The organism is Streptomyces sp. NPDC057702 (genome assembly GCF_042799315.1).
Taxonomy (GTDB): Bacteria; Actinomycetota; Actinomycetes; order Streptomycetales; family Streptomycetaceae; genus Streptomyces.
On record NZ_JBHVJC010000011.1, the window covers coordinates 57199 to 114869 of the forward strand.

Genomic DNA, 57671 nt, shown 5'->3' on the forward strand with positions numbered 1-57671 from the left:
ACTCGGGCATCACCGGTGCACACGGGGGGAGTTCGTGTGCGCGGGAGACGGCGGTAGCGCTCGGGCGGGCGGGGCGTCGCCGCGCGGACTTTGCGTTCTTCACGGACTTCGCGGCGGCGCGCGGCGTGCACCACGCACCGAACGCCGTTCTCGACGGCAATATCCGCCCTCACCCTGATAAAGAGCGAAACACCGGAAACTACAGAATCCAGAGAATCTGCGAAATCTACGGGGCAACGGGGGTATTGGGGAGCAACGGGGACAACGGGGGAATAAGGGCATAGGGGAAACCCGGCCCGACGTGTGCGCGCTCCGCCGCGCGGAGCCGTGTCGCGCGCCGTGGCGAGCCCGGTTCGCCAGGAATTCCCGTCGGCTGCCGTGCCTCGCTCCGGGGGGACAACGGGGAACGAAAGGACAGTGAGGACATGGGCTTTGTGGTGTTCATGGCCGTCGTGCTGGTGGTGGGGGCGGTGATCGCCTCGGCTCGCAAGCCGGGACCCGGCCGCAGGCCGGGCCGGCACGGCCGTGGGGGCAGTGGAAGCAGCGGCGGTGGCTGGTGGGCCTCCGACGGCGGTTCCTCGTCAGGTGACGGGGGGTCCTCGTGCAGTGGCGGGGCCTCGTGTGGTGGGGGCTCTTCCTGTGGGGGCGGGGGTGGCGGTGGCTGCGGCGGCGGTGGCGGTGGGGGCGGCTAATAGCCGGTAATGCGGCTGAGTCGTGCCGATTTGCATATGCGTCCGGCGGGCTACGGCCTGCCGGGCGCTCAAACGTTGAACAATTGAACTGGGGGGCGCCCGAGGGGATGGAAACCTGGCGAAGATGGGTAAAAAGGCTGTGCCGCCACGCATTTCATGATTGCGTGTCTCTCGGGCCCTATGGACCTCACGGACCTCACGTGGTCAGCAGCCGGCGCATAGTGACTCCCTGGTCTCCCACGGGATGGGGTTGCCGTTCGGGGAAATAAGGGCCGGCCCATCTTCTACTGCGTGCTTGCGGAGCCGACCCATGCTCACGACCCTCAAGACTTCCTATACCGATACCCGAGCCTCCGACCTCGCCTGGTGCCTGGGCCGCGAACCGCAGCCCGCGCTGGGCGTGCTCGACCTGCGCCTGGGCGAGGCCACCGTGCAGTTACGTCTGTTGGGCGCCTCCCACCAGGTCCTGCTGGAGGGGCGTGACGGGCACTGCTCGGAGACGGTGGCCTGCATGCCCGGCAGCAGCACCCCGCTTCCCCTGGGCGTGTCCAAGCTGGTCGAAGGCCGCGAGTACGAGTTCGCGGCCCGGATCGAGACCCTCTCGCGCGGCTCCTTCGCGGGGCGCGCCCAGGAACTGCTGGCCCTGGTGGCCGACCATCCGCACGGCCTGGCCGGCACCTTCCCCGGCAGCCCGCACGCGTTCACGGCCATGCTCGCCCACCGACACGAGGGGCAGATCGGCTGGCGCACGTGGCACGCGTATCCGCAGGAGGGGTGTCTGGTGGCCACGCGCACGCGCCTGGGCGCGCGCGTGGTGGCCACGCTCTGATCGCGCGCGGGGCGCTCAACGGTGCTCGTAACGGGCGCTTGGCAGCCCACAACTCGCTCTGAAGCGCCCTGTGTTCCCCCCGTGTGAGTGATGGGTGGTGAGTCGGAGGCCACGTAACGTTCACCGCGTGATCGACCCGCCGGTACCCCTCGTGCCCTCTGCCGGGGAATCGCCGACGGAACCCGAGGAGACCGCTCGGGTGCCGATCCCGTTCGGTCGTTCCGCCGTCCTGGCCACCGTGTTCCTCTGCGCGGCCTGCGGATTGGTGTACGAACTCGAACTGGTCGCCCTCGCCTCGTATCTGATAGGCGACTCGGTGACACAGGCGTCCGTCGTGCTGTCCGTCATGGTCTTCGCGATGGGCACGGGATCGCTGCTCACCAAGCGGATGTGGAGGCGTGCGGCGCTGGCGTTCGGGATCGTCGAGTCGGCGCTGGCGCTGGTGGGCGGGGCGTCGGCGATGGCGCTCTACGCGTGCTTCGCCTGGCACGGGGAGACCTGGTGGGCCATCGTCGGCTTCTCGCTGGTCATCGGCGTGCTGATCGGTGCCGAGGTGCCGCTGCTGATGACGCTGATCCAGCGCGTGCGACGACAGGACGCGGGCGGCGCGGTCGCCGACCTGTTCGCCGCGGACTACGTGGGGGCGCTCGTCGGTGGGCTGGCCTTCCCCTTCGTCCTGCTGCCACGGCTGGGCCAGCTGCTCGGCGCCCTGCTCACCGGCGCGGTCAACGTCGTGGTGGGCGGGGCGCTCGTGCTGGGCGTCTTCCGGCGTGACCTGACCGGGCGCGGACGCCGTGCGCTGATCGCGGTGAACGGGCTCGTCCTGGTGCTGTTGGTCGGCGCGGTGGCGCTGGCCGGCCCGTTCGAGCGGGCGGCGCGGCGCGCGATGTACGGGCCGGACGTGCGGGTGGCCGTCCACACAGACGTACAGGAGGTCGTCATCACCGGCGGTGTGCCCGACGCGGACGACCCGCCCGGTCGGGAGCCCGGCCCGCGCGCCGGGCACGGCACCGGCGAGACGCCCCTCGCGCTGTACCTCGACGGGAAGCTGCGGGTCAGCGCGCGCGACGAGTTCCGCTACCACGAGGCCCTCGTCCACCCCGCGATGGCCGGCCCCCACGGCCGCGTGCTGATCCTCGGCGGCGGTGACGGCCTCGCCCTGCGCGAGGTGCTGCGCTACCCCGAGGTGCGCGCGGTGACGGTGGTCGAACTCGACGGCACCATCGTGCGGTTGGCGCGCCAGGACCCCGGGCTCAGTCGGCTCAACCGGCACGCGTTCGGCGACCCACGGGTGCGGGTGGTGCGCGCGGACGCCTTCAGCTGGCTGCGCACGCGCGGCCAGCCCGGCGGGCCGAGCCCCGGCGGCCGGGCGGGTGGCGGCTACGACGTGGTCCTCTCGGACCTGCCCGACCCCGATCTCATGGCCAGCACCAAGCTCTACTCGCGGGAGTTCTACGGGCTGGTGGAGCGCGTGATGCGGCCCCGCGCGCGGCTCGCCGTGCACGCCGGGACGCTCGGCGCGCGGTCCCGGGCGTACTGGACGGTCGACACCACCGTGCGGTCCGTCGGGCTGCGCACCACGCCGTACGGCATCACCGGCCGCATCGGCCGGCAGCGCGGCGGGCCCGACCACCGGGCGCGCGCCTCGGTCGTCCACCACGACTGGGGCCTGGTGCTGGCCGCCCGCGACCGGCCCGCCCTGCGGCTGCCCGACGCGCGGCCCGCGCTGCGCTCGCTCAACCCGGAGGCGCTGCGCGCGGCCGAGCGCATGGCGGACCGGCTGCGGCGACCGGGCCTGCCCGCGTCCACCCTGACGCACCCGCGCTACGGGACGGGGTAGCCGGCCTCGGGGCGATGGGGCGGTGGGCGGTGGCGCGGTGGGCCGGAAGCATTTGTCGCTGCCATGTCACGCACCGTGGTGGGGTGGGCGGGCGCGGTGACGGCGCGTTCGCGGCGGGGTGGTGGCCAGGCGACGCGGCGCGGCGAATGTGGACGGGGCGATGCCCGATCGCACACCCGGTGAGTACGCTCGGGGGTCATGGAGCATGAGGTGTTCGTTCCGGTTCCCGTGGACGTCGTACGACGCGCGCTCGTCGAGCCCGCGCGCATCGCCCGCTGCCTGCCGGGGCTGCGGCGCGAGGCCGACGCCGGCTCGGACACCATCGCCGGCCGGCTGCGGCTGCGCATCGGCGGCTCCTCCATCACCTACCGGGGCGTGCTGCGCGTCGTCGAGCGCGAGGGCCGCGTCGAGTACGCCGGCGAGGGCACCGAGGCGCGGGGCGGCACCGGCGTCACGGTGACACTGGCCGTGGCCGCGCGGTCGACCGCCGGCGGTACGACGCTGCACTGCGCCGGGGAGGTCGAGATCGCGGCCGGTGAGGGACGGCTGACCGAGTTCGACGCGGCGACGGTGACCACGGCGGCCCGCCGCCTGCTCGACCGCTTCGGCGAGGAACTGACCACGGACCTGGCGGCCGAGCCGTCCCCCGAGCCGCGCCCCGCGCCGGGCGACCTGACGACGGACGACCCGGCGTCGGGCGGTGCCGTGCCGGACGCCGCCGAGGGCGTGCCCGGCGCGGGCGACCCGGCCACGCGCGAGGCCGCCGCGACCTCGGACACGTCCGAGGCGGTGGCAGACCGCGCGCCGGACGCCGGCGCCCCGACAGCCGACGCCGCTCCCGCTCCCGACGCCACTCCCACCCCCGGCTCCGACGAGACGTCCGCCGCCGCGACCTCGGGCGCCGGTGCCACGGGTGACGCCGACACCGCCGCCGACGCCACGGCGGACACCGCCGACCAGGCCGACACCGGCGCCGACCCGCGCGAGGCAGCCGCCGAGGAAGCCGAGGCGGCCCCGGACGGGGTGCCGGCCTCGCTGTTCGAGACCGAGGTTCCGCCGTCCTCGCCGGAGCCGATCGTGCTCGGCGACGAGGAGGAGGCGCCGCCCGCCGAGGCGGCGCACGCGCGGCGGACGATGATCGGTCGCAGCGCGGAGGAGGTGGACCACGCGCCGCCGCGCGGCCGGTACGCCCCGGTGCCCGCCCCCGAGACCGCGTCCACCGTGGCCACCCTGCGATGGGCCGCGCCGGCCGTGGCCGCCGTACTCGCCTCGGCGGTCGTCGTGGGCCGGGTGCTCCGCCGCCGCAGGTGACCGGGGCCGCCGCCCCGCTCGGCCGCGCCCGGCGCGCGTACCGCCCCGCCTGGCGCCGTCACTCTTCGGTGCGCCGCGCCGTGGCCCGAGGAGGTCGGCCGGGTGGGGCGCGGCTAGGGTCGGCGGGGTGAGCACCCAAGAGACCACGGATGGCGCCCCCGACGTGCGCGACGTACGACTGGTGGCGCCGGGCAACGCCGAGTTGACGGTCCGTCCGGACGACGGCTGCCGCATCACCTCGCTGGTCATCGACGGCCTGGAGGTGTTGCGCCAGGGGGAGCGGTACGGCTCCTTCCCCATGGCGCCCTGGTGCGGACGGATCGAGCTGGGCCAGTTCCGCAGCTTCGTCACCCCGACCGGCGAGGGCGCGGCGGGGGCGGGTCGGGGCGGCGTCCGGCACCAGATGCCGATCAACGCGGCGCCACACGCCATCCACGGCACGGTCCGCGACCAGCCCTGGCGTACCGCGCGGGTGGACGACCGGTCCGCCACCTTCTACCGCGACCTGACCGACCCGTGGCCCTACCGGGGGCGGGTCACCCAGAGCTTCGAACTGGGCGATGACGCGCTGACGTTGACGATGGGCGTGGAGACGCGCGGCGACTCCTTCCCCGCGCAGGCCGGCTGGCACCCGTGGTTCCTGCGTCAGCTCGGGCCGACGGGCGCGCCGGTGCGGATCGCGTTCGATCCCGCGTGGCAGGAGGAGCGCGGCGCGGACCACCTGCCCACGGGGCGCCGGATCGAGCCGCTGCCCGGGCCGTGGGACGACTGCTTCGGGATGCCGGACGGCGTCAACGTCACGCTGACCTGGCCCACCCAGCTGGAACTGACGATCACCAGCGGCGCGCGCTGGGTCGTGGTCTTCGACGAGCCGGCGGAGGCGGTGTGCGTGGAGCCGCAGACGGGGCCGCCGAACGGCCTCAACACGCTGCCGCGCCTGGTGACGCCCATCGATCCGCTGGAGGTCTCCACCACCTGGAGCTGGCGACGGTTCTGACCCCGGGGCAGGCCCCGCCTCGGCTGCCGGGCGGGGCCGGGCCCGCGCGCCACCCCGCGCGCGGGCGCGCGCGAGGTGGCGTACGGGGACGGGGGAGCGGCCCGGCCGGGCGCGCGGGAGCACGCCGGGCCGGGGCGGGGGTCACCGGGTCCGGTAGGCGCCGAGCGCGGTCTGGGTGAGCGTGTTACCCGCGGTGTCGGTCAGCTTGGCCCGCAGCGCGACGCCGGTGCCGGCCCGCTGGGCCGGGATCGTGGCGACGCCGCCGGTCACCGTGGCCCGCTGCCAGGAGGCGCCGCCGTTGACGGAGTACGCGACCTCCAGCGCGCGCACGCGCTGGCTGGCGGCGCCCCGCACGGCCACCGGGACGCGCAGCGCCTTGCCGGCGGGCGCGGTGCCGGCCGTGTCGAGCGACGGCGTGAAGCGCACCACGCTCACCGGCAGCGCGGCCCTGGCACCGGTGCGCTGGGAGGCGAAGGTCCACGACGCCGTCACGATGGTGGCCACGCCGGGCCCGCCGGCGCGCCGCACGGTGCTGGTGAGGCGGTAGTTCGCCCGCCCGGCCGGTACGTCGAAGGTGGCCTTGCCGGGCTCGCCGGTCACCGTCCGCACCCGCGCCCCGTTCCGGTACAGGGTCGTGGCGGCCGTGGCGTACGGCTGCGCGAACGGCAGGTGGCCCTGGCCGTCGGCGAGCAGCGGGACGTCGACGGTGAGCCGGTCGCCGGTGCGGGTGACGCCCGAGCCGTCGCTCAGGACGGGGCCGAAGACGGCGTTGTCGAAGGTGTGCGTGACGGGGTGCCCGACCCGGCCGACGACCTTCCTGGCCTCGTACCAGGACGAGGGGCCCTCCTCCTCGGTGCGGGGGTTGGTGTAGCCGATGTCGTACGGCCCGCGCTGGGGTGTGACCAGGAAGCTGACGGTGCCGGGGGTCTTCATCGAGCCCAGGTAGGAGCCGGCGGCCTCGCCGCTCGGCCCCAGGGACAGGGGCGCGATGCCGGCGGTGCCGGGTCGGGCGGCGGCCCGGACCCGCAGCTCGGCCAGGTCCCCCACGGCCGGGTGTCGGACCAGCCCGGTCAGCGCGCGGTCGCCGGTGCTGACGTCGCCCAGCGCGTAGCGGTGCTTCGCGCCGTTCCAGTACGCGTCGTACCAGCGCTTGACCGTGCCCGGCTCGGCGGCCGGGCCCCGGTGGGCGACGCGCAGCGTGGGGGTCGCGACGATCACGTTGGCGTCCCGGGTGACGCCGGCGTGCCGGACCGCGACGAACATGGTGCCGCTGACGTGCGAGGCCGAGCTGTCCGGGGGCCGCACGTCGACCGGCTTGGTGGTGCGGGCGTCGAACGTGATGGTCGTGTCGCGGTCGAGGTCGAGCCGGGGTTGGACCACCCAGTCGGTGCCCTCCCGGTAGTCGTCGCTGTTCAGCATGGACGACAGGAGGTAGCGGCCCTGGGGGAGCCGTACCGTGGTGGTGCCCGAGGCGCCGTCCTCCTCGGACAGGACCTGGTCGGCCTCCTTGGTGGGGAACCCGGCGACGCGGGTCCGGTAGTGCGGCGAGGCGTGCCCGTCGCGGCCCAGGTGGTGGATGGTGAGGGTGTACGTCCGCGCGTCGGCGGTCCGTGGGGTGTCGGAGGCGGCGGCGTAGGCGGGCAGGGTGCCGGCGACGATGGCGGTGGCCACGACCAGCGACCGCAGGGCGGTGCGGCGCGGCATCCGAGGCGACGGGGAAAGAGTCATGATCAGCACTGCGCGTCCGCGCGCCGGAGTTCCCGTGACCCGCGTCACGTGCCGTCGGGCGGGGTGGCCCGTGTGGCGCAGGTCACCGGAACCCCGGCCTCCCGGGGGGCAGTGCTCAGTGTGGAATCACTCATGAGACATCGCTTCCGTCGCGGCGACCGCGACGCCCTGGGCGAGTTGTACGACGAGCACGCCCAGGTGCTCTACCGGTACGCCCTGCGGGTGACCGGCGACTGGGCCGAGGCCGAGGACGTCGTGTCCACCACCTTCCTGGAGGCGTGGCGCGGTCGGGAGACCGTGCGGCCGGGCGAGGAGAGCCTGCGCCCGTGGCTCCTGGGCATCGCGACCAACATCATGCGCCGCGACGCCCGCGCCCGCCGCCGCCGGGACGTCGCCCTGGCCCGCGTGCCCGAGCGCGGCGCGGTCCCCGACTTCTCGGACGACGTCGTCGCGCACCTGGCGGACACCGAGCAACTGCGCGTGGCCCGCGCCGCGCTGGCCAAGCTGCGCCGCCGCGACCGGGAGGTCTTCACCCTGGTCGTCTGGGCCGGCCTGGACTACGCCGCCGCGGCCGAGGTGCTCGACGTGCCCGTGGGTACCGTCCGCTCGCGGCTCTCCCGGGCCCGGGGCCGGCTACGCGAACTGGCCGCCGCCGAACCCCGCCCGGCACGCGGCGCGGCCCGCCGCGCGAGCCGGTCGGCGCCGCAGGGCCCGCCGGCCGCGTCCGAGGCGCCATCCGCGCAGGGCCCGCCGGCCCGCCGCTCCCCCTGGCCGACCCTGGGGACCGGGACCGACCCGGCCGCCGCCCCCGCCGCCCCCGACTCCTCCCCGCCGGGCCGCTTCTCCGTGGCCCCTTCGCTGCCCCAGGAGAACCACGGATGAACGCCACCCCGCGACACCACGCGTCGGACCGCGCCGAGAGCGCCGAGCGGCACGAGATGACCGCGCTGCTGCCCCCGCCGTCCGTCCCCGACCTGACCCCCGACCGTGAGCGGGCGCTGCGCCAGGCCGTGCTCAGCGAGGCCGCCGACCAGCGGCCGGCCACCGCCAGGCCCCGGCTGACCGCCCGCCCGCCGCGCGAGCGCCGCCTCCTGGTCCGCTTCGCGGTGCCGGCGCTGGCCTGCGCCGTGGCGGCCGGCGCCGTCGTCGCCGTGAACCTCTCCGGCACCGACGACCCGGCGCCCGACGGCACGCGCGTCGAGGCCCAGCAGGTGCCCGAGGCGACCCGGTTGCTGAACCGTGTCGCGCTGGCCGCCGCGCAGAGCGAGCCGCCGGCGGTGCGGGCCGACCAGTTCGTGTACGTCCAGAGCACGGTCGCCTACGCCGGCCAGAGCGCCGGCGGCGGCGCCGTGACCCTGCCGCCCGCGCACACCCGGCGAGTGTGGCTGTCCGCCGACGGCAGCCGCCCCGGCCTGCTGCGCGAGGCCGGCAAGCCCGACAGCCAACTCGGCTCCGACGCCCCCGTGTACACCGTCGACCGCCCCGGGGCCACGCCCTCGCCCAGCGCGAGCGGCTCCGGCCCCTCGGTGACCAACCCGACGCACACCTACGTCGCCTCGCTGCCCACCGACCCCGACGCCCTGCTGGCGCTGATCCGCCAGCAGACCCGGGGCCAGGGGCAGGACCCCGACCAGCGGGCGTTCACCGCGATCGGCGAGCTGCTGGCCGAGACGTGGGCGCCGCCGAAGGTCAGCGCCGCGCTCTACCGGGCGGCCGGGAAGATCCCCGGGGTCACCGTGGTCCGCGCGGCCAAGGACGCGGCGGGCCGCGAGGGCGTGGCGGTCGCCCGCACCGCGGGCGACCAGCAGACGCAGTGGGTCTTCGACCGGAACAGCCACGCCTACCTCGGCGAGCGCACGGTGAGCACCCGGGCCGGCGACGCGGGCCCCGCCGGGACCGTGCTTGGCACCTCCGCGGTCCTGGCCAAGGCCGCCGTCGACCGGGCCGGGGACGCCCCGCGCGGGTGAGGCCGCGCCGGGCGGGTGAGGCCGCGCCGGGCGGGAGCGGGCGTCGCCACCGGGCACGGCTAACCTCGTGCGTATGAGCGACGCGCGTGATGCCCTCCTGGAGCAGATCAAGAACAAGGCCGTGGTGCACGGCAAGGTGACCCTCTCGTCCGGTCTGGAGGCCGACTTCTACATCGACCTGCGCCGGGTCACCCTGGATGGCGAGGCCGCTCCGCTGGCCGGTCAGGTCATGCTCGACCTGACCGCCGACCTGGAGTACGAGGCGGTGGGCGGGCTCACGCTGGGCGCCGACCCGGTGGCGACGTCGATGCTGCACGCCGCCGCCGCGCGCGGGCGCCGCCTGGACGCGTTCGTCGTGCGCAAGGCCAACAAGGCGCACGGCCTCCAGCGGCGCATCGAGGGCCCGGACATCGCGGGCCGGCGCGTGCTGATCGTGGAGGACACCTCGACCACCGGTGGCTCCCCGCTGACCGCCGTCGAGGCGGCGCGCGAGGCGGGCGCCGAGGTGGTGGCCGTGGCCGTCATCGTCGAGCGGGGCGCCGCGTCCGCGATCGAGGCCGCGGGGCTGCCGTACTACCAGGCGTACGGGCTGGCCGACCTCGGCCTGAACTGACCGGCCGACCGACCGTAAATGATCATCTGACCTGCACTTTTGTCGAGGGCGGGGGCTGTTTCACGTGAAACGGCCCCCGCCCTTCGCGCGCCCGGTGTCCACTGCGCGGCACGCCGTGGAGAGGAGCCGGACGAGTCTGGAAGGATGGGGGCGACGATGACGTCGCCCCCTAGGTCAGGGCATTCACCACGCAACCGGCACTTCACAAGGAGCGGACCCATGCCCATCGCAACCCCCGAGGTCTACAACGAGATGCTCGACCGGGCGAAGGCAGGCAAGTTCGCCTACCCGGCAATCAACGTGACCTCGACGCAGACCCTGCACGCGGCGCTGCGTGGCTTCGCCGAGGCCGAGAGCGACGGCATCATCCAGGTCTCCACCGGTGGGGCGGAGTTCCTGGGCGGTCAGTACAGCAAGGACATGGTCTCCGGCGCGGTGGGCCTGGCGGAGTTCGCGCACGTGGCGGCCAAGAAGTACCCGGTCAACATCGCGCTGCACACCGACCACTGCCCCAAGGACAAGCTGGACGGCTTCGTCCGCCCGCTGATCGCCCTCTCCCAAGAGCGGGTCGCCGCTGGCCAGAACCCGCTCTTCCAGTCCCACATGTGGGACGGTTCGGCCGAGAAGCTGGACGAGAACCTGGCCATCGCCAAGGAGCTGCTCGCCGCGGCCGTCAAGGCGAAGATCATCCTTGAGGTCGAGATCACCCCGACCGGTGGCGAGGAGGACGGCGTCACGCACGAGATCAACGACGAGCTGTACACCTCCGTCGCCGACGTCGAGAAGACCGCCGCGGCCCTCGGCCTGGGCGAGAACGGCCGGTACCTGCTGGCCGCCTCCTTCGGCAACGTGCACGGCGTCTACAAGCCGGGCAACGTCGTGCTCCGCCCCGAGCTGCTGCGCGACCTCCAGGACGGCCTGGCCGCCACCTCCGGCAAGGCCGACCCGTTCGACTTCGTCTTCCACGGCGGCTCCGGCTCGACGGAGGAGGAGATCCGTGTCGCGCTGGGCAACGGCGTCGTGAAGATGAACCTCGACACCGACACCCAGTACGCCTTCACCCGCCCGATCGCGGACCACATGTTCCGCAACTACGACGGCGTGCTCAAGGTGGACGGCGAGGTCGGCAACAAGAAGACCTACGACCCGCGCAGCTGGGGCAAGCTCGCCGAGGCCGGCATGGCCGCCCGCGTCACCAAGGCGTGCGCCGACCTGCGTGCCACCGGCACCAAGCTGAAGTAGTCCGGCGGCGACCCCGCCACTCCCGGCCCCGGCCGGGACGGCCGGGCACCGCCACGCGCCACCCGCCCACGGGCCCGGCGCCCTCCCACGGCTCACCCGTGCGGAGGGCGAGCGGGCCCGTCGGCGTAGCGGCCCCCGGACGCGCGGACCGGGCGCCGGGCGCGCGCGTGGGCGGACAGAGGCGCGGCGGGTGGGCCCTTCGACGTACGGGGTGCGGCCGGTGGGCCCCGGGCGGGCCGGCCGGTGGTCGGGGGCCCGGCGATGGCGCTCCCGGCCGCCGGGTGGGCGGTGTTCCCGGGGAGCGGGCCACCCGGGGGTGATCCGCCGTGAAGTGCGGCGTCGGGGTGGCCGGGCGGCCCCGCGACGCGCAGGATCACAGACATGACGGACCCGCGACGCCCCCACCCCGGCTCCGACCCCGAGGGCCCCGGCCCCGCGCCCGACCACGGGCCCGCCGACCGCGCCGCCGGCGCCGGCCCCGCGCCTGACCACGCCCGGCCGGTCGAGGAGCCGGCGCCGGACGAGGAGCCGGCGGGGGCCGTGCGGATGGGGACGCCCACCGCGCGGTGGGTGCTGCTGACCACCGTGCTCGGCTCGGGCATGGCCATGCTCGACAGCACCGTCGTCAACGTCGCGCTGCCGCGCATCGGCGAGGACCTGGACGCCGACCTGGGCGGGCTCCAGTGGACCGTCAACGCGTACATGCTCACCCTCGCCGCGCTGATCCTGCTCGGCGGGGCGCTGGGCGACCGGTACGGGCGGCGGCGGGTGTTCGTCGTCGGGGTGGTGTGGTTCGCGCTGGCCTCGCTGCTGTGCGGGCTCGCGCCGAACGCCGGGGTGCTGATCGGGGCGCGGGCCCTGCAGGGCGTGGGCGGTGCGCTGCTCACGCCGGGCTCGCTGGCCCTCATCCAGTCCGCGTTCCGTCCCAAGGACCGGGCGCGGGCGGTGGGCGCCTGGTCGGGGCTCGGTGGTGTGGCGGCGGCGGTCGGCCCGTTCGTGGGCGGCTGGCTGGTGGACGGGCCGGGCTGGCGCTGGGTGTTCCTGCTGAACGTGCCGCTGGCCCTGGTGTGCGTACCGGTCGCGCTACGCCACGTGCCGGAGTCCCGGGACCCGAGGGCGCACGGCCGCTTCGACGTCGCCGGGGCCCTCCTGGGCGCGCTGGCGCTGGCCGGTGTGACGTACGCGCTGATCGCCGCGCCGGACGCGGGGGCCTCGCCCCTGGTGCTCGGCGCGGCCGGCGGCGGGCTGCTGCTGGCGGTGGCGTTCTGCTGGCTGGAGGCGCGCCGGGCGGAGCCGATGCTGCCGCCGGACCTGTTCGCCAGTCGTCAGTTCACCGCGATCAACCTGGTCACCCTGTGCGTGTACGCGGCCTTCGGCGGCTTCTTCTTCCTCTCGGTCGTCCAGCTCCAGGTGGTGGTGGGGTACTCGGCGCTGGAGGCCGGTGCCGCGCTGCTGCCGACCACGGTGCTCATGCTGCTGTTCTCGGCCCGCTCCGGCGAACTGGCCCAGCGCGTCGGGCCCCGACTGCCACTGACGGTCGGGCCACTGCTGTGCGCGGCCGGCATGCTGCTGATGATGCGGGTCGGCCCGGACGCGGTGTACTGGCGCGACGTGCTGCCCGCCCTGGTGGTCCTCGGCTCGGGCATGGTGACGCTGGTGGCCCCGCTCACCGCCACGGTGCTGGCCTCGGTGGACGTCGGCCGGGCCGGTCTGGCCAGCGGCATCAACAACGCGGCGGCGCGGGCGGCCGGCCTGATCGCGGTGGCCGCGCTGCCGCTGCTGGCGGGCATGGGTCCGGAGGCGTACCGCTCGGCCGGCGAGTTCGAGGAGACCTTCCGCCGCGCGATGCCCTGGTGCGCCGGGGTGCTGCTGCTCGGCTCGGTGCTGGCCTGGGCGAGCGTCCGCGCGGGCACCCTCACCCAGGTCGCGGGCGAGCCCGACGCCGAGCCCAGCCACCCGGAGTGCGTCCACCACTGCGGCCTCGCGGCACCCCCACTCGACCCGGGCGAGCCCCCGGCTCGACCCGGCCAGGCCCCACCGCCCCCCGACCCGGCCCCCTCCGGCGCGTAGCCCGGCCGCCGGCAGGTGGCGCGCCCCCGGGTGGGTCACCCGGGGCGCTCGGGTGGGCCGCGTGGTGCGCGTGGTGCCCCTGGGCGGGCCGCCTTCCCGGGCGGGCCGCGCCCCCGCGCGTGCCCGGCCGGCCGCCGGGCCCGCCCGCCCGCGCCGTGTCACCCGGGCGGCCGGCGGGATTCGGACGCTTTCGGACCGTGAAGATCCGGCCAACCATCGGACCTCACCGCGACGCGACCCCACGCGGCGCGGTCCGGCAAACTGGAACCCATGGCCATTCACGAGAACCTGCTCGGGGGACCTCCCCCGACCCATCTGCCCGACGACCCCGGGCCGCGCGAGCTGCTCGCCAGCGGCGCCGCGTCCGCCGAGGTCGCCGCCGCCTACCCTGCCTCCTCGCTCGCCTGGGCGCAGCTCGCCGACGAGGCGTTCGTGGCGGGGCGCGTCGTCGAGTCCTACGCGTACGCCCGCACCGGCTACCACCGGGGCCTGGACGCGCTGCGCCGGAGCGGCTGGAAGGGCCACGGGCCGGTGCCCTTCGAGCACGAGCCCAACCGTGGCTTCCTGCGCGCCCTGCACGCGCTCGCGCGGGCCGCGCAGGCCATCGGCGAGCAGGAGGAGTACGAGCGCTGCTCGACCTTCCTGCGCGACTCCTCGCCGACCGCCGCCGACACCCTGGGCTGAGCCGGGCCGGCGGGCCCACCACGACGAGCGGACCGGCCGGGCCATCCCGGCCGGCCGGCTCGCTCGGTGGGGCGCGCCGGCGTTCGCCCGCTCGCGGGTGTCCGAATACCGGGCCCGCCGGTCGTCCACCTCGACCCGGCGGGCCCTTGCCGTGTGCGGCGCGCGCGTCGCATGATGCGCGCAGGACCCGAAGATCAGCGATCGTGGGTCCGAGAGGGGACCGGGGCTCCCATGCCGATCAGGAAGGGGCGGACCGCTACCCGGAAGCAGGACTGAGGAGACACCATGTCCCAGCACAGTGGACACTCCGGCACAAACGGGGTCGAGCCCGCCACCCCGAACCTCGACTTCCAGGGCACCACGCCGTACGACGACTACGTCAAGGCGTCCGTGCTCACCCACCTCCAGCAGCCGCTCTCCGACGACCCGGGCGAGATGGTCTTCCTGGTCACGAGCCAGGTGATGGAGCTGTGGTTCACGGTTCTCACCCACGAGTGGCAGACCGCGGCGGACGCGCTGCGCGAGGACGACCTGCCGGCCGCCCTGGCCGCGCTCAAGCGCTCGACATACGAGCTGGAGGCCCTCAACGCCTCCTGGAAGCCGCTGGCGCACATGACGCCGGGCGAGTTCAACGCGTACCGCAGCGCCCTCGGCGAGGGCTCGGGCTTCCAGTCGGCGATGTTCCGCCGGCTGGAGTTCCTGCTCGGCGACAAGGCCGCGTCGATGCTGGTCCCGCACCGGGGCGCGGCGCGCGAGTACGCCGAGCTGGAGAAGGCGCTGGCCGAGCCGAGCCTGTACGACGAGGTCGTGCGCTACCTGGCCCGGCGCGGCTACGAGATCCCGGACGAGGTGCTGCGCCGGGACGTGACCCAGCGCTACGAGCCGCACGCGTCCGTCGAGCGGGCCTGGCAGCTCATCTACTCGGGCGCCCCGGCGCCCACCCCGGCCGGAGTCGGCGCCGGAACCGGCACCCAGCCCACGCCGGTGGCCAAGGGCGAGCTGTCGCCGCAGGCCGCGCGGGCGGTGGCGCAGGCCGCCGCCGTGGGCGGCGCGGGCGGCAGCCTGGTCTCGCTCGGCGAGGCGCTCACCGAGGTCGCCGAACTGGTCTGGCGCTGGCGCAACGACCACCTGGTGGCCACCCGGCGCGCGATGGGCGCCAAGACCGGCACGGGCGGTTCGGCGGGCGTGGCCTGGCTGGAAAAGCGCGCCGGCAAGCAGGTCTTCCCCGAGCTGTGGACGGCGCGTAGCTATGTCTGAGCACGTACCGGCCGGGCCCGCGCTCGCGGGCCCGGCCCCCCGGGCGACCGCCGCGACCCCCGCCGCGGGACGCGCGCACGCTGCCGAGGCCGCGCGCCGGGACGGCGAGGACCCACTGGCCACGGTCCGCGAACGCTTCGTGGTGGACGCGGCCGACGACCCGAACGGCACGGTCTACCTCGACGGCAACTCGCTGGGCGCCCTGCCCCGGAGCGTGCCGGGCCGGGTGGCCGAGGTCATCGAGCGCGAGTGGGGCCGCGACCGCATCACCTCCTGGTCGCGCAACCAGTGGTGGACGGCGCCGGAGCGGATCGGCGACCGGGTCGGCGCACTCGTCGGGGCCGCCCCGGGGCAGGTCGTGGTCGGCGACTCGACCAGCGTCAACGTCCTCAAGGCGGTGGTCGCGGGCGTACGGCTGGCCCGGGGCGCCGACACCGCGACCGGCGACGGGCGGGACGAGATCCTGGTCGACGAGACCACGTTCCCCACGGACGGCTACATCGCCGAGTCCGCCGCCCGGCTCACCGGCTGCGTGCTGCGACCCGTCACCGCCGAGGCGGTCGCGGCCGAGGCCGGCACGCGGACGGCGCTGGCCCTCGTCAACCACGTCGACTACCGCTCGGGCCGCCTGCACGACCTGCCCGGCACCACCGCCGCCCTGCACGCGGTGGGGGCGGTGGCGGTCTGGGACCTGTGCCACAGCGCGGGCGCGCTGCCGGTCGACCTGGACGCGCACGGCGTCGACCTGGCCGTGGGGTGCACGTACAAGTACCTCAACGGCGGCCCGGGCGCACCGGCCTACCTGTACGTCGCCGCCCGACACCAGCAGCGCTTCGACTCGCCGTTGCCCGGCTGGAACTCGCACGCCGACCCCTTCGCCATGGCCACCGGGTACGCCCCGGCCGACGGAGCGGTCCGGGGCCGGGTCGGCACGCCGGACATCCTGTCGATGCTGGCGCTGGAGAGCGCCCTGGACGCGTGGCGGGGCGTCAGCGTCGCGTCCGTCCGGGCCAAGAGTCTGGACCTGGCGGACTTCTTCCTGACCTGCGTCGCGGCGTACGTGCCGCCCGGCGCGGTCGAGACGCTGACGCCGAGCGCGCACGCCGAGCGCGGCAGCCAGGTCGCGGTGCGCTGCGCGGGCGCCGGCGAGGTGACCGAGCGGCTGCTCGACCGTGGCGTGGTCATCGACTACCGCCGGCCCGACGTGCTGCGGTTCGGCTTCACCCCGCTGTACACGGCCTACGCCGACGTGGAGCGCGCCGCGTGGGAGCTGGGGGAGGTGTTGCGGACGTCATGACCCCCGCGATGACGCGCGCGCAGCGGGAGGAGGCGTCGGCGTTCGGCCACGCGGACGTGGCGCCCACCGCCACGGTCGGCTACGGGCCGCACCCGGACCAGGTGGTCGACCTCTTCCTGCCCCGGGACGGCACCCCGCCGCCCGACGCCGCGCGCGTCATCGCCCCGACCGGGACGGGTGGCGCGGAGGCCGGTGCCGGTGTCGGTGTCGGCACCGGGGCGGGGGTGAGTGCTTCGGCTGGCGGCGGGGGTGGCTCTGGTGCCGGTGTGGGCGCCCAGGCCGGTGTCGGTGTCGGGGGTGGTGGCCCGGCCGGTGTCGGTGTGGGTGCCCAGGCCGGTGTCGGTGTCGGGGGTGGTGGCCCGGCCGGTGTCGGGGCCGGTGTGCGCGATGGCCGGCGCGGAGCGCGGGTGCCGCTGGTGGTGCTGTTCCACGGTGGCGCCTGGCGGGCCCCCTACGACCGGCGCCACCTGTCCCCGCTCGCCGCCCACCTCGCCGCGCACGGCTTCGCGGTCGCGTCGGTCGAGTACCGGCGCGGCCCGGCCACCGGCGCGGACACTCCGGCGCCCGCCACCGGACTGCCGCGCGCGGGCCGCTGGCCGGAGACCTTCGACGACATCGCGGCGGCCCTGGACGCCCTGCCCACCCTCGTACGCGCCCTCGCCACCGGGCCGGACCTCGCGCGAACCGACCGGGTGCGCACGGGCTCCGCGCGAGCGGACCGTGAACGAGCCGACCTCGCCACCGGGCCGGGTCGTACGGGGCCGGGCTCGGCGGGGCTGGCCGGCTACGAGGCCGTGGGCCCCGACGGGTTGGCCGGTGACGAGGCGGCGGGCCTCGTGCGGTGGGGGGACGTCGACGTGGACCGGCCGGTGCTCGCCGGGCACTCGGCCGGCGGGCACGCCGCGCTCTGGGCGGCGGCGCGGCACCGGTTGCCGGTCGGCTCGCGGTGGTGGCTGGCGGCCCGGCCGACGCTCCGGGGCGTGGTGGCGCTCGCCCCCATCGCGGACTTCGCGAGCTCGCGCGCCCTGGGCGTCTGCTCACACGCCGTGGACGAACTGCTGACCCCACCCGAGCCCCCCACCACCCGACCGGTCACGCCGACCGCCCGACCGGCCGCGTCAACCACCCCGAACGCCGGCCCGGTCGACCCGACGACCGCCACGTCCCCCACGTCCGCTGGCTCGGCCGGCACGCCGGGAGGTCCGGGCACCGCCCCGGCCGCGTCGGACTCCCCGGGTGTCACACCGGCCACACCAGCCGCCACCGCCACCGTTCCGCCCGCCACCCCGACCCCGCCCGCCGCCGCGCGCCCAACGACCCCGCCCGCGTCCACCTCCGTGGCCCAGCCCGCGCCCGCGACCCCGCCCCCCTCCGTATCCGCGCCCCTCGCCGCGCTGCTCGCGCACCGGTCGGCCTGCACCGATCCGGCCGTGCTGGTGCCGAGCGGGGTGCCCACGACCGTGGTGCAGGGCGCCGAGGACGAGGACGTACCACCCGCCGTCGCGGAGGCGTTCGTGGCGGCGGCGGCCGACGCCGGGCAACCCGTCCGGCTCGTACGCCTCGACGGCGTCGGCCACTTCCCGCTCATCGACCCGGCCGCACCGGCGGCCCACACCGTCCTGGCGGAACTGGCGCGCCTGGTCTGACCTGTCGGACCGGGCCCGCAGCGCCCCACCCCCGGCGGGGCCGTACGCTCGAAGCGTCGCCGCGCCGAGGCCGTGCCCCCGCGCGGCCCGTCCCGCCCAAGCCGTACGCCCAAGGCTCCGCCCCGTCGGGGCCGTACGCCCGCGCCGCCCACCCGCTCCGCCGGCGTGCCCACCGTGCGGGCTCGCCGGGCCCGGAGCGACCCAGCCCGGTCCGGTCCAGCCCGGTCCGGTCCAGCCCGGTCCGGTCCGGGTCCGGGTCCGGTCCGCGAGCGTGGCACCGCGCCGGCCGTTGCGCGCGGCCGTCGCGCCGGCGCGCGGGGCCACCTGGTCGCGGCCCGGTGGGCCCGCCATAGTGGGGGGATGAGCGCGGCAGTGGCCTTCGATCCCTGGGACCCGCGGTTCGCCGCCGATCCGTACCCCGCCTACGCGGAGTTGCGCGAGCGCGGTCGGGCGCACTACTTCGCGCCGACCGACCAGTGGCTGATCCCGCACCACGACGACGTGCGCGCGCTGCTCACCGACCGCCGCCTGGGGCGGAGTTACACGCACCGGTTCAGCCACGAGGAGTTCGGTCGTCCGGCGCCGCCGCCCGAGCACGAGCCGTTCCACACGCTCGACGGGCACGGGCTGCTCGACCTGGAGCCGCCCGCGCACCCGCGCGTCCGCGGGCTCGTCTCCCAGGCGTTCACGCCCCGCACCGTGGAGCGGCTGGAACCCGTCGTGCGCCGGCTGACCGCCAGCCTGGTGGACGGGCTGCTCGCCGAGGGGGGCGGCGACCTGATCGCCGAGGTCGCCGAGCCGTTGCCGGTGGCCGTCATCGCCGAACTTCTCGGCGTGCCGCCCGCCGACCGCGCCGCGCTGCGCCCCTGGTCGGCGGAGATCTGCGCGATGTACGAGCTCAACCCGGGCCCCGAGACCGCCCGCCGCGCCGTCCGCGCCAGCGTCGAGTTCTCCGACTACCTCCGCGAGCTGATCGCGGCCCGGCGTACGGCGCCCCGTGACGACCTGGTCAGCGCCATGATCGCGGCGCATGACGCGGGCGACCGGCTGACCGAGCAGGAAATGGTCTCCACCTGTGTCCTGCTGCTCAACGCGGGCCACGAGGCGAGCGTGAACGCGACGGGCAACAGCTGGTGGGCGCTGTTCCGACACCCGGAGCAACTGGCCGCGCTGCGCGCCGACCCGGGCCTGCTGCCCACCGCCATCGAGGAGCTGTTGCGCTACGACGGGCCGCTGCACCTGTTCGAACGGTGGGTGCTGGACGACATCGAGGTGGGCGGGACGGCCATCCCGCGCGGCAGCGAGGTGGCCCTGCTCTTCGGCTCGGCCAACCACGACCCGCGGCGCTTCGCCGCACCCGGCCGACTCGACCTGACGCGCGCCGACAACCCGCACGTGTCCTTCGGCGCCGGCATCCACTACTGCCTGGGCGCGCCGCTGGCCCGCGTCGAACTCCGCGCCGTCTTCGAGGAGTTGCTACGCCGCGCACCCCGGCTGCGCCCCGTGGCCGCGCCGCCCCGCAAGCCCGGCTTCGTCCAGCGCGGCCTGCGCGAGCTCCTGGTCGAGGCCTAACCCACCAGCCCACCGCCCCACCACGCGCCAGCCCGCCCACCCGTCACCGCGCCACCCGCGACCCCGTCAGCCGGCCAACCCGCCACCCGTCAGCCCGCCACCCCGACTCGTCCACAGCCTGTGGATAACTCGTCCGTACCGCTAGCCGCTCATGTCGCGCCGGCGCAGTCCGGTCAGGCCGGCGGCCAGCAGCGCGGCGGCGATCAGCGGCAACCACAGGAACGGGGCGAGCGTGACGTCGCCGCCGGGCACCTTCGGCAGGTGGCCGAAGGGCGAGAGGCGCATCACCGCCCGGGGCAGCTCCAGCGCCGGGCCGAGCCAGCCGACGGCCACCACGAACCCGACCACGCCCCAGGTGGCCGCCGTGAACCTGGGGGCCACGCCGTACAGGAACACCGCCCCCGAGGTCACCACCCACACCGCCGGCACCTGGAGCAGCGTGGCGCCGAGCACCCGTGGCACCTCGCCGCCGAGGTCGCCGGAGGCCGCCCCGTACGCGGTGCCCAGCGCGAGGCCGCCCGCCGCGAGGACGACGACCGGGCCGAGGTAGGCCACGACCAGGTGGCTGGCCGCCCAGCGCACCCGGCCGACCGCGTTGGCCAGCAGCGGCTCCGCGCGCTGGTCGCTCTCCTCACCGCGCAGCCGCAGCACGGAGCCGGCCGTGTAGAGGGTGACCGCCAGGCCCAGGATGCCGACCATCGAGGCGAGGAACGCGTCCGTCAGCCCGTTCTGGCCGCCCATTCGCAGGAAGGTGTCCCGGGTGCTCTCGCTGTCGCCCAGGAAGTCGTCGGCGCCGTCGGCGATGCCGCCGAACACCGCCCCCGCGAAGGCCAGACCGGCCGTCCAGGCCAGCAGCGAGCCGCGCTGGAGCCGCCAGGCGAGGCCGTACACCGAACCGAGGCCCGGCCCGGCGGTGGCGGGACCCGGCCGGGAGGCGAAGAAGCTGGCACCGATGTCGCGGCGGCCGGCCAGCGCGTACGCGACGCCGACGGCCACCGCCGTCAGCGCGGCCAACAGCAGTAGCGGCCACCAGCGTTCGTCGGCGTAGGGCCGGGCGTTCTCCGCCCAGCCCAGCGGCGAGAGCCAGACCAGTACGTGGCTGGAGCCGGCCGAGCCGTCCTTGGCCGCGTCGCCGCCCATCCGCAGGACGAACGCCGTGCCCAGGGCGGCGGCGGCCAGCCCGCGCGCGACCCGGGCGTTCTCGGTGACCTGCGCGGCGACCGCCGCGACCGCCCCGAAGGCCGTGCCGCTCAGGCCGACGGCGAGCCCGAGCGCCAGTGCGCCCCGGCCGCCCTGGCCCGTCAGGGTGGCGGCGATGAGCAGGGCGACGGCGCCGTTGGCGATGCCGACGGTGATCAGCGCTGAGGTGAGCCCCGCGCGCCGGCCGACCATCCCGGAGGACAACGCCTCCTGTCGGCCCGTCTCCTCCTCCTCGCGGGTGTGCCGGACGACGACGAGCAGGCTCATGACACCGGCGAGGACGGTGAGGAAGGCCCCCACCCGCCACACCGTCAGGGCGCCCAGCGAGTCGTCGAAGGCCGCGCCGAACAGGGCCCGCGTGGAGCCGTTGGCGTTCATGTCGGCGGCCAGGTCGGCGCGCTTCTCGGGGGTGCCGTACGCGCTGTTCAGACGGTTGACGGTGCTGCTCGCGGACAGGCCCAGACACAGCACCCAGACCGGCATCATGACCCGGTCGCGGCGCAGCGCCAGCCGCACCAGCGTGCCCGTGCCGGTCAGGTCGCGCCGGAGGCGCCCGGCGGAGGGCGCGAACCGCGCGTCGGCCACGGCGGTCATCGCGCGCTCGCCCGCTGCCGGGCGCCGTCGGCGACCTCGGCCGCGTCGGTGGCGTCCGCCTGGTAGTGGCGCAGGAACAGCTCCTCCAGCGTGGGCGGCGTGGAGGTCAGGCTGCGCACGCCGACCTGACTGAGCCGCCTGAGCACCTCGCCCAACTGGTGCGCGTCCACCTGGAGCCGGACCCGCCGGCCCTGTATGTCGAGGTCGTGTACGCCGGACAGCGTGCCCAGGCCGGTCGGCTCGCCGTCCAGTTCGGCCGCGACGGAGGTGCGGGTCAGGTGACGCAGCGAGGCGAGCGAGCCGGACTCGACGGTACGGCCCTTGCGGATGATGCTGACCCGGTCGCACAGCGCCTCGACCTCGCTGAGGATGTGGCTCGACAGCAGGACGGTCCGGCCGCGCTCGCGCTCCTCGCTGACGCAGTCGCGGAAGACCTCTTCCATGAGCGGGTCGAGGCCGGAGGTCGGCTCGTCGAGGATGAGCAGCTCGACGTCCGAGGCGAACGCCGCGACCAGCGCGACCTTCTGCCGGTTGCCCTTGGAGTAGGTGCGGCCCTTCTTCGTCGGGTCCAGGTCGAAGCGCTCCAGGAGGTCGGCGCGACGGCGTGTGTCGAGCCCGCCGCGCAGCCGCCCGTACAGGTCGATGACCTCGCCGCCGCTCAGGTTCCGCCACAGCGTGACGTCGCCGGGGACGTAGGCGAGCCGCTGGTGCAGCTCCACCGCGTCGTGCCAGGGGTCCTTGCCGAGCAGTTGCACGGCGCCGCTCGTCGCCCGGAGCAATCCGAGCAGGACGCGGATGGTGGTGGACTTGCCCGCGCCGTTGGGGCCGAGGAAGCCGTGCACCTCGCCCGAGCGGACATCGAGGTCGAGGCCGTCCAACGCGTGCGTCCGGCCGAAGGTCTTGTGGAGGTCGGACACGGTGATTGCCGTCGTCATGGCGCCGAAGCTACTCGATTTTCAGAAACTTGTGAAGTTAAGGAAACGTATAATCGGCGAGGGGGATCTGAGCAGCGGGGATGATGGGTGTCGGGCGAGACGACGGAGCGCGGGATGACGGAACGTGGGGCGGCCCAGGTGGCGCGGGAGCCGGCGGCGAGCGGGGCGCGGCCCGCGACCGGGCCGGCCAGGAAGCCGGCTGAGACGCCGGCCGCAGGACCGGGCGGGACGCCGGTCGGGACCGGCCCGGATGCCGGAGGCGGCGCCGGGGCCGACGCCGCGCCGGCCGGGCGGAACGAGGACGCCGTCGGCCGGTTCGTCGAGCGCTTCGCGGCGGAGCTGACCGAGGCCGGTCTCCAGCGCATGGCCTCCCGGGTGTTCGCCGCGCTGCTGGCCTCCGACACCGGCTCGCTCACCTCGGCCGAACTCGCCGAACAGCTCCGCATCAGCCCCGCCGCGGTCTCCGGCGCGATCCGCTACCTCTCCCAGGTCCACATGGTCGGCCGGGAGCGCGAACCGGGCTCCCGCCGCGACCGCTACCAGGTGCACACGGACCTGTGGTACGAGACGATCACCCGCCGCGACCAGGTCCTCGACCGCTGGGAGCAGACCCTGCGCGACGGCGCCGACGCCCTGGGCAGACACACCCCGGCCGGGGAGCGGATGGCCGAGACCGCCGACTTCTTCGAGTACCTCCAGGGCGAACTGCTCTCGATCATGGACCGTTGGCGCGCACAGCAACTCAAGCGCCGCGCGGGCCACCCGGACGCGAGCTGATCCCCACCCCGACCGCACCCCGAAGGCTCCCGCCGCCACGCCGGCCCGCCGCCCGCCGGGCCCCCGCTCCCGCCGCCACGCCGGCCCGCCGAGCCCCGGGGCCGGACCACGCTCCGGCCGCCCACCCGCCGCCCCCGGACCCGGGCCACGCCCCCGGCCGGCCGTCCGTCCGGCCGCGAACGCGCCCCCGCCCCAGCCCCCGCGTCGTACGCCGTCCCGCACGCCACCCACGCACACCCGGGGCAGGGCCGGATCGAACCGGGCCGCCACACCCGCCCCACGCGCGGCAGGCCGCCGCCACCGCCTGCGCGGGGCGGGTCGTCGTGCTTGCTTGCCGCGCGGGGGTGGGTCGTCGTGTTTGCCGCGTGGGGGTGGGCTGCTGTCCCCCTTGGCTGTGCGAGTTGCGCCGCCGTGTCCGCCGGCGCGAGCTGGGCCGTCGCCGTGTCCGCCTGCGCGAGCCGGGTCGTTGCGTCTGCTCGCGCGGACCGGGCCGCCGTCCGCCTGCGCGGGCCGGGTCGCTGCCATCTGTCCCGTGCGGGGTGCGCCGTTGTCTGTCGGCTACGCCAGCCGTGCCGCCGCGCGCCTACGTGGCCCGAGCCGTCGCCCCCCGTCCGCGCGAGCTGCGCCGCCGCGCACACCCACGCGGGGTCGGCCGCCGTGCTCGCCTGCACGCGGCGGGCCGCCGCCAGCCGCCTACGCGAGCCGCGTCGCCGTGTCCGCCTGCGCGAGCCGGGCGGCCGTCGCTTCCGCCGGTGCGAGCCGGGCCGCTGCACCCGCTCGCGCGGACCGAGCCGCTGACCCCCCCGTCCGCGCGAGCTGCGCCGCCGCGCACACCCACGCGAGCTGCGCCGCCGCACCCGCCCCACTCGCGGCGGGCCGCCGCCACCCGCCTACACCAGCCGCGCCGCCACCCGCCTGCACCAGCCGCGCCGCCACCCGCCTGCACCAGCCGCGCCGCCACCCGCCTGCACCAGCCGCGCCGCCGCGCGCCTGCGCAGGCCGCGCCGCCGCACCCGCCCACGTGGGGTGGGCCCCCTCACGAAGGCCGGCGCGCGTCGGCGCGCAAGGCCACGGCGGTGCGGCCCGGACCGCGCGCCGGCACGCGAGGTGCCGCGAGCACGCGAGGTGCCGCGCGTCAGCGCGGGAGGGTGAGGGACCAGGCGTCGGGGAGCAGGCGCCAGGTGCGGGTGCGGACCGGGCCCGAGGTGACCGTGTCGGCCCAGTAGCGGAAGTCGGGGCCGGAGACGGTGACGGCCCGGGCCGCCAGGCGTACCGGGCCGCCCGACACGTGCCCGTACACGACCACCTCGGCCAGACCGCGCGGGCGCGGGGCGGCGTCGGGCGGGCGGGCCGCGATGCCGGCGGACAGCGGGCCGGTGGCCACCGAGACCCGCTCCACCGGGTGGTCGAGGTCGGCGAGCAGCACGCCGTCCGCCTCCACCCGCAGCCGGACGACCGGCTGCCGGGCCCGGCGCCCCGGCACGCCGCCCGGTCCCGTCCGGCCGGCGCCCGGCGTGGTCAGCAGCGTGAGCGCGGTGCGGGCGGTGCGGGCCGCCGGCGACCACCACGTCCTGGCCCGCCCCGACGCCGGTTCCCGTCCGTGCCGCTGGCGCGGCACCCGGCCGTCCCCGTCGGCCTCGTCACCGGCGGCGTCGGCCACGGGGTCGGGGGCGCGCCACGCGCCCGGCCGGCCCTCGGCCGCGTCCCCGGCCGGGCGGTCGGGGGCCAGCTCCGGGGCCCGTTCGGCGCCCGGCCCGGCGACCCGACCGGCGTCCGGACCCTTTGGCCCGCCGGTGCCCGCGTCGCCTCGCGGCCGGGGCGGCTCCTCCCGCGCGCCCGCCAGGTCCCACACGGCCGGGTCACCGCCGTGCGGCACGCACAGTTCGCCGATCACCACCCCGTCGCTGTCGTCCACCAGCAGGTCCAGGCGCTGGTCGGCGCCGTCGACGACAGCGCGGGCGGCGCCGACCGCGTCGGTGGGCACACCGAGCGCGCTGGCCAGCCGGAGCGTGCCGGGCGGCCCGACCGGGACCATCGCCAGTGGCGTCGCGGACAGCGCGCGCTCCCGGTGCAGCAGCGTGACCACGCGCGACAGGGCACGGTCGTCACCCACCACGACCGGCCGTCTGCCACCCCGCCGGGTCAGCGCCCGGCTGAGCTCGTCGGGGTCGTCCGGCAGGCAGATCTTCGTGGTCGCGCGGGCGCACAGCACGTCCTTGGCGATGCGCACGGACTCCCCGTCGGCGCGCCGGGCGCTCGGGTCGATGATCATGAGCAGCGGTGGCGTTGCGCTCACGAGGGACTCTGGAGCCGACACCTCGGTCCTTCCTCAGGTAGCATCTCGGTGCAAGAGCCCCTTGCGCTATTGCGCCAGGGGCTTGGTCTATTCCGGGGCACCGGTTCGACGGCTCTGCTGGCGGAAACGCGATGACGCGCACCGCCACGCACGTGGGACATGCCCCGCCCGGAAGGGGTGTACGCCTGTGCCCGCACTTGTGCTGCTCGGTGCTCAGTGGGGTGATGAAGGCAAGGGAAAGGCCACCGACCTGCTCGGTGGTTCGGTGGATTACGTCGTTCGTTACCAGGGCGGCAACAACGCCGGTCACACGGTCGTCGTCGGTGACCAGAAGTACGCGTTGCATCTGCTCCCTTCCGGAATCCTTTCTCCCAGCTGCACGCCGGTCATCGGCAACGGAGTCGTGGTCGACCCGGCGGTCCTGCTCTCCGAGCTGAGTGGGCTGAACGAGCGCGGCGTGGACACGTCCAAGCTCCTGATCAGCGGCAACGCGCACCTGATCACGCCGTACCACCAGACGGTCGACAAGGTCACGGAGCGTTTCCTCGGCAAGCGGAAGATCGGCACCACCGGGCGCGGCATCGGCCCGGCGTACGCGGACAAGATCAACCGCGTGGGTATCCGGGTGCAGGACCTCTTCGACGAGTCGATCCTCATCCAGAAGGTCGAGGCGGCGCTCCACGAGAAGAACCAGATCCTGGTCAAGCTCTTCAACCGGCGCGCGATCAGCGCCGAGCAGGTCGTCGAGGAGTACCTCGGTTACGCGGAGCGGATCAGGGACTACGTCGCCGACACCACCCTGGTCCTCAACAACGCCATCGACGAGGGCAAGGTCGTCCTCTTCGAGGGCGGCCAGGGCACGCTGCTCGACGTCGACCACGGCACGTATCCCTTCGTGACCTCCTCCAACCCGACCGCGGGCGGCGCCTGCACCGGCGCGGGCGTGGGCCCCACGAAGATCAGCCGGGTGATCGGCATCCTCAAGGCGTACACGACGCGGGTGGGCGCGGGCCCCTTCCCCACCGAGCTGTTCGACGCGGACGGTGAGGCGCTGCGCACCATCGGTGGCGAGCGCGGCGTGACCACGGGTCGCGACCGGCGCTGTGGCTGGTTCGACGCGGTCATCGCGCGGTACGCGACGCGCGTCAACGGCCTCACCGACTTCTTCCTGACCAAGCTCGACGTGCTGACCGGCTGGGAGCAGATCCCGGTGTGCGTCGCGTACGAGATCGACGGGAAGCGGGTCGAGGAGCTGCCGTACAGCCAGAGCGACTTCCACCACGCCAAGCCGATCTACGAGAACCTGCCGGGCTGGTCGGAGGACATCACCCAGGCCAAGACCTTCGCCGACCTGCCGAAGAACGCGCAGGACTACGTGAAGGCGCTGGAGCAGATGTCCGGCGCGCCGATCTCCGCGATCGGTGTCGGGCCGGGCCGGGACGAGACGATTCAGGTCAACTCCTTCCTCTAGGCCCCCCGCCGGGCCCGCTACCGGGCCCCGAGCTCCTGGCGTGTGCGGGGCGCGCCGCCCCGCGCGCGGCCCGTGCGGGCCGCCGCGCGGTCAGCGGCCACCGGGCCCGTACGGCACGCCGTAGCCGCCCGGCGTACCGGGCGCCGGCTGGCCGGGGGCCCGGCGCTCCTGCATCGCGGAGAGCCGCAGCACCAGGGCGATGGCGAACACGGCGCACGGGATGCCGATCACGTCCACGACGCAGGACCACACGACGGAGTCCTGGTACTCGCCGTAGGTCTCGGCGTCGCCGAAGACCGACAGGCTGACCAGGCTCGCCACCAGCAGCACCAGGAACAGCACCCACCAGGTGTTCAGCACGCCGCGCCCGGTACCGGGCGGCGGCGGGTAGCCCGGGGGCCGGGGCGGGGCGCTGGACGCCCACACGTCGTTGGCCATCTGCTTGGGGAACCAGAACTGCACCACGGGGATGAACCAGGAGCCGGCCGCGAGCCCGGAGTTGTACCGCTGCCGGCCCGGCGCCAGCACCCGCGCGTTGACGTAGGTGCGGCGGAACCAGATCACCCACAGCACGACCATGGGGATGGTGGCGAGGAAGCCCAGCACGTCCAGGCCCTCGGTGACGCTCTCGGCGTCCTCGATCGCGGTGGCCTCGGCGGCGTCCGCGAAGTAGTCCTCGTAGGTGCCGTAGAGGCGGATGCTGAAGATCAGGTCGAGGACCATGAACACCAGCCCGACGGAGAACAGCGCCACGGTCGCGTTGGCCAGTCCGCGCGGCGAGCGCCACACGGCGGGCGGCTGGTAGCCCAGGGTGTTCGGGTAGAGCGGGGGCGCGGCGTGCGACCCCATCGTCGGCTGCGCGTGGTGCGCCGGGTGGCCGCCGGTCAGCGGCGACGGGCCGGGTATGTGCGGGCCCGGCGGTATCGGCGGCCCGAACTGCGTGGTCGGCGGCGTGTGCGGCGGGGGCGTGCCCGGCGTGTGCGGGTCCGGGGGCGGCGGGGTGCCGGGCGCGGCGCCGGCGCCCAGCGGCGCGTACCCCACGCCGGTCTGTGGCATCTCCGCCTCCAGCAGCCGCAGCGCGTCCCGGCCGAGCCGGGCCAGCAGCGCGCCCGGCAGCCAGGGCCCGGCGTCGCCGCCGCTGACCTGACCGGCCGCGGGCTGACCGGGCACGCCGGGCGCGGGCGGGCCGCCGGTGTGGGCCAGCACCCGGTCCAGCGTGAAGCGGTCGGCCGGGTCCTTGGTCAGGCAGCCCTCGACCAGGTCCCGCAGCCCCGCCGGCAGGCCGTCCAGGTCCGGCGCCTCCTGCGCCACCCGGTACATCAGGGCGTGCACGCCGCTGTCGACGGTGCCGAAGGGGGAGCGCCCGGTGGCCGCGAAGGCCAGCACCGAGCCCAGGCAGAACACATCGCTGGCGGCCGTGACCGCGTCGCCGCGCACCTGCTCGGGCGACATGAAGCCGGGCGAGCCGACGACGGCGCCGGTCATCGTCAGGCCGGGTTCCCCGACCGGGTCGAGCGCGCGGGCGATGCCGAAGTCGATGACGCGCGGCCCGTCGATGGTGACCAGCACGTTGGACGGTTTGAGGTCGCGGTGGATCAGGCCCGCGCCGTGGATGTCGCGCAGCGCGAGCGCCAGGCCACGGGCGAGGGCGCGCACGGAGTGCTCGGGCAGCGGGCCGTGGTCCTCGGCGACCACCTGGTGCAGCGAGGGCCCGCCGATGTAGCCGGTGGCGACCCAGGGGGTGGCCGCCTCGGTGTCGGCGTCCAGCACCGGCGCGGTCCAGTCCCCGCCGACCCGCCGCGCCGCCCGCACCTCGGCCTGGAATCTGCGCCGGAAGTCGGCCTGGCCGGCCAACTCACCCCGTACCAACTTGACCGCGACGGTACGCCCCCGCGCCGACCGGGCCAGGTAGACCCGGCCCATCCCGCCCTCGCCGAGCCTGCTGAGCAGGCGGTAGTCGCCGATCCAGCGAGGATCGTCGGCCCCCAGGTCTTCCATGCTGTTGTGGCTCCTGCCCCTCGTCTCGCGCCCGCCGCCGGCCGCTGGTGCCGCCGCGACGCCCTGTGCGCGCTGCCCTGTCGTGCGCCCCGCGCCCGCCTGTCAGCGGGCCCGCCCCTGCCCTGTCGCCGCCGTCGTACCGTCAGACGCGCCGCCGTCCGGCCCCGTTCGTCGCCGTCCGGACGCGGCCCACCCGGGGTGCGTACGGTGTCGTGCTCCGTCGCGACCGGTGCCGGGCGGTGGGTGGGTGAGGTCGTGTCGCCCGCGCCGTGACCCCCGTCCGCGCCTGTCGCGGCGGTGGGCCGGCCCGTGGTCGGGGCGGACTCGCGTCCGCGCCCCGGTGCCCCCTGGTCTCCCCCCGCCTCGCAGAGAATAAGGGGCGGGTAGGGAAAAGGGGCCCGCGCCTCGCCCCGGAACCGGTCGCGGCCCCGCGATCCGCCCCGGACCGGGGGAGTTGTGGCACACGACGCCCCGCAAACCGGTCGGTGACCGGCCGCCTGACCGCACCCCGCCGGCGTACGCGCCGGGGCGGCGGGGCGGCAGGGGGGGGCGACCGCCGGGGGCGGCCCGTCGGCCGGGCGCGTGGCGAGCGCCATACGGAGTGCCGGTATCCGCTCCGGGCCCGCCTCCCTAACCTGAGGGCCGGGCCCCCATCCCGGTCCGTAGCGGTCGGGCCCACCGCCTTTCCCCCTGCCACCGTCCACCGAGCCGCGAGCGATTGAGGTACCCACCGTGTCGACCACACCCTCCGCCCCCGCCCCGTCCGCCGCCGAGTCCGTCGGCCGCCCGGTGGCGCCCGGCACCTCCGGTGCCGAGGTCAAGGCCGCCGACCGCGCGCACGTCTTCCACTCGTGGTCGGCGCAGGCCCTGATCGACCCGCCGGCGATCGCCGGGGCCGAGGGCTCGTACTTCTGGGACTACGACGACCACCGCTACCTGGACTTCTCCTCGCAGCTCGTCAACACCAACATCGGGCACCAGCACCCGAAGGTGGTGGCCGCCATCCAGGAGCAGGCCGGCAAGCTGTGCACGCTCGCGCCCGGCTTCGCCGTGGACGTGCGCGCCGAGGCGGCCCGGCTGATCGCCCAGCGCACACCCGGCGACCTGGACAAGATCTTCTTCACCAACGGCGGCGCCGAGGCGGTCGAGAACGCCCTCCGCATGGCGCGGGTGCACACCGGCCGGCCCAAGGCGCTCTCGGCGTACCGCTCGTACCACGGCGCCACCAACGCCGCCATCAACCTGACCGGCGACCCGCGCCGGTGGGCCTCGGACAGCGCGTCGGCGGGCGTCGTGCACTTCTGGGCGCCCTTCCTCTACCGCTCGCCCTTCCACGCGGAGACCCAGGAGCAGGAGAGCGAGCGCGCGCTGCGCCACCTGGCGGACACCGTCGCCTTCGAGGGCCCGCAGACCATCGCCGCGATCATCCTGGAGACCGTGCCGGGCACGGCCGGGATCATGCCGCCGCCGCCCGGCTACCTGGCCGGCGTCCGCGAGATCTGCGACCAGTACGGGATCGTCCTGATCCTGGACGAGGTCATGGCAGGCTTCGGACGGACCGGCCGCTGGCTCGCGCGCGACCACTGGGACGTCACGCCCGACCTGCTGACCTTCGCCAAGGGCGTCAACTCCGGCTATGTGCCGATCGGCGGCGTCGCCATCTCCGCCGAGATCGCCGCCACCTTCGACCACCGGCCCTACCCGGGCGGGCTCACCTACTCCGGACACCCGCTGGCCTGCGCGTCCGTGGTCGCCACGCTCAACGCCATGGCGGAGGAGGGCATCGTGGAGAACGCCGCCGCCATCGGCGAGCGCGTCCTCGGCCCCGGGCTGCGCGAGATCGCCGAGCGGCACCCGTCGGTCGGCGAGGTGCGCGGCCTCGGCACGTTCTGGGCCGTCGAGCTCGTACGGAACCCGGAGACCCGGGAGCCGCTGGTGCCGTACAACGCGAGCGGCGCGGCCAACCAGCCGATGGCCGACGTCGTGGTGGCGGCCAAGCGCGGCGGGCTGTGGCCGCAGACGGTCATGAACCGCGTCCACGTGGTGCCCCCGTGCACGATCTCCGAGTCGGAGGCGAAGGACGGCCTGGCCGCCCTGGACGAGGCGCTCGCCGCGGCGGACGCGCACGTCGTCGGCTAGCCGGCGGACCGCCCGGCGGAGGCACGCCGGCCGCGCGGAACGGCGTGCCGGCCGCTCGGCGGGTGCGCGCCGGCGGTGCGCGGGGACGCGTCCGTCGGGCCCCCTCGCCGGCGTACGCGCCCCGCTCGGTCCGGGGGACGTAACGTTCTCCACACGATTTCGCACAGAATCCCACGGAATTCTTCGCCAGAACGCCCATCCCTGGGCCATAGCACTGCACTCCGTGCAACACCTCCACACTCCGCGCAACGGCCCTCGCATATCGTGATGCGGGGGCCGTTCGCCGGTCCGCCGGCTCGTGCGCCGGCGGATCCTCACATCCCGCGTGTGGCCGTGGAAGGAGACGCACCCATGTCCGGCGCCAGCCAGGTCAAGCGCAGCACGCTGCGGCAGCAGATAGCCGACGCGCTGCGCGACGAGGTGCTGGCGGGACGGCTGCCGGCCGGGCAGCAGTTCACGGTCAAGGAGATGGCCGAGCAGTACGGGGTCTCCGCGACGCCGGTCCGCGAGGCGCTGCTCGACCTGTGCGCACAGGGCCTGCTCGACGTGGAGGAGCACCGTGGCTACCGGGTCCACGAGTTCTCCATCGGCGACTACCGGGACATGGTCGAGGCGCGCACCCTGATCGTGGAGGGCATGTTCCGGCGCTCGGTCGCCACGGCCCTGGCCGCCACCACCCCGGAGTCGCTGGCCTCGGTACGCCGCCGGGCCGAGGAGGCCGAACGCGCGGCCCGAGGCGGTGACCTGGACATCCTCATCGGCTACGACCTGCGGTTCTGGCGCGAGCTGAGCGGGCTGGTGGGCAACTCCTACATCTCCGGCATCCTGGAGCGGGTCCGCGTGCAGAGCTGGGTGTTCAGCGTCCCCCACCTGCGGCGCGTGCCCGACCTGGCCGGGCGCCTGTGGGCCGGCCACCGCGACCTGGTGGAGGCGATCACCCGGCGCGACGTCAAGACCGCCGAGGAGATCGTGGCCGCGTACAACGCGCACAGCCTCTCCCTCATCGACTCCCTCCCCACCCCCAGCCCCGCCCCCGCGCACTGAGCCACCCCGCCCGCCGTCCCGGGCCGCGCCCCCGAGGTCCGTGCCGGCCGCCGGGCGTCGCCGGCACCTCCCGCACCGGGCCCGCGAGGGCCGTCCGTGGCGTCCGCCGTGCCCGCGCGTCAGGGCGACAGAGCCCCGTTTCCCCGCCGTTCGTACGCCGTTCGCGGGCCGGGGCGGCGATCGAGGCCGGGCCGGGGTCCGCGCGGGTCCTTCCCCGCCGAGCCCCTTCGCGCGGCGGTGGCCGCGCATTAGGCTGGCTCGACCGCGCCGCCAACGAGAGTGAGTACACGTGGCATGTGACCTCTGGCTGGTCCCGCTCGTCGACGTGCTCTGCCACAGCCCCGACAACCCGTTCGCGGAGGAGATCGCCGCGTACGACCGGGCGCTCGGCGAGGCGGGGTTGCCCCCGGTGCCCGTCTTCGGCTACACCCCCGGACTCTCCGGCGCCGTCGCGCCGATCGCCGGCTTCGACTACGACGCCCTGCACTACCTGCGCCGCGCCTACCTGCTCCAGGTCTGCGGGCTTGAGGTCACACCGGTCGGCGAACTCGGTGGCGACTACGAGCAGTTGCTGGAGATGTTCGAGAGCACGGCCCAGGAGTCCCACCTGGTGTGGCACTACGACCACGCCGGGGCCTACGTCCCGGTCGACTTCGCCAGCCCGCTGTCCAACGACGGCCTGCTTGAGGGCGGTGGCCCGCTCGGCTCCAGCCACGGCCTGCTGCGCGAACTCCTCCAGGTGGGCCCGGCCCTGGGCATCGACCCGGCCAACCCGCCCGCCCCGCCCGCCCCACCGGCCCGCCCCACCGACCTGGAGGAGCCGGCCGCCCCGATCCCGTACGAGGACAGCCCGTTCGCCCGGGAGCGCCACGTGTGGCTGTCGCTGCACGCCGCCGCGACCCGCAGCCTGGGCCAGGGCTCGATGATCGTCTTCAGCTGACCGCACGCTTGGCTGGCTGACCGGGCGGCCGGTTGTGCCGGCCGGTTGGCCCGGTGGCCGGCTGAGCGGGTGGCCGGCTGGCCCGGTGGCCGGCTGAGCGGATGGCCGGTGGGCCCGGTGGCCCGGTGGTGACCGCTCCGGGTTTCCGCGAGCTTCGCGGGGCCTGCGGCCTCCGTGGGGTCGGTGGGATCTGTGGCCTTCGCGGGGTCTGTGGGGCTCGTGGCCTCGGTGGGGTTCGTGGGACCTGTGGCCTTCGCGGCCTTCTCGGGTTCCGCTGGCTGGCGGGTCGCCTGGCTGATGGGCCCGGTGGTGACCACTCCGGGTTCCGCGAGTTTCGCGGGGACCTGTGGCCTTCGCGGGGCCTGTGGGACCTGTGGCCTTCGCGGGGCCTGTGGGACCTGTGGCCTTCGCGGGGCCTGTGGGGCTCGTGGCCTCGGTGGGGCTCGCGGGGCCTGTGGCCTTTGCGGCCTTCTCGGGTTCCGCCGGCCGGCGGGTCGCCTGGCCGATGGTTCGGTTGGCCCGGTGCCCGACCCTGTGGGCGCTCAGCTGGCTGGTCCGGCGGCTTGGCCCGTCGGTTCGGTGGGTGCCTGGTCGGCTGGCCCAGCGGGTTGGCCCGTCGGTTCGGCTGGCCCGGCGGCCCGGCCCGGCCCGGTGAGTGTTCGGTCGGTTCACCCGGTCCGGCCCGGCGACTCGGCCGCCGGCCCACCCTCGCGCCTCCGTCGACCACCTCGCCGCGTGGGCCGGCCCCCGCGCGCCCCCGTCCCGGCCCCCGCGCTCGCGTCGCGCGGGGGCCAGGACGGTCAGCGGGGGGACTCCGGTGGGCGTTGGCGCGGCATGTTGGGTCGAGTGCCGGGCGGTAGCAGCAGGCGACTGAGCGGCGTGCCCGCCTCCGGGCGGGTGCCACACGACAGCGACTGCGTACCCAGCGGCGCCGAACGCGACCCGAACTCGATCATCCAGTCCGCCGTCTCGGCCCGCACCAGCTCCGTCACGTCCTCCGCGAAGCGGCGCAGCACCCCGAGGCAGCGTTCCGCCGCCTCGCTGGCCGTGCCCTCGGTGGGGCCGAGCACCTCGCGTACGTTCTCCACGGACCAGTCGAACTGGAGCGCCTCCAGTCGCCGGTGCACGGCCTGTGCCGTGGCCATGTCCCGCATCCAGCCGGAGGAGAAGCCGAAGAACCGGTCACAGGCCAGGCACGCGACGGCGACGACCAGCGCGAGACATCCCCACGCCGCGCCGCCGCCCAGCGTCCGCGTCAGCTCCAGGAACGGCAGCACGACGCCCACCGTCGCCGCCAGCGCGGCGCCCGCGCGCAGCGCCCGCGCGGCGCGCCGCTTCCACGCCCGGTCGGCCAGATACCAGTCGGCCACCCGCAGCGCGCCGTCCTCGGCCCACCGGTACAACTCGTCGAGCCGCTCCGTCGGTTCGCCCCAGTCGCCTCCCGGCATCGGCCTGCCACGCAGGTCACCGGCGTGCCCGTGGCCCGGTCGGCAGTCGCCGCACAGCCGTCGCCCGCCGCCCGCGCGCCCCGCGCCCGACGGGTCGTCGCCGGGCCCGTGCGACCAGGCGTCGCCGTCCCCCGCCCCGCCGTCCGGCCCGCCCGGCGCACCGGGGCCGGCACCGCCACCACAGCCGCCCCCGCACCGCCCGCCGCCACCCGCCGCGCCGGACCCGCCACCCGCGCTTGTCCCACCGGACCCACCGGACCCACCGGCCCCGCCCGCCGTGCCGCTCCCGCCGGCATCGGCCTCGCGGGCCCGGCCGCCGCCGGTCTCCTTCGCCCATCCCTGCCCGTGGTCACCGCGCGGGAGCCCCTTGGGTCGCATCTCCGGCTGACTCACCCGTGCACTCCCTGCGTCCTGGCTGACTGCGATCCGATCGGCCACCCCGCCGACCGGCTGGCCCTGCGGCGTGCGGCGGCGCCGGCCCCCGGGCCCTCGGTGTCCGCCGGGATACGCGCGCCGCCGCGCCCCCGGCCCTGTCTCCGCCGCCCCTGCCCGTCGCTCGCATCCCGTCGCCCGTGTCGTCGTCCGTCCCGGAGCCCGGTGCCGCGCCCCGCCGTGTGCCGGACCCGACGCCTGGCCGGCCGCCGCGTCCCCCTGCCCGTACGCCACCGAGCCCGTACGCCGCCCCGCACCTCCGCGCCCGGCCCGGTCGCTCGGACCGGCCCGGCCGTTCGTCCGCGCCGCCGCGACGCCGATGCCACGCCGGAGACCGGCCACCGGGGGCCAGGGACTCGCGGCCCGGGGCCGGCGCGCCGCCGGACCGAGCCGCCCGGACCCGCTGTCCGCTGACCGTCGGTCGCCCCGCGAGCGGTGGCTCCGGGGCGGCCGGGCCCGGGCGCGGCCACCCGGTCGGGGCGGCACGCCCCCATCAGCCCTAGGTGGAGCGCCGCCATCTTCCTACCGCCGAACGGCTGGCATCGCGCCCGAGATCAGGGAACATCACCCCAAAATCCGGTCAGAACCGGCTTTAGGTCGGAAATAGGGGCGAGTGCGTCTCACTCGAAAGAGTGGCCAGCGCACCGTGAGCGACCCGCGTCCCGCCGCCGGGCCCCTCACGTACGCCCCGGTCCTCTCGTAACGCACCGCGCCACCCCCGCGTTACGGACCGTGTCCCGGGCACCCCTCGCCGCCCCCGGCACCCGTCGCCGAACCCCACCGGCCCCGCCGTGCGGAGCGCCCCGCCCGGCCCCGTCCGCGCGGCGCCCGCCCCCGTCGGTCGGCGGGCGCCCCACGCCCCGCGCGCCACCGTTGCCCGGGCGCGCGTGCGGGGCCCGTGGCCACGACGTCTAGGCTGGGCGCGTGAAGGTCCTCGTCATCGGCGGCGGCGCCCGCGAACACGCCCTGTGCCGCTCACTGTCTCTCGACCCCGACGTCACCGCCCTGCACTGCGCGCCCGGCAACGCCGGGATCGCGGAGGTCGCCGAGCTGCACCAGGTGAACGTCCTCGACGGCACCGCGGTCGCCGAGCTCGCCGCCGCGCTCGGCGCGGACCTCGTCGTGGTCGGCCCCGAGGCGCCCCTGGTCGCCGGCGTCGCCGACACCGTGCGTGCCCGTGGCATCCCGTGCTTCGGCCCGTCCGCCGCCGCGGCCCGGCTTGAGGGCTCCAAGGCGTTCGCCAAGGACGTCATGGCCGGCGCCGGCGTCCCCACGGCGCGCGCCTACGTGTGCGTCAACGCCGCCGAGGTGGACGAGGCGCTGGACGCCTTCGGCCCGCCCTACGTCGTCAAGGACGACGGGCTCGCGGCGGGCAAGGGCGTCGTGGTCACCTCCGACCTGGCCGTCGCCCGGGAACACGCGCTGGCCTGCGACCGCGTGGTCATCGAGGAGTTCCTCGACGGTCCCGAGGTGTCGCTGTTCGCGATCACCGACGGCGAGACCGTCCTCCCGCTCCAGCCCGCCCAGGACTTCAAGCGCGCCCACGACGGCGACGAGGGCCCCAACACCGGCGGCATGGGCGCCTACTCGCCGCTGCCGTGGGCCGACCCCAAGCTGGCCGACGAGGTGCTCGCCACCGTCCTCCAGCCCACCGTCGACGAACTGCGCCGCCGTGGCACGCCGTTCGCCGGACTGCTCTACGCCGGGCTCGCGATCACCTCGCGCGGCGTGCGCGTCATCGAGTTCAACGCCCGCTTCGGCGACCCGGAGACCCAGGTCGTCCTGGCCCGCCTCAAGACGCCGCTGGCCGGGGTCCTGCTGCGGGCCGCCACCGGCACGCTGGAGGCGCAGGCACCACTGCGGTGGAGCGAGAGCACGGCGGTCACCGTCGTCATCGCCGCGCACAACTACCCGGGCACGCCGCGCACCGGCGACCCCATCACGGGCCTGGCCGAGGCGGCCGAGCGCGAGAAGACGTACGTCCTGCACGCCGGCACCAAGCGCGACGAGGCGGGCGACGTGGTGAGCGCCGGCGGCCGAGTGCTCTCCGTGACGGCCACCGGCTCCCGCCTGGCCAAGGCCCGCGAGCGCGCGTACGGAGCCCTGAAGCTGATCACCCTGGCGGGCTCCCACCACCGCACGGACATCGCCGCCCAGGCCGCCGACGACGAGTAGCCCACCCCCCACCCTGACCATCACCGAGCCGCCCCGCCACGGGCCGCCTCGCCCCGCCACGGGCCGTCCGCCCGCCCCCGGGAGCCGGCGCGGGGTCGGCTGGCTGGCGTACATCGGCGCCGGGTGGTCGCTCGGATGCCCGCCGAGCTTCCGCATGGCTGAGCGGTTCCGCCCGGCCCGGCGGTTTCGTACGGCCCACCGCTGAGCCCGTCCCGTCTGGGACGCCTGCTCGGCCTCCTCGCCCATGGTCGAGTGTGCCGACCCACCGGGCCTTGGGGGTCGACGTCGAGGCTGACTGGCGTGGGTCACGCGCTGGGTGCTCGCTGGGGTGCCCGCCTGCCTGAGCGGTTTCGTACGACCCACCGCTGAGCCCGTCCCGCCTGGGCCGCCTGCTCGGCCTCCTCGCCCATGGTGGAGTGCGCCGACCCACCGGGCCTTGGGGGTCGACGTCGAGGCTCGCTGGCGTGGGTCACGCGCTGGGCGCTCGCTGGGGTGCCCGCTCGCCTGAGCGGTTCCGTGCGGCTGAGCGGTTCGGCCCGACCGGCGGTCGTAGGGCTCAGTGCCGAGCCCTTCCCGCCACGGGCCGTCACACGCCCACGGCCGGGACCGTCGGACGCGCGGGGCGGCCACGACGAGCCGACGTCGAGGCTGACTGGCGTAGGTCACGCGCTGGGGGCCCGCCCGCCCGAGCGGTTCCGCCCGCCCCGCCACGGGACGCCTGCCCGGCCCCTCGCCCACGGTCGAGTCCGCCGACGTATGCCGCTCTGGGAGCTGGCGTCGAGGCTCGCTGGCGTGGGCCGGCGTGCCGGCGCGCGTACAGGTGCCCGCTCGCTCAAGCGGTTCCGTCCGACCCCGCGACTCCGCCCGCCCGCCGCAGGACGCCTGCCGGCGCCCTCACCCATGGCCGAGTCCGCCGACGCACGGGCCTCGGGAGTCGACGTCGAGCCTGCGCGGCGCGGTTGGCGCGCCGGGCGGTCGCTCGGGCACTCGCCCCCCTGAGCGGTTCCGTGCGGGCCAGTGGTCGCGCCCGACCGGCGACCGTACGGCTCGGTCGCTCCGTACGGTCGCCGTTTCGTCTGACCGCTGTTCCGTGTGGCCACCGGCCGCGTCCGTGTCGGTTGGCCCTTGCCGGGGCCGCGTCGTCGTACGAGGCCACCGTTGCGCGCGGCTGTCCCGAGACCGTCGCTGTACGGGGCGCCGTCGGTGTCCGTCGCCGCGGGCGGGCCGTACGCGTACGCGCGCGGGCCGTGCGCTACGGGGTCCTGTGGGCGCTGCCCTACGAAGCTGTGGCGCGGCGGGCTGTTGGCGGGGTTCCGCCGCTGTCCGTCGCCGGTGAGGCGGACCGGTGTGGATGGTCGTACGGCCGCTGCTCCGTGCGGCTGCCGGACGCGTGCCGTGTCGGTCGGTTGCCGCCGGGGGCGCGCCTCGTGGAGGGGCCGGCGGGTTCGGTCGTATGGGGCCGCCGCTCCGGGCGGCTACTCGGCTCGCTGTGCTGGTCGCCGTCGGTGTCCCGTCGCGTGTGGGGGCGGGGCGTGCGGCGCGCCGTGCCGGGGCCCCGCGGGCCCCCGCCCGACGGGGGCGCGACGGCCCACGCCCCCGGGGCCCGTCGCCGTGGGGCGGCCGGGTGGCGTCGCCGGTACGGGTCGCCGCTGGGCTCGGTTCGTACGGGCCGCCGCTCGGGGTCGTCGCCGTGGGGCCGGGGCGACGAGTGGTGGTACGGGCCGCTGGCGGATGGTTCGCCGTTCAGCGTGCGCCGGTGCGTCGCGGGCGTGCGCGTAGCCGCTACGGGCCGCCGGGCGTGTGGAGGCGTGCGACGGGTGGGCCCGCCGCCCGAGGTTTGCTCGACGCGGCGGACGCGTCGATACGGGGGCGGCGTCGCACGCCGGCTGTGCGGGTCCGGCCGGACGCGGCGCGGGACCCCGGCCGGACACGGGCCGGAGGCGGGTAAGGGGCGGGGCCACGGTCCGGGACCGCCGGCGCGGGGGCCGGCGCCTGGCGCGGCCTGGCTGCCGTCGGCCGGCCGTGCGGGGGCGGGCGTACGGGGTCGGCCGCACGGGGGCGGGCGTACGGGGGCGTGGTGGCGCGCCCTGCCTGCGGCTCCGCCGCGCCGACGCTGCCGCCGAGACCTCGCCGACGAGCTCCCGCCGTACGAGACGCCGTCCCGCGACGCTGTCGGCGCCCCCCGTTCGGCGCCCTCCGTTCGGCGCCCTCCGTTCGGCGCCCCCCGTTCGGCGCCCTCCGTGCGGGGCGCCGCCGGGGGGCTGGCGGGGCGGCCCCGCCGAGGGGGCCCGGGCACGCGCGGCCGTTCGGAGGCGGTGCGCGGCCGGGCCGCGCGCGTGGTGCGCGCCCCCAGCCGTGTGCGGGCCGGGCCGCGAGACCCCACCCCCGACCGTCGGGCCGGCCGCGAGGCCACCCCGCACTCCGCTTGTGCGCTGGGGCGCCGGCGCGCCGGGTCCCCACGCCCGGGATGTGCGGGCGCCGCCCGCACGCCCGCGGGGGCGCAAAGCCGGCGAAGTGGGCCCGACAGGACCCCGTGCACCCCCTCCCGCCTGCGCTGACGCCCGCCGACCGGGGCGCGGGACCGCTTCGTCCCGCCGCCTCGTTCCGCCAGTGGGCAAAGGTCCGGCCGCGTGACCGGAATGGTTCCTACCCCTGGCCGATGCCATTCCATCGAGTGAGCGCCTGGCTATCTGGGTGACGCGTTTCCCCGCCCCAACTAGTGTGCCGCGGAGCCACGCTGCGGCAACTGGCGCAGCGGCTTCCGTGCGGACCGGGGGCCCTTCGCACACCGACATTGCGGTGTCAGTAGCCGGTGCGACAGTGGTGGGGGTACACACGCCGGCGGCATCCGCTGTCGCATTCACCGCAGGGCAGTAGGGGGTGGTCAGACACATGGCAGGTCCGAAAGCGGAGACACCCGGGGCCCGAGCACGGGCGCTCGCGGTGCTGCGCGTGCGCGGCACCGCGCAGGCCGTGGCACTGCTACCGACCGCTGTCGCGGTCGTGCTCGTCGCGGGCGGCTCCACCGGCCACATCGAGGGGCCCGGCTGGCACACGGCACGCTGGGTGGCGATCGGTGTCGCCGCCCTGACCCTCGCCGTGGCCGTGATCGTCGGCGTGGTCATCGCCCGCGCACGCCCCGCGCTCAGCCCCACCGTCCCCGTCCCCGAAGCGGCGGCCCCCGAGCTCTACCGCCTGGTGCGCGACCTCGCCGACCGGCTGGGCGTACCGCCGCCGTCGGCGATAGCCCTGACGCCGGACTGCGACAGCTGGCTGGAGGACCGTACGTACGAGGCGCGGCGGGCGCGCACCCGTCGTCGCGTGCGGGCCGGCGCCGCCGAGCAGCGCGATGCCCTGCTCGGCCGTGTGCGGCTCACCCCGTCCCGCACCTCGGGCCTCGGCCTGGAGGCATCGGTCCAGGCCGCGACGCCCGGCCGGCCGAGCGCCCCGGGCCCCGCCGCCCCGGTGCTGGTGATCGGCTCGCCGTTCCTGTGGTGGATGCGCGTCGCCGAGCTGCGCGCGCTGCTCGCCCCGGTGGTGGCGGGCACCGGCCCGGCCGCCCACCCGGACGTGGCCGCCGCCCGCCGCTTCGTGCGCGCGCTGGACGCCGCCGTGGCCCTGTCCGCCCGCGACACCCGGCCCGACCCGGACGCGTACGCCGACCTCGTGGCCGGCCCGTACGCCACCCCGGGACCCGACGGCGACCCGAGCGGCGACGACCCGGGCGGCGGCCACCCGGGCGACGAGCTGACCCACGACGCCCCGCCCAGCGACGCGCGGCCCGCCGCCGCTCAGCGCGACGGCCTCGCCGGACCGCGGCGGTCCGTGGCACCGGACCCCGTCCCGCTCGCCGACCCGCCCGCCCCCCACCCGCTCGCCGTCGAGCCCCAGCACAGCGACCCGCGCGACCCCCGGCCGTACGCGTCCGACCCGCACGCCCCCGCGCACTCCCCGCCCCAGCACGATCCGCCCCGCGATCCGCTGCGACACGACCCGGCCGCGTACGGCGCGCGGTCCGGCCGCGCGCCGTGGGCCGCCGAGCACGAGCGGGAGCCGTACGCGACCGGGTCCGTCCGTATCGCGGAGGCGGCGCCCCCGGCGCACGCTCCCCGGTCCGACGAGCCCGCCCCCACCGTCCGCCCGACCGCCCCCCGCGCGGCCGACCGCGACACCCCGCCGCGCCACCACCCCGCCGGCGCCACCAACGGCGCCACCCCGACCGGCACCGCCCCCGCCCCGGCCACGTCGGGTCCGGCCGCCGCCGGCGAACCGCGCGAGGGTGAGTACGTCGCGCGGGAGGCGGACGCGGCGGGCCGGGCCGCCGGCCGCCCGGCCCCGCTGGCCGCGCTCGGCCGGGGCGTGCGCCGCCCCGGGCTCGCCTTCGTCGGCTGGGTGGCGCGGCTGTTGCTGCGGGCCTGCCGCGATAACGCCGCCGAGATGGAACGGGGCGTGGCCGCCGCGTCGGCGCAACGCGCGCAGAGCGTGGACTACGGGCTGCGGATCACCGCGCAGGAGCAGGTCGGCCTCGCGTACGCCGGCTGGGACCGGCTGCTCACGCGCGTCGCGCTGCCCGCCTGGCGCATGGGCCGCTGGCCCGCCCAGCTCGACGCGGGCGTGGTGTCGGCCCTGACCGAACTCTCCCGCCGCGACCGCCTCGCCGAGGGCTTCGCCTCCCGGCTCGGCGAGCGGGCGGCCTGCGACCTGCTGGAGGAGCCCGGCGTGGCGGACGAGGCGATCTCGCTGCTCGCCGCCCGGCTCTTCCACGGCGGCCCGGCGACGCCGGGGCCCGACTGGTCGCCCGTCGACTGGAGCGCGTACCCGGAGGAGGTCGTGGACCGCAAGTGGCGCCTGGAGGCCGCCCGGCTGCACGCCGTCCTGGACACCCTGCCACGCCCCCAGGCCGGACCGGCCCCGCGAGCCGCCGCCGCCGCGGGTACGGCCACCTCCGGCCGCCCGCCCGGTGCGGCACTGAGCGAGGACCTCGGCCCGGACCTCGGCGCGGAGGCCACCCTGGACCGGGTGATGGACCGGCTGAGCGCCCCCGACGGCGCTCCCGACGGCCCGTCGGCGATAGCCGAGAGCCTGGCCGCCCGACTCACCCTCGCACTGGCCCGCGAGGAGGCCGCGCAGCGCCGGTCATCGGCCGCCGCCGGCGCGGCCGGCCTCGCGACGAGCGGGCCCGGCACGGGCGCGGCGGGCGAACCCTGGCTGGACGGCCTGGCCCCGCTCTTCCCGCTCCAGCCGCCGCGTACGGGCCGCGAGCTGCTGGCCGACCACGTCACCGCGGTCGTCTGCTGCGCGGCCATGGACACCGCTGGCGCGGCCCCCGGCCTCGACTGGCTCGACGGCCCCACCCTGTTGGTGGACGGCCGCCGCGGAACCGACCTGAGCGCGCCGGTGCTCAGCCTCATCGAGGACGGCGACCCCGCTCCGCTCCGCACCTGGCTCGGCGACGTCGGCGTCCGCCCCGACAAACCCATCCGTCTGGTCTAACCCCACCCGACCTCGCCCCCCCACACCCCCACCAGCCGGTAGGGCGCCCCACCATCGGCCCCACGAAGCCGGCCGGCAGCACCGCCCCCGGCCCCGGCCGGCACGCCCCCGAAAGCCAGCAGCCCGCCCCGCCCCACACCCCACAAGTCGGCAGGCTCCCGCCCCGGGCAGCGGAAGCGGCAACGGCCAGGCCAGAAACAGCGACAGCCAAGCGACACGGCCGGACCAGGAACACCGACCGGGACGAGGCCCCACCTCCCTCGCCCCCCTCGCCCCCCTGGCCCCCCACCTCGCTCGACCCCCACCCCACCGGGCCCCGCTCCCGCGCCCCCGCCTCACCCGCCCCACGCCGCACACCCGGCCCCCTGTTCGCCCACGCGTCGGCGTAGCCGCCCCCACGCGCGCCCGTGCCACCGGACGCGCGGCGGCTCGGCGTCGGGCGTGGGGAGCGCGTCGCCGTCGCGGGCACCCGAGGGCGTCGCGGCCGTGGTGGGATGCGCCCCCGACCGCTCGGCGTACGGGTCGCGGCGGGCACCGATCCGCCAGTTCCCTGCGCGATTTCGCGACGAACAGTGATGGTGTGGACGCTAAATGTGATGTGCTGGGATCAGTCGTTGTCATTCGAGGGATAAGCGCAGGGGCCAGCAGGGGCGACCGGTGGACGGAGCGCCCCCCACCGGATGACGGGGAGTGAGCAACTCCCACACGGGGGCCCGGTTCGCATGACCCGACAGTGCGGCGCGCTCGGTCGTGCGGACGCGGATGCGGTACGCAGGGAGGGAGCGCACGTGGGGACGGAGCACATCCGGCGCTGGGAGTCCGGCGCGGTCGCACACGCCGTCTCGGACCCGTTCGGACAGGGCCCGCTGCCCTGGCTGCGGGGGAGCGAGCACTACTTCGACGACACCGGACACGTGGTGCCCTGGTACGTCGACCACGTGGACGCGCCCGGCGCGACCACCTTCCCGCTGCCCCGTGGCGTGCACGACGCGGGCTCGGGGAGCGCGGAGGACCGCCTGCACGCCCGCTGGGGCGCGTACGCCGCCGCGCGTCGTACGGGCCGCTCCGGCAACCGTAGCGGTCCGCGCATGGCCGACGACGTGCACCGGCAGATCAAAGGATTCGCCAGTGCCAGCGCCGTGGCCCCTGGCGAGGCCATCGACTTCCGGGTGACGGTCAACCCGCCGCAGGAGTTCGGCGTCGACGTGTACCGCATCGGCCACTACGCCGGCGAGGGCGCCTCGAAGCTGACCACCAGCCCCCGGCTGGCCGGCATCGTCCAACCGGCCCCGCTGGCCGTCGAGCGCACCGTCTCCTGTCACCACTGGTGGCTCTCCTGGCGCCTCCAGGTCCCCACGTACTGGCAGGTCGGCGCGTACGTCGCGGTCCTGACCACCCGCGACGGCTACCGCAGCCACATCCCCTTCACGGTGCGTGACCAGGCCCCGGCCGACCTGCTCCTCGTCCTGCCCGACGTCACCTGGCAGGCGTACAACCTCTACCCGGAGGACGGCCGTACGGGCGCCAGCCTCTACCACGCGTGGGACGCGGACGGCCGGCTGGTCGGCGAGGAGGACGCGGCCATGACGCTGTCCTTCGACCGCCCGTACGCGAGCGCCGGCCTGCCGCTGCACGTGGGGCACGCGTACGACTTCATCCGCTGGGCCGAGCGGTACGGCTACGACGTCGCGTACGCCAACACCCTTGACCTGCACGCCGGTCGGGTCGATCCGACCCGGTACCGGGGGCTGGTCTTCCCCGGACACGACGAGTACTGGTCGGTGCCCATGCGACGCACCGCCGAGCAGGCCCGCGACGCGGGCACCTCGCTGGTCTTCCTCTCCGCCAACACCATGTACTGGCAGGTGGAGTTGACGCCCTCGCCGGCCGGCCCGGACCGGCTGTTGTCCTGCCGTAAGCGACGCGGCCCCGGCAAGCCCGCCCTGTGGCGCGAGATGGCCAGCCCGGAGCAGCAGTTGATGGGCATCCAGTACGCGGGCCGGGTGCCGGAGCCGGCCCCGCTGGTCGTCCGCAACGCCGACCACTGGCTGTGGGAGGCGACCGGCGCGAGCGAGGGCGACGAGCTGCCCGGCCTGGTCGCCGGCGAGGCTGACCGTTACTTCCCGCGCACCAGCCTGCCGCAGCACGTCCGCCGCATCCTGCTCGCGCACTCCCCGTACGAGGACAGCGACGGCGTGCCGCGACACCAGGAGACCTCGCTCTACCGCGCGCCGAGCGGGGCCCTGGTCTTCGCGTCCGGCACCTTCGCCTGGTCGCCCGCGCTGGACCGACCCGGCCACGTCGACACCCGCATCCAGCGCGCCACGGCCAACCTCCTCGACCGCATCTGCAAGCGCGACTGACCCACCCACCCCCGGAGCCCCAGCGCCCCCGGGCTGGTCCGCCGGGACGACGCCGGCCCGCAGCCCGCCCCCCTCGGCCGCGCCCGCCCGCTCCCGCGCACCCCCGCCCGTCCCGACCGCCGCGCCGGCCCCGCTCGGCCCGGCGCGGCCGGGCCCAGGTCGGTCCCACGTGACCCGATACGCGAGAATCGAGGCTCTTGGACCAACCCACCGGGAGGAACCGTGTCCGGATTCGTCGAGAAGCCCGAGCCCGTGCAGGTGCCCGGTCTGGAGCATCTGCACACCGGAAAGGTCCGCGAGCTCTACCGGAACGCGGCCGGCGAGCTCGTGATGGTCGCCAGCGACCGGATCTCCGCGTACGACTGGGTGCTGCCCACCGAGATCCCGGACAAGGGCCGGGTCCTCACCCAGCTCTCCCTGTGGTGGTTCGACCAGCTCGCCGACCTGCTGCCCAGCCACGTGGTGCGGGCGTGCGACACCCCGCGGGAGCTGCCCGCCGGCGCCCCCGCACACTGGGCCGGCCGCACCGTGGTGTGCACGGCGCTGCGCATGGCCCCGGTGGAGTGCGTCGCGCGCGGCTATCTGGCCGGCTCCGGTCTGCGCGAGTACGAGGCCAACCGCACCGTCTGCGGTCTCGCCCTGCCCGAGGGGCTGCGCAACGGCTCCGAGCTGCCCGCGCCGATCTTCACGCCGGCCACCAAGGCCGCCGTCGGCGACCACGACGAGAACGTCAGCTACGAGGAGATCGTTCGCCAGGTCGGCGCCGAGAGCGCCGCCGAGCTGCGCCAGGCCACCCTCGCGCTGTACGGCCGGGGCCGCGACATCGCCCGCGAGCGCGGCATCATCCTGGCCGACACGAAGTTCGAGTTCGGCTACGACGGCGACCGGCTGGTCCTCGCCGATGAGGCGCTGACCCCGGACTCCTCCCGCTTCTGGCCCGCCGACCAGTGGGAGCCGGGCCGCGACCAGCCGTCCTTCGACAAGCAGTTCATCCGCGACTGGCTCACCTCCCCGGCCTCCGGCTGGGACCGCACCAGCGAGCGCCCCCCGCCGCCGCTGCCCACCGAGGTCGTCGACCAGACCCGCGCGAAGTACATCGAGGCGTACGAGCGGCTGACGGGCCTGACCTGGTCCTGACGCCCCCACCCCGCCGACCCCGGGCCGGCCCCCTCCGGCCCACCCAGCCGAGCCCGCGCGCCACCCACCCGCGGGCCCCGGTCAGCGGCCCCGCCCGCGAAGCCCGTGCGCCCCGCCCGTGGCCAGGCCCGCCCACAGGCCCGCGAAAGCCGGCCCGTACGCGTACGCCAGGGCCCCGGCGGCCCCACCAGCCGACCCCGGCCCACCCCACCCGGTCACTCCGGCGGGTCGGCCGGGGGCGCCGGGCCCCGGGCACGCGAAAGGCCCCCGATCAGGGATCGGGGGCCTTAACCGAGCGGACGACGAGGCTCGAACTCGCGACCTCAACCTTGGCAAGGTTGCGCTCTACCAACTGAGCTACGTCCGCATGCGCCGCGCGTTACCGCGTGGTGCGGGTCCTACTATAGCCAACGTTTTGGGCGGGCGAGGCACGCGGTCGTGGAGCACCTCGCTTCGGCCCGCCCGTCGGGTCGCCGCGCGCCCCGCCGGACCGGTTCGTCGCCGCGCGCCCCACACCCCGGCCGGCCCCGCTGGACGGGCCACCGCCGCCCTCTCGCCCGAGCGCCCACGCCGGACGGTCACCGCGCGAGACTGTGGCCATCGCCACACCCCACCGCACCTCCGCCCCGCGCGAACCCCACCCCGCCCGAACGCCGCCCTGCCCGGACCCCGCCCCGCGTCGTGCGGCCCGGTCGACGCCCGACGGGTCGGGGCACGGGTGTCGGGGAGAGCGAACGGCCTCGCCCCGGCCCTCGCGTGTGTCATTCCGTGTGCGCGAAGAAGCGGGGGGGGGAGAGAGGCGCGCATGAGACGTACGCACCTATGCCGAAGGCCCCGATCGAAGTGATCGGGGCCTTCGGCATATTCCCTGAGCGGACGACGAGATTCGAACTCGCGACCCTCACCTTGGCAAGGTGATGCTCTACCAACTGAGCCACGTCCGCGTTTGCCGCCGATCAGCTTTCACTCATCGGTGCGTGAACCACTCTACCCGACCCGAATGGGCCGGTAGAGCAGTGGAGCGGGTGACAGGGATCGCACACTGCGCCTCCCCCTTGGAAAGGGGGCGCTCTACTACTGAGCTACACCCGCATGATCGAGGTTCTGGGCTTTTCGGCCCGTCCCCTTCGGCGTGCTCCAGACTCTAGCGGATCAACGGGGGTGCGTGGCAACTCCGGGTCCGAGGTCGATGTGGGCGGCTCACCTGGGCCGTCCCGTCGAGCGGTGCGGCCCGGGTGGGCCACCCGGGGTGGAGCGGGCGCTTCCGGGGCGGACGGTCGACGTGGCCGCCCCGGAAACGGATCAGCTCGCCGCGTTGAAGGCTTCGTACACCTTCTTGGGGATGCGCCCACGGGGCGGCACCTCCATGCCGTGCGACTGGGCCCAGGCCCGCACGGTGGCGGGGTCGGGGGCGACGGCGGTGCGTCGGTAGGTCTTGCCGGAGCGGGACCGCTTGCGGCCCGCCTCCACGTACGGGGCGAGGGCGCCGCGCAGTTTCTTCGCATTGGCAGAGTTCAGGTCGATCTCGTACGACCTGCCATCGAGACCGAACGCGACCGTTTCCGAGGCTTCTCCGCCATCGATGTCGTCAGAGACTGTGACCACTACACGCTGTGCCACGGATATCGGTCCTTTCGGGCTGCATCGCCTGGCTGTCGCCGAGGTGCCGCTGGTTGACGTGCCGCGATGCATGGGTTCCGGAGGTCGGGTTCAATGCTTTTCTATTTGTACAGCGACGGGCATTGCATTGTGAAGCCCCGGTAATTCTGTCCGCGTGTCCCCGCGCAATCCGGACGATACGTTTTCCCCTCGGCTTTCCCCAGGGTTCGGCACCGCCGATGCTTAAACGTGACCGGCGGTTCACCTTATCTATGCGCGTAGATTTTGAGGGGATGTAGGGTTATGTCATCTGCCTTCGGGTCCCTGGGGCTCGCTCCCCAGAACTCACAGCCGCACCACACCACCGGGAGTGCCAGTGGCACGCGTCGTAGTCGACGTCATGCTCAAGCCCGAGATCCTCGACCCGCAGGGCCAGGCCGTGCAGCGCGCGCTGCCCCGCCTGGGCTTCGACGGGGTCTCCGACGTACGTCAGGGCAAGCGCTTTGAACTTGAGGTGGAGGGACCGGTCGACGACGACGCCCTCGCCCGTATCCGCGAGATGGCGGAAACCTTCCTCGCGAACACCGTCATTGAGGACTTCGTCGTAAAGGTCGAGTCGTGACCGTACGCGTGGGAGTTGTCACCTTCCCCGGCACCCTCGATGATCGCGACACTCAGCGCGCCGTGCGTATCGCGGGACTTGAGGCCGTGCCGCTGTGGCACCGGGACAAGGATCTTCATCAGGTTGACGCCGTGGTGTTGCCGGGCGGCTTCTCGTATGGCGACTATCTCCGGGCCGGAGCGATCTCCCGCTTCTCGCCGGTGATGGAATCGATCATCGAACAGGCCAAGGCCGGCATGCCGGTGCTGGGTATCTGCAACGGATTTCAGGTTCTTACCGAGACGCATCTGCTGCCTGGCGCGATGCTGCGGAACAACCACCTGCACTTCGTCTGCCGCGACCAGAAGTTGCGCGTGGAGAACGTGGCGACCGCCTGGACGACCGAGTTCACCTCGGGCCAGGAGATCCAGATCCCGCTCAAGAACATCGACGGCCAGTTCGTCGCCGACGAGCGCACCGTGGACGAGCTGGAGGCGGAGGGCCGGGTCGTCTTCCGCTACCTGGACGTGAACCCGAACGGCTCGCTGCGTGACATCGCCGGCATCACCAACGCCGCCGGCAACGTCGTCGGCCTGATGCCGCACCCGGAGCACGCGGTGGACCCGCAGGTCGGCACCGGCGGCACCGACGGCCTCGGATTCTTCACCTCGATCCTGAGGAAGTTGGTCTCCGCATGACCCTCGACACCGTCAAGCACGCGGCCGAGACGCCCGACGTCGAGCTGCCCTGGGCCGAACTGGGCCTGAAGGAGGACGAGTACGCGCGCGTACGCGAGATCCTCGGGCGCCGTCCGACCGGCGCCGAACTCGCCATGTACTCCGTCATGTGGTCCGAGCACTGCTCGTACAAGAGCAGCAAGGTGCACCTGCGCCAGTTCGGCGAGAAGGCCCCCGCGAGCGACGCGCTGCTGGTGGGCATCGGCGAGAACGCCGGCGTGGTGGACATCGGCGAGGGGTACGCGGTCACCTTCAAGGTCGAGTCGCACAACCACCCCTCGTACGTCGAGCCCTACCAGGGCGCGGCCACCGGCGTCGGCGGCATCGTGCGCGACATCATCGCGATGGGCGCCCGCCCGGTCGCGGTCGTGGACCCGCTGCGGATGGGCGACCCCCAGCACCCGGACACCAAGCGCGTGCTGCCGGGCGTCGTCGCGGGCATCGGCGGCTACGGCAACTGCCTGGGCCTGCCCAACATCGGTGGCGAGCTGGTCTTCGACGCCTGCTACCAGGGCAACCCGCTGGTCAACGCCGGGGCGATCGGCGTGATGCGGCACGAGGACATCCACCTGGCCAAGGCCAGCGGCGCCGGCAACAAGATCATCCTGTACGGCGCCCGCACCGGCGGCGACGGCATCGGCGGCGCCTCGATCCTGGCCTCCGAGACCTTCGACGACTCCAAGCCCTCCAAGCGCCCCGCGGTCCAGGTCGGCGACCCGTTCCAGGAGAAGCTGCTCATCGAGTGCACCCTGGAGGCGTTCGCCGAGAAGCTGGTGGTCGGCATCCAGGACCTGGGGGCCGCCGGTCTCTCCTGCGCCACCTCCGAGCTGGCCTCCAACGGCTCGGGCGGCATGCGCGTCTCGCTGGACGACGTACCGCTGCGCGACTCCACGCTCTCGCCCGAGGAGATCCTCATGAGCGAGTCGCAGGAGCGCATGTGCGCGGTCGTCGAGCCGGACAAGGTGGAGCGCTTCCTCGCGATCTGCGAGAAGTGGGACGTCATCGCCACCGACATCGGCGAGGTCACCGACGGCGACCGGCTGGAGATCTTCTGGCACGGCGAGAAGATCGTGGACGTCGCGCCGCGCACGGTCGCGCACGACGGCCCGGTCTACGAGCGCCCGTACGCGCGCCCCGCCTGGCAGGACGCGCTCCAGGCCGACGACGCGGGCAAGCTGCCCCGCCCCGCCTCGGCCACCGAACTGCGCGAGCAGGTCCTGAAGCTGGTCGGCTCGGCCAACCAGGCGTCCAAGTCCTGGGTCACCGACCAGTACGACCGGTTCGTCCAGGGCAACACCGTGCTCGCGCAGCCCGAGGACTCCGGCATGATCCGGGTCAGCGAGGAGAGCGGCCTCGGCGTGGCCCTGGCCACCGACGGCAACGGCCGCTACACCAAGCTCGACCCGTACACCGGCGCGCAGCTCGCGCTGGCCGAGTCGTACCGCAACGTGGCCGCCGCCGGCGCCCGGCCGCTGGCGATCTCCGACTGTCTGAACTTCGGTTCCCCCGAGGACCCGGACGTCATGTGGCAGTTCGTGGAGGCCATCCGTGGGCTGGCCGACGGCTGCCAGCAGCTCGGCACGCCGGTGACCGGCGGCAACGTCTCGCTGTACAACCAGACCGGCGAGGCGGCCATCCACCCCACGCCGGTGGTGGCCGTGCTGGGCGTCATCGACGACGTCGCCCGCCGCACGCCGATCGGCTTCGGCACCGAGGGCCAGTTGCTCTACCTCCTCGGCGACACCCGTGAGGAGTTCGGCGGCTCGGCCTGGTCCCAGGTCGTCCACGACCACCTGGGCGGGCTGCCGCCGAAGGTGGACCTGGAGCGCGAGCGGCTGCTGGCCGAGATCCTGATCTCCGGCTCCCGCGACGGCATGATCGACGCGGCGCACGACCTCTCCGACGGCGGCCTGGTGCAGGCGTTGGTCGAGTCGTGCCTGCGCGGCGGCAAGGGCGCCCGGATCGTGCTGCCCGAGGGCCTGGCGGCCTCCGGTGACGCCGGTGACGACGCGTTCGTCGCGCTGTTCTCGGAGTCCGCCGGCCGCGCGGTGGTGGCGGTGCCGCGCAGCGAGGAGCTGCGCTTCACCGACATGTGCGGCGCCCGTGGCCTGCCCGCGACCCGGATCGGGGTCGTGGACGGGGACGCGCTGGAGGTGCAGGGCCAGTTCGACATCCCGCTGGCCGAGCTGCGCCAGGTGCACGAGGCGACGATCCCGGGCCTGCTGGCCTGAGTCCCGCCCAGCTCGCCTGACCGGGGGCCCGTACGGAACGCGCCGTACGGGCCCTCCGGCGTACCCGGCGCCGCGGACGCGGTACCGGCGCGCTGTGCCGGCGCCCCCGCACGCGGAGATTCTCCACTCCACGCGCCGGTCGCACGCGGGGCGTGAAGCCCTACCCTGTGGATCATGGCTTCCGCATCGCGTACCCCCCGCGCTCGCAGCTACGACCCCGACAAGGTGCGGGCCGGGCTCGACGGGCAGGTCCGGGCCGTGCGGGACGCGGTCGCGGTGCTCTGTGCCGCCTCCGACGCTCCCCTGTTGCTGGCCGCGCCGTCGCGGCTGCCCGCCTGGACAGTGCGGCAACTGGTCGTGCACATCGCCGTCTGCCTGGAGACCCTGCCGCGCCGGCTGGCCGCCGACCCGGTGCCGCCGGGTGCCGGCGCCGACCTCGACCTGCGCGGCTACCTGGCCACGTTGAGCTCGCAGGCCGGGGCCATCGCCCGGGCCGCCGTCGACGAGACGGACGACCTGTCGGGCGCCGGCGCGCCGGAGGAACTCGTGGCCCGCTACGACGCCGCCGCCGCGCGGCTGGCCCGGGCGGTGGCCGACACGGCCGGCTCCGCGCTGGTCAGCACCCGGTACGGCCGGATGACGGTGGACGACTTCCTGGTCACCCGGCTCCTCGAACTGGTCGTCCACGGCGACGACCTGACCGCCGCCACCGGCACCGCCGTCAGCCACCACCGTCAGGCCCTGGCCACCGTCGCGCGGCTGTTGGCCGACGCGCTCGCGGCGCGGGCGCCGGGCGGCTCGGTCGAGTTGCGGGTGCCGCCGTTCGCGGTCGTGCAGTGCGTCCAGGGCCCCCGGCACACCCGTGGCACCCCACCCAACGTGGTCGAGACCGACGCGCTCACCTGGCTGCGGCTGGCCTCGGGGCGCACCACGTGGGAGCGCGAGGTGGCCGAGGCCACCGTCACGGCCAGCGGCGAGCGCGCCGACCTGTCGGCGTACCTGCCGGTGCTGGGCTAGCTGTCCGGCCCAGGGCGCACGCGGGCGGGGAGCCCCCGGCGCGCCCCGCCCGCACGCGCGCTCTCAGTCCTGGTACGGCAGCAGGCCCGCGTCCACCTTCTCCCAGGCGGCGCGCAACCGGGCCAGCCGTGCCCGGTCGGTCGTGGCGTGGTTGGCCTGCTCGCGCGGGTCGTTGGTGAGGTGGAACAGCTTGTCCCGGCCGTCCGTGCCCCGGTAGTACTTCCAGTCGCCGCGCCGCAGTGCGCGCTCACCGCGTACACGCCAGAACAGATCGCGCTCGGCGAGCCGTTCGCCGCGCAGCAGGTAGCCGGCCAGGCTCGTACCGTCCAGCGGGTAGGCCGGGTGCGGCCGGGCGCCGGCGATCTCCAGGAGGGTCGCCGACCAGTCGTAGGTGGCCAGCGGCTCGTGGCTGACCTGGCGTCCACGCAGCCGGGCGGGCCAGCGGGCGATGTTGGGAACGCGGATGCCGCCCTCTTCGAGGGTGAACTTGTTGCCGGACAGCGGCCACTGGTACGACCAGCGCTCGCCGCCGTTGTCGCTGGAGAAGACGACCAGCGTGTTGTGCTCCTCGCCGGAGTCGCGCAGCGCGGCGAGGACCGTACCGACCGAGGCGTCCAGGTCCTCGACCATCTCGCGGTACTTGGCGAGCGAGCCGCCCTCGCGGTGGTTGAGCACGCCCTTCTCGCCGGCTCGGATGCGGGCGGTCAGCCGGGCACTCTCCTCCTCGTCGCCCTCGGCTATCCACGGCCAGTGCGGGGTGGTGAAGTTGAGGTTGAGCAGCCAGGGCTTTCCGCCGTGCCCGCGCCGTACGTACTCGCTGGCGCGCTCGGTGATGATCCGCGTGTAGTAGCGCAGGTCCTTGTACTCCGCGTCGCCCTCGTACAGGTCGTACTCGCCGCTGAGTCCGAGCTTGGAGTAGTACTCCAGGGCGCCGCCGAAGTTGCCGAAGAACTCGTCCCAGCCGGAGGCGGTGGGGCTGTAGTCGGGCAGGTAGCCGCAGTGCCACTTGCCGATCAGCGCGGTGGCGTAACCGGTCTCGCGCAGCAGCGAGGCGAGCGTGGGGTGGCCCGGGTCGAGCCCGACGCTCCGGTCGGCGATCGGCTCGGCCAGCCCGCCCTTGGTACGGCCCGGGTAGCGGCCGGTGTAGAGGCTGAACCGGGTGGGGGAGCAGGTCGCCGATCCGGAGTACGCCTGGGTGAACCGCACGCCCTGGCGCGCGAGCCGGTCCAGGTGCGGGGTGCGGATGTCGGGCGAGCCGTACGAGGACAGATCGGCCCAGCCGAGGTCGTCGGCCAGGATGAACAGGATGTTGGGGCGCCGGGAGCGGCGGTCCGACGCCGCCCGGAACTCCGCCTCGCCCTCGGCCTCGTGGCCCGCGCGCCCCGGGCCGGCGGTGGCCGGTGCCGCGCCGGTGTCGCGCACGGCGCGGCTGGTGGCGGCAGCGGCGGAGCCGGTCGCCGCCACGGTCGCGGCGGTGGCCGCCGTGGCACCGACGACACCGCCGAACGCGCGCCGGCTCAGCCGGCGACCGGTCGCGCCGCCCCCGGCGCCTGCCGCGCGGACCTCGCCCCCAGCGTGGTCGTGGGCGTGGTCGTCGGCCTGGTCGTCGTGGGGCCGGCCGGTGTCGGCGGCGGCCTGGGAAGCGGCGTCGGCGCGGCCCGCCGCGTCGCGGGCGGATCGGCGGTCTTCCGGGCGTGGGGCGGGGATCGGCTGCTGCGAGGTGGTCACGGCGAGTCCTTCGCTGGGGCGGCACACGTGACGGCGGCCACCCGCGCACGAGCGGACCCGGCGGGGCCCGACGGCGGGACGGCACCGTCAGGCACCGAACATTCGACAGGGAGTTCAGGGGGCTCAGGGAGCTCAGGGAGTACGAGGCAACGGGGAGAAGCAGGCGGGAACGGGGGAGAAGGGGAGGAAAGGGGTGGCGGGGAGGCGTAGAGCGCCGGAGCGTCCGGGGTGCGGGCCGGCCCGAGGCGCCCGGTGGGCCGCCGCACCGACAGGCCGCCGCACCGCGAGCCCCGTGCGAGGGCCACTCCGTACGCCGCACGTCCCCTACGACACAGGCCCGGGGCGCCGACTCCCGTACGCCAGCCCCCTACGCCGGAGCTCCCGTACCTCGGAACTCCCCTACAGCGGCGGGGAACCCGTCGAGGCGGCGCGAAATCCCGTAAGCGGTCGGGGAATTCGAGGAAATCCGGTGGGGCGCGGTGAATTCCGGAGGGAGGGAAAAGGCCCGGCGTCCGGGAATGCCCGGCGCACGGGGACGCTCACCCGGTGTGCGCTACCGACGGCAGGGGCCACGCGCGGCACGTGGCGCGTGCCGGGACAGCCCGGCGCATCGCGCGGCGGGGCCGTTCAGGCGTGGCGACAGATCGCGCTCGCGACACGGACCAGGTCAACGTGGCGGCGCGCTACCAGCAAGATCGACGGATCGGGGACGAGCGGCATGGTCCTGGAGCCTGTCCGACGGTGGGCACGCCTGTCAATGGTGGCGGAGCCACGCCCGGGATATCGGCCCTGTACTGGGATGTCTGGGCAAGCGGGTGATGCGCGCCACCCGAATCACACACTGAAGTCGCGCGCTCACGAGAAGTCGCTTTGTCTGGCATTGCGATCCGACCGTTCAGAAAGGAACGTCACGCGATGTCTTCACTCCCCGCCACGTCCGTTGTCCGAGCCACTTCCGTCGCCCGCCGCACCGGTGCCGCCCTCGCCACCGCCGCCGTAGCCGTCGGGCTGGCGATCACCCCCGGTGTCGCCACCGCGGCCCCCGACGCCCCGCAGGCCGCCCCGGCCGGCCCGCCCCGTGGCGCCATCGCGGTCGTCGACGGTGCCACGCAGTTCACCGTCACCCCGCAGACCGTGGCGCAGCTCCAGAAGCACGACCTGCGGCTGACGCGCATCGACGCCAAGGGCCAGACCCGGGAGGCCGTGCCGGCCGGCGTCCCGGTGCAACTCGACGTCACCAGCGGCGTCGTCACCAACGTCGACGGCCGCATCGGCGGCCGGGTGCTGTACGAGGGCCGTGGCCTCGCCGTGGTCAACACCAAGACCCGCGAGGTCGCCGAGCTGGCCGAGTTCGAGAGCGACCTGACCCGTGGGGCGGTGCTGGCCTCGATCAACGACTCCGAGACCATCGCGCTCGGTGCCGCCCGCAGCCCGCGCATCTCGTCCGAGTCGCTCAACGTCACCGAACGCGAGGTGCAGTTGGACTCCCCGGTGCGGCTGACCGGCCGGGCGGCCGAGCGGCTCAACAGCGTCACCGGCACCGACGCGTTCGAGCGCGCCGCGGTCTTCGCGCGCGTGACCAGCCAGTTCAACCTGGACGAGGACCAGGACGTACGCGCCGCCCTCGGTCTGGACAAGGACCTGAAGAGCGTCGACAAGGCCCAGAGCAACCGACAGGAGGCCCAGGACCGTCCCGGCACCGCCGAGGACGAACTGGCCACCGAGGAGAACCTGAAGAAGGCGTTCCCGAACGCGGCCGGCTGACCGCCGCCGGGGCGGCGCCCGCCCCCGGGTGAACCACGCCGCCCCCGCTCCCCGCCGCCGCGTGCCCCGCGTCGTGCCCACCCCGGGCACGCCAACCGGGCGCGCGGCGGCCGGAGTCGTCTCCCACGCCTCGCGCGTCACGCCCCGTGCGGCCGGGCCGCCGCTGACGGGGTCGCCGCCGCGCGGGGTGCCGCGCGCTACGCGGGTCGCGGGTCGCGGGTTCGTGCTCGCGTGAAGGGTCGACGGTTTGGTCCGTGCCGTGGGGGCTTTGGCCCGGCCCACGTGAAGGGTTGGCGGCTTCGGGTGTCCCGCGCGTCCCACGGGCCCCGCTCCGCCCAGGCAGGGCCGCCGTGCGCCCGCCGTACGCCGCCGCGTTGTCAGTGCCCCGCCGTAGGGTTCGTGGAGTCGGAGCATCGGAATCCGGCCAGTTCGGGCCGTGCCCCGTCACCGGGAACCCGTCGCCGGACGCTGTAGCGACCCGCTAGGAGATACGCGATATGCGCACGTTGATCAGCACCGCCTTCGTCTCGCTCGACGGTGTCATGGAGGCCCCGGGCGGCGAGTCCGACTACCGCAACGCCGGCTGGACGTTCAAGGACGTGGAGTTCCTGCCGGAGGCGTTCGAGATCAAGGGCCGGGAGCAGGAGGAGGCCACGGCGATGCTGTTCGGCCGGGTCAGTTACGAGGGCTTCAGCCCGGTCTGGCCGGACATGGAGGAGTTCACCGGCTACAGGGACCTGCCCAAGTACGTCGTCTCGACCACCCTCGCCGAGTCCGACCTGGTCACCGGGTGGGGGCCGACCACGGTCCTGCGCTCGCTGGCGGACGTGGCCGCGCTCAAGGAGACCGAGGGTGGCCCGATCATCATGCACGGCAGCGCCAGGCTCAACCACAGCCTCTCCGACGCCGGCCTGATCGACCGCTACCACCTGATGGTCTTCCCGCTGCTGCTCGGCGCGGGCGAGCGCCTGTTCAGCACCACGGACAAGGACGCGCAGAAGCTGAAGCTGGTCGAGCACGAGGCGTACGCGAACGGCATCCAGAAGAACGTCTTCGACGTGGTGCGCTGAGCACGCCCCGACACCGCGCGGGCTCTGTGCGCCGCGTGGGCCGTGGGCGCCGCCGGGGCGGGGTGCGTCGCGTGCGGCGGGTCCGGGTCGCGCGACCGCGCGCGGGGCCTCGGGTGCGGGCCGCCGCGTGCTGCCGAGCCGCCGCGTGGTGCGGGGCGTTCCGGCGGTGGCCGGTGGCCGGTGGGGCGTGCGGCCGCGCCAGACCGGTGAGGTCGGCCGGTGGCCGGTGGGGCGCGGGCCGAGGGCTGTTGGGGCGGGGGCGCTCGCGGGCGGAGCGGGACGTCACTCCGCCCGGCCCACCCCGCCACCTCCACCCCGCCTCGGCTGAACTCGCCGACCCGCCTCCCGCCACGCCCAACCCGCCGCCGACCGCGAGCCGCCGACCGCGATCCGCCGCTCGCCCGCCCGCCGGCGACCTCAACCCGCCGTCCAGGGGCGCAGCTTCTCCGGGTTGCGGACGCCCCAGATGTGGGTGATCCGGCCGCCGCTGATCTCGAACGACATGACCGAGGTGACGTCGCCGTCCAGTTGCAGCGTCAGGCCGGGCTGGCCGTTGACGGAGCGTTCCACGACCAGCAGGTCCGGCACCTGGGTCGCGATGGCGACCAGGTGGCGTGCGACCTGCTCGCTGCCCTCGATCGGGTACGGCACGGTCCTGGCGAGCCCGCCGCCGTCGCTGACCGATGTGACGTCGGGGTCGAGCAGGCCGACCAGGGCTTCGATGTCCTTGGCGTCCC

General features: G+C 75.4%; 38 protein-coding genes, 3 tRNA genes and 1 pseudogene (1 of these 42 running past the window's edge). 29 read left to right on the forward strand and 13 right to left on the reverse strand.

Annotated elements, in window-relative coordinates; translation table 11 throughout:
* The first annotated feature begins 1002 nt into the window (after positions 1 to 1002).
* The 4 genes from ACFVFR_RS10305 (at position 1003) to ACFVFR_RS10320 (ending at position 5669) form a co-directional block, all read left to right on the forward strand.
* Positions 1003 to 1521, forward strand: coding sequence for a DUF2617 family protein (locus tag ACFVFR_RS10305; protein ID WP_383699492.1), 519 nt, complete (start codon positions 1003 to 1005; stop codon positions 1519 to 1521).
* 127 nt (positions 1522 to 1648) lie between these two features.
* Positions 1649 to 3361 carry a polyamine aminopropyltransferase gene (locus ACFVFR_RS10310; RefSeq protein WP_383699494.1) on the forward strand — a complete coding sequence of 571 codons (1713 nt, stop codon included), beginning with the start codon at positions 1649 to 1651 and terminating at the stop codon, positions 3359 to 3361.
* Between the two features lie 198 nt (positions 3362 to 3559).
* Positions 3560 to 4672: an SRPBCC family protein gene (locus tag ACFVFR_RS10315; protein ID WP_383699496.1), complete on the forward strand. Its 1113-nt coding sequence runs from the start codon at positions 3560 to 3562 to the stop codon at positions 4670 to 4672.
* Positions 4673 to 4799: 127 nt separating this feature from the next.
* Positions 4800 to 5669 (forward strand): aldose 1-epimerase, encoded by an 870-nt coding sequence (locus ACFVFR_RS10320; RefSeq protein ID WP_383699498.1) that lies wholly within the window; start codon positions 4800 to 4802, stop codon positions 5667 to 5669.
* Positions 5670 to 5810: 141 nt separating this feature from the next.
* Here the strand turns inward: ACFVFR_RS10320 and ACFVFR_RS10325 are convergent, their stop codons facing one another.
* Complete coding sequence (locus tag ACFVFR_RS10325; protein WP_383699500.1) at positions 5811 to 7397, reverse strand: serine protease; 1587 nt, start codon at positions 7395 to 7397, stop codon at positions 5811 to 5813.
* Positions 7398 to 7529: 132 nt separating this feature from the next.
* Between ACFVFR_RS10325 and ACFVFR_RS10330 the strand changes: the two genes are divergently transcribed.
* The 10 genes and pseudogenes from ACFVFR_RS10330 to ACFVFR_RS10375 all read left to right on the forward strand — a co-directional run bounded on the left by ACFVFR_RS10330 (position 7530) and on the right by ACFVFR_RS10375 (position 19745).
* A complete protein-coding gene (locus tag ACFVFR_RS10330) occupies positions 7530 to 8279 on the forward strand; it encodes an RNA polymerase sigma factor (RefSeq protein ID WP_383699502.1) in 750 nt (249 codons plus the stop codon).
* Positions 8276 to 9364, forward strand: coding sequence for a CU044_5270 family protein (locus ACFVFR_RS10335; RefSeq protein ID WP_383699504.1), 1089 nt, complete (start codon positions 8276 to 8278; stop codon positions 9362 to 9364). The genes ACFVFR_RS10330 and ACFVFR_RS10335 overlap by 4 nt, the downstream gene beginning before the upstream one ends.
* A 73-nt stretch (positions 9365 to 9437) precedes the next feature.
* Positions 9438 to 9977: an orotate phosphoribosyltransferase gene (gene pyrE, locus ACFVFR_RS10340; RefSeq protein WP_383699506.1), complete on the forward strand. Its 540-nt coding sequence runs from the start codon at positions 9438 to 9440 to the stop codon at positions 9975 to 9977.
* A 219-nt stretch (positions 9978 to 10196) separates the two neighbouring features.
* The gene (fbaA, locus tag ACFVFR_RS10345) at positions 10197 to 11219 is read left to right on the forward strand and encodes a class II fructose-bisphosphate aldolase (protein ID WP_383699508.1); all 1023 of its coding nucleotides are present in this window, start codon (positions 10197 to 10199) and stop codon (positions 11217 to 11219) included.
* A gap of 546 nt (positions 11220 to 11765) precedes the next feature.
* On the forward strand, positions 11766 to 13289 hold the full coding sequence (locus tag ACFVFR_RS10350; protein ID WP_383699674.1) for an MFS transporter: 1524 nt from the start codon (positions 11766 to 11768) through the stop codon (positions 13287 to 13289).
* Positions 13290 to 13559: 270 nt separating this feature from the next.
* Positions 13560 to 13973 (forward strand): DUF3151 domain-containing protein, encoded by a 414-nt coding sequence (locus tag ACFVFR_RS10355; RefSeq protein ID WP_383699510.1) that lies wholly within the window; start codon positions 13560 to 13562, stop codon positions 13971 to 13973.
* A 285-nt stretch (positions 13974 to 14258) separates the two neighbouring features.
* A complete protein-coding gene (locus ACFVFR_RS10360; protein WP_383699512.1) occupies positions 14259 to 15230 on the forward strand; it encodes a tryptophan 2,3-dioxygenase family protein in 972 nt (323 codons plus the stop codon).
* The gene (gene kynU, locus ACFVFR_RS10365) at positions 15223 to 16527 is read left to right on the forward strand and encodes a kynureninase (protein ID WP_383699514.1); all 1305 of its coding nucleotides are present in this window, start codon (positions 15223 to 15225) and stop codon (positions 16525 to 16527) included. The genes ACFVFR_RS10360 and kynU overlap by 8 nt, the downstream gene beginning before the upstream one ends.
* A 320-nt stretch (positions 16528 to 16847) precedes the next feature.
* A pseudogene (locus ACFVFR_RS10370) lies at positions 16848 to 17588 on the forward strand (alpha/beta hydrolase); the annotation flags it as partial.
* A 945-nt stretch (positions 17589 to 18533) separates the two neighbouring features.
* On the forward strand, positions 18534 to 19745 hold the full coding sequence (locus tag ACFVFR_RS10375) for a cytochrome P450 (protein WP_383699516.1): 1212 nt from the start codon (positions 18534 to 18536) through the stop codon (positions 19743 to 19745).
* Positions 19746 to 19886: 141 nt separating this feature from the next.
* Here ACFVFR_RS10375 and ACFVFR_RS10380 read toward each other — a convergent pair whose 3' ends face one another.
* Together ACFVFR_RS10380 and ACFVFR_RS10385 are read right to left on the reverse strand one after the other, a co-directional pair.
* Positions 19887 to 21539 (reverse strand): ABC transporter permease, encoded by a 1653-nt coding sequence (locus ACFVFR_RS10380; RefSeq protein WP_383699518.1) that lies wholly within the window; start codon positions 21537 to 21539, stop codon positions 19887 to 19889.
* On the reverse strand, positions 21536 to 22474 hold the full coding sequence (locus tag ACFVFR_RS10385) for an ATP-binding cassette domain-containing protein (protein ID WP_383699520.1): 939 nt from the start codon (positions 22472 to 22474) through the stop codon (positions 21536 to 21538). Before ACFVFR_RS10385 ends, ACFVFR_RS10380 begins: the two co-directional genes overlap by 4 nt.
* A gap of 339 nt (positions 22475 to 22813) precedes the next feature.
* Here ACFVFR_RS10385 and ACFVFR_RS10390 point away from each other — a divergent pair, with 339 nt between their 5' ends.
* A complete protein-coding gene (locus ACFVFR_RS10390; protein WP_383699676.1) occupies positions 22814 to 23251 on the forward strand; it encodes a GbsR/MarR family transcriptional regulator in 438 nt (145 codons plus the stop codon).
* 1135 nt (positions 23252 to 24386) lie between these two features.
* Here ACFVFR_RS10390 and ACFVFR_RS10395 read toward each other — a convergent pair.
* A complete protein-coding gene (locus ACFVFR_RS10395) occupies positions 24387 to 25547 on the reverse strand; it encodes a hypothetical protein (RefSeq protein ID WP_383699521.1) in 1161 nt (386 codons plus the stop codon).
* Positions 25548 to 25734: 187 nt separating this feature from the next.
* Here ACFVFR_RS10395 and ACFVFR_RS10400 point away from each other — a divergent pair, with 187 nt between their 5' ends.
* Positions 25735 to 27018 carry an adenylosuccinate synthase gene (locus tag ACFVFR_RS10400; protein WP_383699523.1) on the forward strand — a complete coding sequence of 428 codons (1284 nt, stop codon included), beginning with the start codon at positions 25735 to 25737 and terminating at the stop codon, positions 27016 to 27018.
* Between the two features lie 90 nt (positions 27019 to 27108).
* Here ACFVFR_RS10400 and ACFVFR_RS10405 read toward each other — a convergent pair whose 3' ends face one another.
* Positions 27109 to 29016 (reverse strand): DUF4328 domain-containing protein, encoded by a 1908-nt coding sequence (locus ACFVFR_RS10405; RefSeq protein ID WP_383699525.1) that lies wholly within the window; start codon positions 29014 to 29016, stop codon positions 27109 to 27111.
* A 789-nt stretch (positions 29017 to 29805) separates the two neighbouring features.
* Here ACFVFR_RS10405 and ACFVFR_RS10410 point away from each other — a divergent pair.
* The 3 genes from ACFVFR_RS10410 to ACFVFR_RS10420 all read left to right on the forward strand — a co-directional run bounded on the left by ACFVFR_RS10410 (position 29806) and on the right by ACFVFR_RS10420 (position 33139).
* Positions 29806 to 31155 (forward strand): aspartate aminotransferase family protein, encoded by a 1350-nt coding sequence (locus ACFVFR_RS10410; RefSeq protein ID WP_383699678.1) that lies wholly within the window; start codon positions 29806 to 29808, stop codon positions 31153 to 31155.
* Between the two features lie 351 nt (positions 31156 to 31506).
* The gene (locus ACFVFR_RS10415) at positions 31507 to 32199 is read left to right on the forward strand and encodes a GntR family transcriptional regulator (protein ID WP_383699527.1); all 693 of its coding nucleotides are present in this window, start codon (positions 31507 to 31509) and stop codon (positions 32197 to 32199) included.
* A gap of 289 nt (positions 32200 to 32488) precedes the next feature.
* On the forward strand, positions 32489 to 33139 hold the full coding sequence (locus ACFVFR_RS10420) for a hypothetical protein (protein WP_383699530.1): 651 nt from the start codon (positions 32489 to 32491) through the stop codon (positions 33137 to 33139).
* Positions 33140 to 33939: 800 nt separating this feature from the next.
* On the opposite strand, the gene ACFVFR_RS10425 is transcribed toward ACFVFR_RS10420, so the two are convergent.
* Positions 33940 to 34644, reverse strand: a complete 705-nt coding sequence (locus tag ACFVFR_RS10425) for an SLATT domain-containing protein (protein ID WP_383699680.1) — start codon at positions 34642 to 34644, stop codon at positions 33940 to 33942.
* 1299 nt (positions 34645 to 35943) lie between these two features.
* Between ACFVFR_RS10425 and purD the strand changes: the two genes are divergently transcribed.
* The 4 genes from purD (at position 35944) to ACFVFR_RS10445 (ending at position 46187) form a co-directional block, all read left to right on the forward strand.
* Positions 35944 to 37194 carry a phosphoribosylamine--glycine ligase gene (gene purD, locus ACFVFR_RS10430; RefSeq protein ID WP_383699532.1) on the forward strand — a complete coding sequence of 417 codons (1251 nt, stop codon included), beginning with the start codon at positions 35944 to 35946 and terminating at the stop codon, positions 37192 to 37194.
* A 2892-nt stretch (positions 37195 to 40086) separates the two neighbouring features.
* Positions 40087 to 42687 (forward strand): hypothetical protein, encoded by a 2601-nt coding sequence (locus tag ACFVFR_RS10435; RefSeq protein WP_383699534.1) that lies wholly within the window; start codon positions 40087 to 40089, stop codon positions 42685 to 42687.
* Positions 42688 to 43475: 788 nt separating this feature from the next.
* Positions 43476 to 45050: a N,N-dimethylformamidase beta subunit family domain-containing protein gene (locus tag ACFVFR_RS10440; protein ID WP_383699536.1), complete on the forward strand. Its 1575-nt coding sequence runs from the start codon at positions 43476 to 43478 to the stop codon at positions 45048 to 45050.
* Between the two features lie 222 nt (positions 45051 to 45272).
* Positions 45273 to 46187 carry a phosphoribosylaminoimidazolesuccinocarboxamide synthase gene (locus ACFVFR_RS10445; RefSeq protein WP_383699538.1) on the forward strand — a complete coding sequence of 305 codons (915 nt, stop codon included), beginning with the start codon at positions 45273 to 45275 and terminating at the stop codon, positions 46185 to 46187.
* Between the two features lie 294 nt (positions 46188 to 46481).
* Here the strand turns inward: ACFVFR_RS10445 and ACFVFR_RS10450 are convergent.
* From ACFVFR_RS10450 to ACFVFR_RS10465, 4 genes are all read right to left on the reverse strand, one after another.
* Positions 46482 to 46554 (reverse strand) — tRNA-Gly (locus ACFVFR_RS10450).
* Positions 46555 to 47058: 504 nt separating this feature from the next.
* Positions 47059 to 47131: transfer RNA gene (locus ACFVFR_RS10455), tRNA-Gly, on the reverse strand.
* Positions 47132 to 47204: 73 nt separating this feature from the next.
* Positions 47205 to 47279, reverse strand: a tRNA-Gly gene (locus ACFVFR_RS10460).
* A gap of 210 nt (positions 47280 to 47489) precedes the next feature.
* The gene (locus ACFVFR_RS10465; RefSeq protein ID WP_383699540.1) at positions 47490 to 47807 is read right to left on the reverse strand and encodes an Lsr2 family protein; all 318 of its coding nucleotides are present in this window, start codon (positions 47805 to 47807) and stop codon (positions 47490 to 47492) included.
* Between the two features lie 355 nt (positions 47808 to 48162).
* Here ACFVFR_RS10465 and purS point away from each other — a divergent pair, with 355 nt between their 5' ends.
* The 4 genes from purS (at position 48163) to ACFVFR_RS10485 (ending at position 52372) form a co-directional block, all read left to right on the forward strand.
* Positions 48163 to 48408 carry a phosphoribosylformylglycinamidine synthase subunit PurS gene (gene purS / locus ACFVFR_RS10470; RefSeq protein WP_383699542.1) on the forward strand — a complete coding sequence of 82 codons (246 nt, stop codon included), beginning with the start codon at positions 48163 to 48165 and terminating at the stop codon, positions 48406 to 48408.
* On the forward strand, positions 48405 to 49085 hold the full coding sequence (purQ, locus tag ACFVFR_RS10475) for a phosphoribosylformylglycinamidine synthase subunit PurQ (protein ID WP_383699544.1): 681 nt from the start codon (positions 48405 to 48407) through the stop codon (positions 49083 to 49085). Before purS ends, purQ begins: the two co-directional genes overlap by 4 nt.
* Positions 49082 to 51355 (forward strand): phosphoribosylformylglycinamidine synthase subunit PurL, encoded by a 2274-nt coding sequence (gene purL / locus ACFVFR_RS10480; protein ID WP_383699546.1) that lies wholly within the window; start codon positions 49082 to 49084, stop codon positions 51353 to 51355. Before purQ ends, purL begins: the two co-directional genes overlap by 4 nt.
* Positions 51356 to 51529: 174 nt before the next feature.
* Positions 51530 to 52372 (forward strand): sterol carrier family protein, encoded by an 843-nt coding sequence (locus ACFVFR_RS10485; RefSeq protein ID WP_383699548.1) that lies wholly within the window; start codon positions 51530 to 51532, stop codon positions 52370 to 52372.
* 63 nt (positions 52373 to 52435) lie between these two features.
* On the opposite strand, the gene ACFVFR_RS10490 is transcribed toward ACFVFR_RS10485, so the two are convergent.
* Together ACFVFR_RS10490 and ACFVFR_RS10495 are read right to left on the reverse strand one after the other, a co-directional pair.
* Complete coding sequence (locus tag ACFVFR_RS10490; RefSeq protein WP_383699682.1) at positions 52436 to 53893, reverse strand: sulfatase-like hydrolase/transferase; 1458 nt, start codon at positions 53891 to 53893, stop codon at positions 52436 to 52438.
* A gap of 834 nt (positions 53894 to 54727) precedes the next feature.
* A complete protein-coding gene (locus tag ACFVFR_RS10495) occupies positions 54728 to 54820 on the reverse strand; it encodes a putative leader peptide (protein WP_383699550.1) in 93 nt (30 codons plus the stop codon).
* A 195-nt stretch (positions 54821 to 55015) separates the two neighbouring features.
* On the opposite strand from ACFVFR_RS10495, the gene ACFVFR_RS10500 reads away from it, so the two are divergent.
* A complete protein-coding gene (locus tag ACFVFR_RS10500) occupies positions 55016 to 55864 on the forward strand; it encodes a hypothetical protein (protein WP_383699552.1) in 849 nt (282 codons plus the stop codon).
* 497 nt (positions 55865 to 56361) lie between these two features.
* Positions 56362 to 56934, forward strand: a complete 573-nt coding sequence (locus ACFVFR_RS10505; RefSeq protein WP_383699554.1) for a dihydrofolate reductase family protein — start codon at positions 56362 to 56364, stop codon at positions 56932 to 56934.
* 417 nt (positions 56935 to 57351) lie between these two features.
* Here the strand turns inward: ACFVFR_RS10505 and sigJ are convergent, their stop codons facing one another.
* Positions 57352 to 57671, reverse strand: partial view of an RNA polymerase sigma factor SigJ gene (sigJ, locus tag ACFVFR_RS10510; RefSeq protein ID WP_383699556.1) — the end only. It continues 616 nt past the right edge of the window; the window shows 320 of its 936 coding nt (coding positions 617–936); the start codon falls outside the window, past its right edge; its stop codon occupies positions 57352 to 57354.

Excerpts from the sequence above, each read along its gene's own strand:
- purL (WP_383699546.1), top strand. The coding sequence starts at position 49,082 with ATGACCCTCGACACCGTCAAGCACGCGGCCGAGACGCCCGACGTCGAG.
- ACFVFR_RS10360 (WP_383699512.1), top strand. The coding sequence starts at position 14,259 with ATGTCCCAGCACAGTGGACACTCCGGCACAAACGGGGTCGAGCCCGCC.
- ACFVFR_RS10330 (WP_383699502.1), top strand. The coding sequence starts at position 7,530 with ATGAGACATCGCTTCCGTCGCGGCGACCGCGACGCCCTGGGCGAGTTG.
- ACFVFR_RS10315 (WP_383699496.1), top strand. The coding sequence starts at position 3,560 with ATGGAGCATGAGGTGTTCGTTCCGGTTCCCGTGGACGTCGTACGACGC.
- ACFVFR_RS10500 (WP_383699552.1), top strand. The coding sequence starts at position 55,016 with ATGTCTTCACTCCCCGCCACGTCCGTTGTCCGAGCCACTTCCGTCGCC.
- ACFVFR_RS10350 (WP_383699674.1), top strand. The coding sequence starts at position 11,766 with ATGGGGACGCCCACCGCGCGGTGGGTGCTGCTGACCACCGTGCTCGGC.
- fbaA (WP_383699508.1), top strand. The coding sequence starts at position 10,197 with ATGCCCATCGCAACCCCCGAGGTCTACAACGAGATGCTCGACCGGGCG.
- ACFVFR_RS10405 (WP_383699525.1), bottom strand. The coding sequence starts at position 29,016 with ATGGAAGACCTGGGGGCCGACGATCCTCGCTGGATCGGCGACTACCGC.
- ACFVFR_RS10415 (WP_383699527.1), top strand. The coding sequence starts at position 31,507 with ATGTCCGGCGCCAGCCAGGTCAAGCGCAGCACGCTGCGGCAGCAGATA.
- ACFVFR_RS10325 (WP_383699500.1), bottom strand. The coding sequence starts at position 7,397 with ATGACTCTTTCCCCGTCGCCTCGGATGCCGCGCCGCACCGCCCTGCGG.
- ACFVFR_RS10495 (WP_383699550.1), bottom strand. The coding sequence starts at position 54,820 with ATGCCGCTCGTCCCCGATCCGTCGATCTTGCTGGTAGCGCGCCGCCAC.
- ACFVFR_RS10435 (WP_383699534.1), top strand. The coding sequence starts at position 40,087 with ATGGCAGGTCCGAAAGCGGAGACACCCGGGGCCCGAGCACGGGCGCTC.
- ACFVFR_RS10335 (WP_383699504.1), top strand. The coding sequence starts at position 8,276 with ATGAACGCCACCCCGCGACACCACGCGTCGGACCGCGCCGAGAGCGCC.
- ACFVFR_RS10505 (WP_383699554.1), top strand. The coding sequence starts at position 56,362 with ATGCGCACGTTGATCAGCACCGCCTTCGTCTCGCTCGACGGTGTCATG.
- ACFVFR_RS10305 (WP_383699492.1), top strand. The coding sequence starts at position 1,003 with ATGCTCACGACCCTCAAGACTTCCTATACCGATACCCGAGCCTCCGAC.
- ACFVFR_RS10380 (WP_383699518.1), bottom strand. The coding sequence starts at position 21,539 with ATGACCGCCGTGGCCGACGCGCGGTTCGCGCCCTCCGCCGGGCGCCTC.
- ACFVFR_RS10385 (WP_383699520.1), bottom strand. The coding sequence starts at position 22,474 with ATGACGACGGCAATCACCGTGTCCGACCTCCACAAGACCTTCGGCCGG.
- ACFVFR_RS10375 (WP_383699516.1), top strand. The coding sequence starts at position 18,534 with ATGAGCGCGGCAGTGGCCTTCGATCCCTGGGACCCGCGGTTCGCCGCC.
- kynU (WP_383699514.1), top strand. The coding sequence starts at position 15,223 with ATGTCTGAGCACGTACCGGCCGGGCCCGCGCTCGCGGGCCCGGCCCCC.
- ACFVFR_RS10355 (WP_383699510.1), top strand. The coding sequence starts at position 13,560 with ATGGCCATTCACGAGAACCTGCTCGGGGGACCTCCCCCGACCCATCTG.
- pyrE (WP_383699506.1), top strand. The coding sequence starts at position 9,438 with ATGAGCGACGCGCGTGATGCCCTCCTGGAGCAGATCAAGAACAAGGCC.
- ACFVFR_RS10485 (WP_383699548.1), top strand. The coding sequence starts at position 51,530 with ATGGCTTCCGCATCGCGTACCCCCCGCGCTCGCAGCTACGACCCCGAC.